Genomic DNA, 57,009 nt, shown 5'->3' with positions numbered 1-57,009 from the left:
ACGACCTCGACATCATCGCGGCCACCTACCCGGTCGGCGAGCCGTACGGCGCCCCCGCCTATCTGGTGCACTTCGACAGCCGCTCGCCGGACGGCACCATCACGCTGAACCGGGACAGCCGGACCGGGCAGGGTTTCGGCTTCGACGAGGTCATGACCATCGAGCTGAACCGGCTGGCGGACGCGTACGGGCGGGTGGTGGTCGGTGTCGCCATCCAGCAGCGCGACGGTCACAAGACCTTCGGCGACATAGGGAGCACGGCGATGGAGATCCGCGAGGGCTACACGAGCCTGACCGAGAGCGACTTCTCCGAGGTGGCGTGGGCGAGCGCGGCGGTCATCGGGGAGTTCACCCGGGACGGCTCGGGGCTCTGGGGCTTCCGGTCGGCCGTACGCGGCTTCGACGGCGACCCCGACGCGTTCGCCACGGTGATGGGAAGCCGCGTCGCCGAAGGGTGACATCGGTCAGTTCCGGCCAACCCGGCGTGGGCGTCGGCGACCTGCCGAAAAGGGCAGGGATCTGCCGAAGGGGACCGGCCGTAGGCCGGTCCCCTTCGTGGACCACGGGTCAGCCGCGCGTCGGCGCGGCTCCGCGTCCGGTCAGCTGCAGCCGCTCGTCGAGCCGCAGCCCTCGCAGATGTAGCAGGAGCCGGCGCGCTGCATCTTCGTACCGCAGGAGAAGCAGAGCGGGGCGTCGGCGCTGATGCCGAGCTGCATCTCGACCAGTTCGGCCGAGGTGTGCGCCGTCTTCGGTGCGGGCTTCGCGGCGGGCTCCTCGGGAGCCGCCACCACCTTCAGGGGCTCGGCGCGGACCGGGGCGGCCAGGCTGTCCGCGTCCAGGCCGTCCGTCTCGAACGACGGCTCGTAGCTGCCGGTGTCCAGGTGGCGCTGGCGCTCCTCGGCGGAGTGGATGCCGAGGGCGGAGCGGGTCTCGAAGGGCAGGAAGTCGAGCGCCAGGCGACGGAAGATGTAGTCGACGATCGACTGCGCCATCCGCACGTCCGGGTCGTCCGTCATACCGGCCGGCTCGAAGCGCATGTTGGTGAACTTCGAGACGTACGTCTCCAGCGGGACGCCGTACTGCAGACCGACCGAGACGGCGATGGAGAAGGCGTCCATCATGCCCGCGAGGGTCGAGCCCTGCTTGGACATCTTCAGGAAGACCTCGCCCAGACCGTCGTCCGGGTAGGAGTTGGCGGTCATGTAGCCCTCGGCGCCGCCCACCGTGAAGGAGGTGGTGATGCCGGGACGGCCCTTCGGGAGGCGCTTGCGGACCGGGCGGTACTCGACGACCTTCTCGACCGCCGTGCGGATGGTCTCCTCGGCCTTCGCGGTGACCGCTTCCTTCTCCTTGTCCTTGGTCTTGGCGGAGAGGGGCTGGCCGACCTTGCAGTTGTCGCGGTAGATCGCGAGCGCCTTGACGCCCATCTTCCACGCCTCGAAGTAGACCTCCTCGACGTCCTCGACGGTGGCCGTCTCGGGGAGGTTCACCGTCTTGGAGAGCGCGCCGGAGATCCACGGCTGGATGGCCGCCATCATCCGGACGTGGCCCATCGCGGAGATGGAGCGCTCGCCCATCGCGCAGTCGAAGACCTCGTAGTGCTCGGTCTTCAGCGCGGGGGCGTCGACCACGTTGCCGTTCTCGGCGATGTGGGCGACGACCGCCTCGATCTGCTCGGGCTGGTAGCCGAGGCGGCGCAGCGCCTGCGGCACCGTGCCGTTGACGATCTGCATCGAGCCGCCGCCGACCAGCTTCTTGAACTTGACCAGGGCGAGGTCGGGCTCCAGGCCGGTGGTGTCGCAGGACATCGCGAGACCGATGGTGCCGGTGGGCGCGATGACCGAGGCCTGCGCGTTGCGGAAGCCGTTCTTCGCTCCGAGCCGGATCACGTCCTGCCAGGCCTCCGTCGCGGCGGCCCAGACCGGCGAGTCGAGGTCGTCGACGTGGACGGCCTTGGCGTTGGCGTCGGAGTGCTGCTTCATGACGCGCTGGTGCGGCTCGGCGTTGCGGGCGTAGCCGTCGTACGGGCCGACGACCGCGGCCAGCTCGGCGGAGCGGCGGTAGGAGGTGCCGGTCATCAGCGAGGTGATGGCGCCGGCCAGCGCGCGGCCGCCGTCGCTGTCGTACGCGTGACCGGTCGCCATCAGCAGGGCGCCGAGGTTGGCGTAGCCGATGCCGAGCTGGCGGAAGGCGCGGGTGTTCTCGCCGATCTTCTGCGTGGGGAAGTCCGCGAAGCAGATCGAGATGTCCATCGCGGTGATGACCAGCTCGACGACCTTGGCGAAGCGCTCGGACTCGAAGGACTGGTTGCCCAGGCCGTCGTCCTTGAGGAACTTCATCAGGTTCAGCGAGGCGAGGTTGCACGAGGTGTTGTCCAGGTGCATGTACTCGCTGCACGGGTTCGAGCCGTTGATCCGGCCGGACTCCGGGCAGGTGTGCCAGGCGTTGATCGTGTCGTCGTACTGGATGCCCGGGTCGGCGCACGCCCAGGCGGCCTCGGCCATCTTGCGGAAGAGGGACTTGGCCTCGACCTCTTCGATGACGTCGCCGGTCATCCGGGCGCTCAGCCCGAACTTGCCGCCCGCCTCGACGGCCTTCATGAACTCGTCGTTCACCCGGACCGAGTTGTTGGCGTTCTGGTACTGGACGGACGTGATGTCGTCGCCGCCCAGGTCCATGTCGAAGCCCGCGTCGCGCAGGGCGCGGATCTTCTCCTCCTCCTTGACCTTGGTCTCGATGAAGTTCTCGATGTCGGGGTGGTCGACGTCGAGGATGACCATCTTGGCCGCGCGGCGGGTGGCGCCGCCCGACTTGATCGTTCCGGCGGACGCGTCGGCGCCGCGCATGAACGAGACCGGGCCGGAGGCGTTGCCGCCGGAGGAGAGGAGCTCCTTGGAGGAGCGGATGCGGGAGAGGTTCAGGCCGGCGCCGGAGCCGCCCTTGAAGATCATGCCCTCTTCCTTGTACCAGTCGAGGATCGACTCCATGGAGTCGTCGACGGCCAGGATGAAGCAGGCGGAGACCTGCTGCGGCTGGGGCGTGCCGACGTTGAACCAGACCGGGGAGTTGAAGCTGAAGACCTGGTGCAGGAGGGCGTACGCCAGCTCGTGCTCGAAGATCTCCGCGTCCGCGGGAGAGGCGAAGTAGCTGTGGTCCTCGCCGGCCTTCCGGTACGTCTTCACGATCCGGTCGATCAGCTGCTTGAGACCGGTCTCGCGCTGCGGCGTGCCGACAGCTCCGCGGAAGTACTTGCTGGTGACGATGTTGACCGCGTTCACCGACCAGAAGTCGGGGAACTCGACGCCACGCTGCTCGAAGTTGATCGAGCCGTCGCGCCAATTGGTCATGACGACGTCACGGCGCTCCCACGCCACCTCGTCGTACGGGTGCACGCCGGGGTTGGTGTGGATGCGCTCGATACGCAGACCCTTGCTCGCCTTGGCGCCCTTGGTACGGGAACCTCGTGCCGGGCCGCTCGCCGTCTCTGTCATGCCGCCTCCCATATGTGGGCGAAAACGCCCTGAAGTGCCCAGATCTTCCCAGGCACAATGTGTGTCCGATGCTCCGGGAGCCGCACGCGGCAGCCGGAAGCACATCTCATGTCGCCCTGCCGCCGGGGTCCGCAGTCGTGAGAACGTCTGCGGGCACGGGCGTCCCGGGCGGGTACCGCTCAGTCGGCGGCGATGGCGGGCGCGGGGACCTCGAGGGTCTCTCCGCTCCCGCAGTCCTCCGCGGAAGGCCGCTGCGTACGCAGTTCCACGATGGCGGCCTCGAAGTCTTCCAGGGAATCGAACGCCCGGTACACGGACGCGAAGCGCAGGTACGCGACGAGGTCGAGTTCCTGCAGCGGGCCGAGGATGGCCAGTCCCACGTCGTGGGTGGTCAGCTCGGCACTGCCGGTGGCGCGCACCGCCTCCTCGACCCGCTGGCCGAGCTTGGCGAGGGCGTCCTCCGTGACGGGTCGCCCCTGGCATGCCTTGCGGACGCCGGAGATGACCTTGGTGCGACTGAAGGGCTCGGTCACGCCGCTGCGCTTGACCACCATCAGCGAGCAGGTCTCCACCGTGGTGAAGCGGCGGGAACAGTCGGGGCACTGCCGGCGGCGACGGATCGACGTCCCGTCGTCGGTGGTGCGACTGTCGACGACCCTGCTGTCGGGGTGCCTGCAGAAGGGGCAGTGCATGGCTCCCAACCCTCCTTCACACGCACGACTGAATAGCCTCTTCAGGGCCTTGTCCAGGCCCTTGGAAGCAGTCCCCAGCATAGGCGATGGCCACGGTGCGATTGAACCGCGACCACAACTTCTGGGTGACTGGAGCAATCCAACCACTAGATCTAGGGTTGAGTCGCGTTTCCGGCCCCATCGCGTGTCGCGCGCCGGACCTCTCGCGGGAGGCCGCCCGGGGAGAGCGTCGGCCAGAGAAGAGGGTACGGGAAACGCAGGGGCGCCGAGCCGCCGGGGCTCCGGCGCAGCGGTCCGGATGAAAGACTCGGGCCGACGCCGCGACCGGCTTCCGCGGAGCGTTCGCACGCCCTCTATCCTGGTTGCTCATACACCTGTCGGTAGCACCACGGCACTCCTTTATTCGTTTTTCACTCGAACGTGTGTTTGGCGCAACCTTTCGAAAGCTACTACCGTTGTCCAGCTAGGGAGAACATTCGAGAGGGGCTGACGTGACCACCACCGCAGACAGTGCCACCATCACCGCCCGGGACCACCGCTCCCAGAGCCGACTTGAGCCGGTGCATGCCATGAATGACTCAGTCACGAACACGGACGGGCCCGAGCCCGCACGCCCGGGACGCTCCATGCCCGGCAGGCCCCCCGGAATCCGGGCGGACAGCTCGGGGCTCACGGACCGGCAGCGGCGGGTCATCGAGGTCATCCGCGACTCCGTGCAGCGGCGGGGATACCCGCCCTCCATGCGGGAGATCGGTCAGGCGGTGGGCCTGTCCAGCACGTCGTCCGTCGCCCATCAGCTGATGGCGCTGGAGCGCAAGGGCTTCCTCCGCCGGGACCCGCACCGGCCCCGCGCCTACGAGGTGCGCGGATCGGACCAGCCCAGCACCCAGCCGACCGACACGACGGGCAAGCCCGCCGCCTCCTATGTGCCGCTGGTGGGCCGGATCGCCGCCGGTGGTCCGATCCTCGCGGAGGAGTCCGTCGAGGACGTCTTCCCGCTCCCCCGCCAGCTCGTCGGCGACGGTGAGCTGTTCGTCCTGAAGGTCGTCGGCGACTCGATGATCGAGGCCGCGATCTGTGACGGCGACTGGGTCACCGTACGCCGCCAGCCCGTCGCGGAGAACGGGGACATCGTCGCCGCCATGCTCGACGGCGAGGCGACGGTCAAGCGCTTCCGCCGGGAGGACGGTCACGTATGGCTGCTCCCTCACAACGCCGCGTACCAGCCGATCCCCGGCGACGAGGCGACCATCCTCGGCAAGGTGGTGGCGGTGCTGCGCCGGGTCTGAGCACGTCAGATCCGAGAGAAGCGTCGGTCACGGCTGTCTGCCCCGGGGTCACTGCCTAGGACGTCGATCATGACGTCGGTCCCGGGGCTTTGCCGTGCCCGGCCGCCCGGAGTCGGGCGGCCGGGCGGGCCCCGGCGGATCAGGCCCCGTCCGCCTTGGCCTGTGCGTCGATGGCGGCCAGTGAGCGGCGTGCCTGGTTCCGGTCGGTGGTGTACCAGAAGTCCGGCAGCGAGGCGCGCAGATAGCTGCCGTACCGCGCGGTGGCGAGCCTCGGGTCCAGCACGGCGACGACGCCCTTGTCGCCGGTGGCCCGGACCAGCCGGCCCGCACCCTGGGCCATCAGCAGAGCGGCGTGCGTCGCCGCCACCGCCATGAAGCCGTTGCCGCCCGCCTCCTCGACCGCCTTCTGCCGTGCGCTCATCAGCGGATCGTCCGGCCGGGGGAACGGAATCCGGTCCATGACCACCAGCTGACAGCTCGCTCCCGGGACGTCCACGCCCTGCCAGAGCGACAGGGTGCCGAAGAGGCAGGTCTCCGGGTCGGCGGCGAAGTTCTTGATCAGCTCGCCGAGCGTCTCCTCGCCCTGGAGCAGGATGGGCCTGTCCATCCGCCCCCGCAGCTCCTCGGCCGCCGCCTTGGCTCCCCGCATGGAGGAGAACAGCCCCAGCGTGCGCCCGCCGGCCGCCTCCACCAGCTCGGCGAGCTCGTCCAGCATGTCCGTACGCGATCCCTCGCGCCCCGGGGTGTTCAGATGCCGGGCGACATAGAGGATGCCCTGCTTCGGATAGTCGAACGGGGAGCCGACGTCCAGGCCCTTCCACTGCGGGACGTCCTCGCCCGCCGTGCCCTCGGGAGCCAGCCCGAGGGACGCGCCCACCCCGTTGAAGTCTCCGCCGAGCTTGAGGGTGGCCGAGGTCAGCACCACGGACCGCTCGGCGAAGAGCTTCTCGCGCAGCAGCCCGGAGACGGAGAGCGGGGCGACCCGGACGGAGGCTCCGAACCGGTCGTGCTGCTCGTACCAGACGACGTCGTACTCCGAGCCCTGGGTGATGCGCTCGGCCACGCCGTGGATCGACTCGACCGAGGCCAGGGCCTGCTTGCGGACGGCGTTCTCGTCCTCGACCGACTTGTCCCGGGTGGCGCCGATGGCGGAGATCACCGTGCGTGCCGCGTCGCGCAGCGCCATCAGCGCGTAACCGAGGTCCTCGGGCACCTCCTCCAGACGTCCCGGGAGCGCCAGCTCCATGACCCGTTCGAAGCCCTCGGCGGCAGTCTGGAGGGCGTCGGCGGCCTTCTCGTTGACCAGCTTCGCCGCCCGGCGGACCGCGCGGTTGACCTGGGCGGGAGTGAGCTCGCCGGTGGCGACGCCGGTGACCCGGGAGACCAGCTCGTGCGCCTCGTCGACGATCAGCACCTCGTGCGACGGAAGCACCGGCGCGCCCTCGATGGCGTCGATCGCGAGCAGCGCGTGGTTGGTGACGACCACGTCCGCGAGCTTCGCCCGCTCACGGGCCGCCTCCGCGAAGCACTCCGCGCCGTACGCGCACTTCGTCGCGCCCAGGCACTCGCGCGAGGAAACCGAGATCTGCGCCCAGGCCCGGTCCGAGACGCCGGGGGTCAGGTCGTCCCGGTCGCCCGTCTCCGTCTCGTCCGACCAGTCCCGCAGCCGCAGCAGGTCCTGGCCGAGCTTGCTGGACGGGGCCGCCGCCTCGAACTGGTCGAACAGCCCCTCCTCCTCGTCCTGCGGAACCCCTTCGTGGAGCCGGTGCAGGCAGAGGTAGTTCGACCGGCCCTTGAGCATGGCGAACTGCGGGCGGCGGCGCAGCAGCGGATGCAGGGACTCGACCGTGCGCGGCAGGTCCCGCTCCACCAGCTGTCGCTGGAGGGCGAGGGTGGCCGTGGCCACGACGACCCGCTCCCCGTGCGCCAGGGCCGGCACCAGATAGCCGAGCGACTTGCCCGTACCGGTGCCGGCCTGGACGAGCAGGTGGGATTGGTCGTCGACGGCCTCGGCGACGGCCTCGGCCATGGTGACCTGGCCGGGCCTTTCCGTACCGCCGACGGCGGTGACGGCGGCGTGCAGGAGCTCGGGGAGGGATGGCTTCGTCATAGCCCGACCACCCTACGGCGCACCACTGACAACGGCGATCACTCCCGGACCCGGACGGAGGGGTGCAACGGGTTGGGGACCGTGCCGTGGATCGCCGCGTGCGGCCGGCTGGCCCGGTCCCGGTAGCCGTCGACGAGCAGGCGGTTGCGGTTCAGGCAGAGGCGCTCGATCTCGGGGGTGAGCATGTCGAACAGCTCGAACCGTTCCTTCAGCTCCGGGAAGCGGGCGTGGTGGCGGACTATCTCCGCCCGGACGAGTGACCAGAACGCGTCCTCGGAGACACCGAGCTGCTCCTCGCACAGGGGCGACAGATAGCGGAAGACGCCCACGAAGAGACCGGAGTGGATGAACTGGGTGAGGAAGGACGGCTGCTCGGTGAGGAGGACGGCGCGCACCTCGTCGGGCATGTCGGCGTGCTCGGGCAGCGGGCGGGCGCTGACGTTGACGTCGTCGACGAAGTCCTTGATGGCGAGGCGTACGGGCACGTCGTGCTCGTCGAACACGACGATGGCGTTCTCGCCGTGCGGGGAGAAGACGGTGCCGTAGCGGTAGAGGAAGTGCAGCAGGGGCGGCAGGAGCGCGGCGAAGAGCCGCTTCAGCCAGGCGTCCGGGGTGAGGCCGGAGCGCTCGACCAGCTCCGCGGTGAACGCGCGGCCCGCCGGATCCGTATGGAGGAGGGAGGCGAGCGTGCGGGCCCTTTCGCCCGGGGCGAGGCGGGGCGGCAGCGGCTCCCGCCAGATCGCGCCGAGGATCTCCTTGTACTGGTAGGGCGCTTCGGGGAGATGGTCGTACAGCGGGTGCTCGACGGCGACGGAGGCGACCTCGCCGAGGAGGACGACCCGGCAGGTGTCGCGCAGGAAGGGGTCGCCCTCGCACAGCCCCTGGACCCAGGCGGTGACCGCGGGGGCGGCGAGGGTCCGTTCGGTCGGCAGGCCGCGCCAGACCAGGGTGTTGAGGATGGAGAGCGGGAGCTTCACGGTGTGCCGCTCGGGCCGTTCCACGTTCGCGAACGTGCGGATGGACTGCTGCGGGAGGCGGGCGTCGCCGTCGGTGTGCAGGGCCACGATGTCGCCGTCGGCGATGGCCGGGGCGAAGAGCGGCACGATCCACTCGTCCCACTGCCAGGGGTGCACGGGGAGGTAGAGGTAGTCCCGCGGGTCGTGTCCCCGGGCCCGCAGCACCTCGGCGAAGGCGTCCCGGACGTCCTGGTCGAGCTCGCCGTCGTACAGCTGCTCGGGGGTGTTGACGCGGCCCACGCCCCGGAACTGCGCGATGCGGGTGCTGACCGCGATCCACGGCAGCCGGAGCGGGCTGCGGGTCTCGGGGGTGAAGCGGGCGGCGTCGGCGGCGGAGAAGCCGAGCCGTCCCTTGCTCGCCACCAGCCAGGGGTGGCCGGTCTGATGACCCTCCAACTCCGCGTAGTCGAGCGCGGCGAGCTGCTCGGCGCTGAGCGCGGTGTGGTCGAGCCGGGCGTCGGCGGAGAGCGTCCGGGTCAGCTCGCGGATGAGGTGGCCCAGCGTCGTGCCGTCGAGCCCGAGGAGGTCCCGGGCCCGGGTGAGGAACGTCAGCGGGTCGCGGAACGGCCGGGTGCCGCCGGCCGAGCCGTTGGACGGCGCCTCGGTGCCCGCGGCGGTGGGTGAGCCGTTGGCGAGGGCGGTCGGAGCACCCGCCGCGACCTCGATCGAGTCGGGGTCGACGCGCCAGCTGCCGTAGACGCCGCGCCGGGCCGTGAAGGCGAGCGCTCCCCCGTCGTCGAGGGTCAGCCGGTGGCGTCCGGCGGTCCCGGACTGCGGGACGGGCTCGATGATCTTCTCGTAGGCGAACTCGCCGAGCATCTTGGCGAGGAGCCGTGCGGCGGCCCGGTCCCAGATCTGCCGGTTCAGCTCCGGAGGGCTGAACAGCTGCGGGGACTCGGCTGATTCACGGCTCGCGGGATATATCGGCACGGGGACTCCTCCGGATGGAACCTCTGGGGTTCGAGCGGTGTGGAAAGTGCGGTGAGTAAGTCACAGCTGGGCTCGGTACGTTCGGTCGCGGATCATCAGCGCGGCGCGTTTGTCGGGGAGATCCACTTCGGCGGAGAAGCGGAAGCCGGCGCTGAGGAACGCGGATACGGAGGGGGTGTTGCGCAGGTCCGGCTCGGCGACGACCCGTCCGCACCGCGGGAGGTTGTCCAGGACGAGGTCGGCGACGGCGCGGAGCAGGGTGGTGCCCACGCCCCGGCCCCGGTTGTTCACCCCTCCGATGAGGAGATGGACTCCGGTGTCGTGGGGGCGGGCGGGGTAGTGGCGGGCCAGGGGGTCGAGGTCGGCCCGGTAGATCTCCCAGTAGCTCATGGGTGTGCCGTCGAGCACGCCCAGGCACGGGATGCTCCGTCCGTCTCCTTCGAGCTGGGGCCTGAGGTGGTCGGCGGTGACGGACTCGGGTCCGGAGAGCTCCCAGAAGGCGGCCACGGCAGGGTCGTTCATCCAGCGGCTGACGACGGCGAGATCACGCTCCGGCCGGACCGGGAGCAGGGCGAACTCTCCGGCCGCCGTGAGGGCGGGCGGCCAGGTCCCCGGGTCGCCCAGCAGCTCGTGGGTGACCTGGGTCCGGGCCGCCCCGGTGCCTCGTTCCCCGGCGATCAGGGCGAGGAGTTCCTCGGTCAGCTCCAGGTCGAGGGTGTCCTCGACGCCGGCGCCGCCGTCCGTGGTGTCGCCGTCCGCACTGCTGCCGGACGATTCGGTGCCGGACGGTTCGGTGCCGGACCGCTCGGCGGAGCCGTGGTCGGCCGGTACGGCGTCGGGTTCCGCTGAGGGTTCGGCGGGAGGCACGGTGGCGCTCTCCTCTCTGGACCGGGTGCGGTCGGTGGGCGTCTCCGGTACGGGTGCGACCGGAGTCCGCCCGGGGCGGGTGGTGCTCAGCTGTGCAGCGGGTTGGCGATGGTGACGTACACGGACTGGGTGTCGACCGGTCCGACCAGCTCGTCGAGGCCGTGGAGCCGGGTCAGCAGGTTGGCCTTGCAGCGCAGTTGGCGGTTCTGAAGGAGGTACGCGGGCAGGGGCGAGCCCAGTTCCGCGGACTCGGTGAGGAATCGGCGCAGGACGGTGAGGAGTTCCTGCTCGTCGGCAAGGCGCTGGGCCCCGAACGCCCCGATCAGGCCGAGGATGTTGTTGATGCCGAGGTAGTAGGCGAACCGCTCGTCGGTGACCGGGTCGGAGACGAAGGTGTCGCTGACGGCGCCGATGCCGGGAAGCCGCTGCTCCAGCTCGTCGCGGCGGGAGTCGCGGAAGTAGTAGCCCTGGTTGTCCCGGTAGCGACCGCCGACGGGCCAGCCGTCCGGGTCGAGGAGGACGAGGGTGTTCTGCTGGTGGGCTTCGAGGGCGACTCCGCCGTGGGCGTCGAGCCAGAGGACCGGGCGCACGACGTGGTGCAGATAGCGGCGGAACCATGCGGCGGACACGTCGGTTGTGGTGCGACCGGTGCGGTCGGCCAGGGCGGAGACGACCTCGGCGAGCCGGGAGCTCATACCGGGGCGGCCGGGCCGGGGACGCTGCGCGGTGAGTCCCGCGATGCAGGCGACGTCGTCGCCCGGGCCGAAGGGGTTGTGGCGGAGCATCACGTCGAGCCCCGTGACGGGTGCGCCCTCGGGGTCGTCGACGGCGAGCCACGCCGGGTCCCGGACGATGTCGAAGCCGGGGTGCTCCCGCTGCCACTGCTCGGCGAGCCCGGTCGACAGGAGGCGGTGGACCTCGACGCCCCGGTGCAGCTCCTTGCGGAGGTTCTCCCGGCGGGAGTTGGTGATGCGGACGCCGAGGGAGAGCTTGAGCATCACCCGTGCCCCGGGCCGGTGCACGGTGCGGATGGAGGAGGTGGGGTGCCAGTGCTCGCCGTGGGGGCCGAGGTCGTGGAGCAGGCCGGTTCCGGCGAGGGTCCTCACCTGGGGGCGGTGGAGCAGATCGGCGGCCTGCCAGGGGTGCACGGGGACCGCGACGGTGCCGGGCGGCGGCTTCAGCCCTGCGGCGTGCGGGGCGAGCAGCTCCTCGGCGGTGGCCGGACCGCCCTCGGTCCAGGCGGAGTCGGTGGCGATCAGCGACCGGTCGACGGCGAACCAGTGGAGCGGGAAGGACCCGTGGAACTCCGGGGAGTAGCGGCGGGACTCCGCGTCGGAGAGGCCCTCGCGGCTCTTGGGCGTGGGGTGGAGGGGGTGGCCGAGCAGCAGGGACTGTTCGGCGGTGAGGAAGAGGTCGGCTTCGGCGGGGTCCTCCGGGCTGCGCCGCCGCTGGTCGATGAAGCCGGCGGTGTGGCGTACGGAGTCGGCGACCCGGGCGACCAGATCGCCCGCGCCGCTCTCGCCGCCCTCGCGGCCGATGAGGACGGCGACGGTGGCGGCGTCGGCGGGCGGGGCGCCTGCGGGGGCGTTCTCCAGGACGGGTGCGCCGAAGCGGTGGGCCCCGGTGGCGGACCAGTAGTGCACCGGGACGAGCAGGGCGGTGCCGCTGGCGGGGAAGGCGATGCGCAGGGTGTCGCCGTCGGGGCGGGGCAGGTCGCTCTCCCGGGTCCAGCACCGCAGGAGGCTCTCCGCGCCCGCCGCGTCGGCGGCCCGCAGCGGGTCCGGGTCGTCGAGAGCGTCGGGGCTCGGGCCCCGGCCCGCCCGGACGCGGGTGTCCGGGCCGGGTGCGTGGCCGGCGGGGACGGGATCGCGCGGGGATTTCTGGCGGGGCACGGTCGTCGCCTCGACCGTGCCGGGGGCGGCCGGCCCGTCCTGCCCTCGGTGCTGGGGGGTGCCGTGGCCGTCGGCCTCGGACGCGGGGGTGGGGTTCACGGCGTTCTTCCTTGTGGGGATTCCGGGTTCAGGTGGTCGGCCCGGCGGTGGTCCGACGGTGCGGGAAGCGTGTCGCGGCTGCCAGCGCGTCGGCGAGACGGTCGACGACGGCACTCGCCTGCTCGTCGGTCAGGGTGAGGGGCGGAAGAAGGCGGACCACGGCGTTGTGGCGGCCGCCCAGTTCGACGATGAGGCCGCGCCGCAGGCATTCCTGCTGCACGGCGAGGGCGAGGGCCGGGTCGGGCGGCGGAGCCGGGTGGTCGTCGCCTGTTTCTGCGGGCAGGGGCGCGCGCTCGGGATCCACCAGCTCCATGCCGATCATCAGTCCACGCCCCCGTACGTCACCGATTCCCGGGTGGTGTGCCCGAAGCTCCGTCAGACGGGCGAGCATCCGGGCCCCCAGGACCGCAGCGCGGTCCGCCAGTTGATTCTCCCTGACGTACGCGAGCGTGGCCGCGCCCGCCGCCATGGCGAGCTGGTTGCCACGAAACGTACCCGCGTGGGCGCCCGGCTGCCAAAGATCCAGTTCAGCGCGGTAGACGATCACGGCCAGCGGCAGGGAACCGCCGATCGCCTTGGAGAGGACCATGACGTCCGGGACGACGCCGCTGTGCTCGACGGCCCAGAAGGCGCCGGTCCTGCCGACCCCGGTCTGCACCTCGTCGGCGATGAGCGGGATGGAGCGGTCCTCGGTGATCCGGCGCATGCGGCGCAGCCAGGAGTCGGGGGCGGGATTGACGCCTCCCTCGCCCTGGACCGGCTCCACGATCATTCCCGCGGGGGACGGCACCCCGCCCTTGCGGTCGTCCAGGAGGTGTTCGGTCCAGCGGGCGGCGAGTGCGGCACCGCGCTCGCCGCCGGTCCCGAACGGGCAGCGGTAGTCCTGCGGGAAGGGCAGCCGGGTCACCCGTACGTCGGTCGCGCCGCCGGACGCGTCCAGGGCCCCGGCGGTCATGCCGTGGTAGGCGCCGGTGAAGGTCAGCAGGCCGGTGCGCCCGGTCGCGGCGCGGACCAGTTTGAAGGCGGCCTCGACGGCGTCCGTACCGGCCGGGCCGCAGAACTGGATGCGGGCGTTGTCGGCCAACTCCCCCGGCAGGGTGGCGAACAGCTCGGTGGTGAAGGCGTCCTTGACCGGGGTGGCGAGATCCAGCACGTGCAGGGGCGCGCCGGAGTCGATGACCTTCCGGATGGCTTCGAGCACGACGGGGTGGTTGTGTCCGAGCGCGAGGGTGCCGGCGCCCGAGAGACAGTCCAGGTACCGTCGTCCGTCCGCGCCCTCGATGGTGAGCCCGCGGGCGCGCACCGGGACGATCGGCAGGGACCGCGCGTAGGTGCGGGCCGCCGATTCGCGCTGGGTCTGGCGACGGAGAATGCCCTCGTGTGCGGGGGGCTGCGCCACCGGAGCGGGTTCGGTCACGGACACGGCTCTTGATCCTCCTGCGGTAACGGTTGCGTTCCACGTCGGTACGTTTTCGCGCGGACGGGCCGAGGGCGTCAACGCTGTCCTGGTGTCCCCCGTACGTACCAACGACGCCGTCCGCGATGGATCACGGGTACATCGGAACATCCTCGCGGCGACGGAACCGTGGACCTGCCGCGTGCCGTCACCATCGGCACCGGCATAGTGGGGGCCGCACAGGGGCGCGGAGCACCTGCTCCGGCGCCCGATGTGTCCGCGACACAGCACGAGTACCGAGTGACGAAGTCCCAGGGGGATCACGAGATGCGACCCATTCGCCCGATCGATACCGCACGGCGCGGGAGGCGCGCACGGCGCATACCCTCCAACGCGCTCGCCGCGACCGCCGTCGCCGCCGTGCTGGCGCTCACCGCCACCGCGTGCGGTCCGGAGGAGGACAACGCGGGCGGCACGCCCAGCGCCTCGGCCGACCAGTCGTCCGACGGCAAGGTCACCCTTCCGGACGACCTCAAGGACCGGCTCAAGGAGCACGGCATCGACCCCGACAAGTGGCGGGACGGTGAGTGGAAGAACTGGGACAAGGACAAGTGGCTGCGTGAGGCCAAGGACTTCGTCAACCCGATCATCGACGGCCTGTGGGACCCGGACCGGATGCGGGAGGCGGACAAGCCCCCGGAGAACCCGGTCGACAACGACATCTCCGGCGACGACGGCGTGACGGACCCGACGCCGGCCCCGGTCCAGGCCGCCGGTGTCGCGACGCCGTACCACGACAACGCCCCGGAGTCCGGGAAGCTGCTCTTCGACGGCCCGCAGGGCTCGATGGTCTGTTCCGCGACCGTGGTGAAGGACCCGGCCAACCCCGGCAAGTCCAACATGGTGTGGACCGCCGGACACTGCGTGCACGCGGGCAAGAAGGGCGGCTGGTACCGCAACATCGCCTTCGTCCCGGCGTACAACAACGACGGCCTGTCGCTCGCCGAGCTGGAGACCGCGCCCAAGGAGAAGATCGCTCCCTACGGCGTGTGGTGGGGCAAGTGGGCCCAGACCTCCGAGCAGTGGATCGCCCAGGGCGCGGCCGTGGGCGGCCAGGGCGCCCCGTACGACTTCGCGGTGCTGCACGTGACGCCGGAGAAGGGCGCGGGCGGCAAGTCGCTGGAGGAGACGGTCGGTTCGGCGCTTCCGGTCGAGTTCAACGCTCCCGCCGTGCCGGAGATCGACGCGATGACGGCCACGGGCTACCCGGCCGCGCCGCCGTTCGACGGTCAGAAGCTGCTCCAGTGCGAGGACAGGCCGGGCCGGCTCTCCGTCTTCCAGGACCAGCCCACGATGTACCGCGTCGGCTGCACGATGACCGGCGGCTCCTCCGGTGGCGGCTGGGTCGCGGCGGGCCAGGACGGCAAGCCCGCCCTGGTCTCGAACACCTCGATCGGCCCGGTCACCGCGGGCTGGCTGGCCGGCCCCCGGCTCGGCAAGGAGGCCGAGGGCGTCTACCGCGCGGTGAGCGAGAAGTACGCGGGCCAGTAGGTCCCGGCTTCCGGCGACGGACCCTCCGCACGGGATCACGGGATCACGGGACAGCAGATATCGTCCGCGGCCCCCGGTACGGCAGCAGCCGGCCGGGGGCTCCGGCCGCCGACCGCACGCCGAAGGCCCGGCCCTCGCGAACTTTCAGAGGAGTTCGCGAGGGCCGGGCCTTCCGGTTGTCGTGCGGTCCCGCGGGCGTCAGTGCGCGGCGGGGACGAAGGTGCCCAGCTCCGCGGCCAGCTCCTCGTGGACCTGGGCCTTGAGCAGGGTGCCCTCGGCGGTGTGCTCCTCGGAGAGCACCTCGCCCTCGGCGTGCACCCGGGAGACCAGAGCCCCCTGGATGTACGGCACGAGCACCTCGATCTCCACGGACGGCCGGGGCAGCTCGGCGTCGATGAGCGCGAGCAGCTCGTCGATTCCGGCGCCGGTCCTGGCCGAGACCGTGATCGCGTGCTTCTCGTTGCGCAGCAGGCGCTGGAGGACCAGGGGGTCCGCCGCGTCCGCCTTGTTGATCACGACGATCTCGCGCACATTCACCGCGCCGACGTCCCGGATCACCTCGCGCACCGCGGCGAGCTGCTCCTCCGGCACCGGGTGGGAGCCGTCCACCACGTGGAGGATGAGATCGGACTCGCCGACCTCCTCCATGGTGGAGCGGAACGCCTCGACGAGGTGGTGCGGCAGATGCCGGACGAACCCGACGGTGTCGGCCAGGGTGTAGATGCGGCCGCTCGGCGTCTCGGCCCGGCGGACGGTCGGGTCCAGGGTGGCGAACAGGGCGTTCTCCACCAGGACACCGGCCCCGGTCAGGCGGTTGAGGAGCGAGGACTTGCCCGCGTTGGTGTATCCGGCGATGGCGACGGAGGGCACCTTGTTGCGCTTGCGCTCCTGCCGCTTGATCTCGCGGCCGGTCTTCATCTCCGCGATCTCCCGGCGCATCTTCGCCATCTTCTCGCGGATCCGTCGCCGGTCCGTCTCGATCTTGGTCTCACCGGGTCCACGGGTGGCCATGCCGCCACCGCCGCTGGAACCGCCGCCGCCCATCTGACGGGAGAGCGACTGGCCCCAGCCGCGCAGCCGCGGCAGCATGTACTGCATCTGGGCCAGCGAGACCTGCGCCTTGCCCTCACGGGACTTGGCGTGCTGGGCGAAGATGTCGAGGATCAGGGCGGTCCGGTCGACCACCTTCACCTTGACGACGTCTTCCAGGTGGATCAGCTGGCCGGGGCTCAGCTCACCGTCGCAGACGACGGTGTCGGCACCGGATTCGAGCACGATGTCCCGCAGCTCCAGCGCCTTGCCCGAGCCGATGTAGGTGGCCGGGTCCGGCTTGTCGCGTCGCTGGTACACCGCGTCCAGCACCTGTGCGCCCGCCGTCTCGGCGAGTGCGGCGAGCTCCGCGAGCGAGATCTCCGCGTCGCGCACCGTCCCCGAGGTCCAGACGCCCACCAGCACCACGCGCTCCAGGCGCAGCTGGCGGTACTCGACCTCGGTGACATCCTCGAGCTCCGTGGAGAGACCGGCCACGCGTCGCAGCGCGGCACGCTCGGAGCGGTCCAGCTGATCGCCGTCCCGTGCTCCGTCGATCTCCTGGCTCCAGGCGACGTCCTCTTCCATCAGGGCGTCGGCCCGAAGGCTCTCGGTGAGGCTCTCGGTGGTGTTCTCCGTGGCGCTCTGCGCGTCCTGCGCGTCCTGGGGAAGGGAAGAAGAGGAGGTCATTGGATCCTTACGTCGATAGAAGTCTTTACGCCAGTCACAACGTGTGATCTTCCCGGATGATTCCCTGCCGGGAACTCCGGTGCGGTCCGCCGCGCCGACGCGTCGATACTGGCACGGCCCCACCGGGCCCGTCACGCGGGTTTCGCGCTGCTCCAGTCGGGGTGGCCCGGCATGGGCGGGGTCTTCCCGCCGTACAGCCAGCCGTCGAAGAAGGCGGTCAGGTCCCGTCCCGCGATGCCGGACGCGAGCCGGGTGAAGTCCGCGGTGCTCGCCGTGGAGTCCCGGTGCACCCGGACCCAGGTGCGCTCCAGCCGGTCGAAGGCGGACTCGCCGATCTCCTGGCGCAGGGCGTACAGCACCAGCGCGCTGCCGTCGTACACGACCGGCCGGAACAGGCTGAGCTTCTGCCCCGGGACCGGTCCGTCCGGGTGCGCCGGAGGGCCGCCGTCCGCGCGCCAGCCGTCGGAGAGCCTGTACGCCTCGCGCATCCGCCGCTCCAGGGTCCCGCCGCCGTTCTCCTCGGCGTAGCGGGCCTCGTACCAGCTGGCGTGTCCTTCGTTGAGCCACAGGTCGGACCAGCTCGCGGGCGAGACGCTGTCGCCGAACCACTGGTGGGCGAGCTCGTGCATCATCACCGAGTCGACGTACCACTCCGGGTAGCCGGGCTCGGTGAAGAAGGACTTCCCGAACAGCGACAGCGTCTGGGTCTCCAGGGCGAAGCCGATGGGGCTGTCGGCGACGAGCACCCCGTACGTCTCGAAGGGGTAGCGGCCGACCTGCTTCTCCATCCACTCCAGCTGGGCCGGGGTCTTCTTCAGCCAGGGCTCCAGCTTCTTCCGGTCGGCGGCCGGGACGACGTCGCGCACCGGCAGTCCGTGCGGGCCGGTGCGGTGCAGGACCGCGGAGCTGCCGATGGAGACCTGGGCCAGCTCGGTCGCCATGGGGTGTTCGGTGCGGTAGGTCCAGGTGGTCGTGGCCCCGTGCCGCACCTTGCCGGCGGGCAGGCCGGCCGCGACCGCGGTCAGCTTCTCGGGGGCGGTGATCCGGAAGGTGAAGTACGCCTTGTCGGAGGGGTGGTCGTTGCCGGGGAAGACGCGGTGCGCGGCGTCGGCCTGGTTGGCCATGGCGAGGCCGTCGGCGGTACGGACCCAGCCGCCGTCGTCCCCGGATCCGCTCGGGTCGCTGGTGTGCCGGACGGTGATGTTCAGCGGTACGCCCGCGGGGAGGCGGCGGGGGGCCTGGACGATCAGGTCCTCGCTCTTGCTGCCGAAGTCGGCGGCCAGTCCGTTCACCTCGACTCCGCGGACCGTGCCCCGGGCGAAGTCGAGGTTGATCCGGTCCAGCGACGCGGTGGTGCGGGCCCTGATCTTCGTGACGGCGTCCAGGGGCTCGGTGTTGCCGCCGCGGTACGTGAAGGCGATGTCGTACGCGAGGACGTCGTATCCGGGGTTGCCCAGCTCGGGGAAGAGCCGGTCGCCGATGCCCAGGGGCTCGGGGGCGGGCAGAGTGGCGGCGACGAGGGTGGCCGAGGCGGTCGCCAGCAGGGCGGCGCGCAGGCGGCGGTTGAGGAGCGGCATGGACTACCGCTATCAGCGCATCGCCGCCCGGCCGGGGAGCCGCGCGCCGCGCCACTCGAACGAGGGCGCGCCGCCCGTGGGTGGCGGGGTGCGGTCGGCCGGGAAGCGCGGTTCGGGGGTGGCGGCATCCCGGGCCCGCCAACTCGGCGCGGGCGGCTTCCGATGGGCGCCGCTCCCGTGGGTACGGCTCAGCCGGCCGGGGCCGGATGCTGGGCGCGGCTGACGTCGTAGACCCCGGCGACCTCGCGCATGGCGCGCATCAGTGCGGGCAGGCCCGCGGCGTCGGGGAGCTGGAGGGTGTAGGTGTGGCGGACGCGCTGCTCGCTGGGCGGCTCCACGGTGGCGGAGACGATCGCGGCCTCGGCGGTGGCGATGGCCTCGGTGAGGTCGGCGAGGAGCCGGGGGCGGCCGAAGGACTCGGCGACCAGGGTGACCCGGCAGCCCGCGTCGGACTCCCGGCCGTCCCCGTCGGCCCAGCGGGCCCCGACCGGGGCGCGGCCGATCTCCTGCATGGCGGCCACGGCGGGGCACTCGCGGCGATGCACGGTGACGGTGCCGCCGCGGACGAGGAAGCCGGTCAGCTCGTCGGGGGGCACCGGCGTACAGCAGCCGGCGAGGCGCACGGGCGCGTCCGGGCCGTCGACGACGACGCCCGTGGCGCGGGGGCCGGACCGGGTGCGCGGCGGCGCGATGGCCTGTGCTTCGCGCTCCGGACCGGCGGGCTCGGCCGGGCCGGGTCCGCCCGGGTCCACGGACGTCATCGTCGAAGAGGTGGGCTTCGCCTCGTCGGGGTGGTCGGTGAGCCAGCCGGTGATCGCGATCCGGGCGGCGGGGGTGCGCGCGTGGTCGAGCCAGTCGGGCGAGGGGCCGGACGCGGTGTCCTGGGCGAGCAGCAGTTGCACGGTGTCGCCGTCGCTGAGAACGGTGCTCAGGGTGGCGAGGCGGCCGTTGACCCGGGCTCCGATGGAGGTGTGCGCCCGGTCGCCGTACTGCGCGTAGGCGGCGTCGACGCAACTGGCCCCGGCGGGCAGCCCGAGGGTGCCTCCGTCGGTGCGGAACACGGTGATCTCACGGTCCTGGGCGAGGTCGGCGCGCAGGGTGGTCCAGAAGGTGTCGGGGTCGGTGGCGGACTCCTGCCAGTCCAGCAGCCGGGAGAGCCAGCCGGGCCTGGTCGGGTCGGCGCGCTCGTCGGACGGCTCGGTCTGCGGGGCGGCTGCGGCGTCCTGGGCGTACGGGTTGCCCAGCGCGACGACGCCCGCCTCGGCGACCTTGTGCATCCGGTGCGTGCGGATCAGGATTTCGGCGACGGCGCCTCCGGGGCCGACGACCGCGGTGTGCAGCGACTGGTACAGGTTGAACTTGGGGGCGGCGATGAAGTCCTTGAACTCGGAGATCACCGGGGTGAAGCAGGTGTGCAGCTCGCCGAGGACGGCGTAGCAGTCGGCGTCCTCGGTGACGAGGACGAGCAGCCGGCCGAAGTCGGTGCCGCGCAGCTCGCCGCGTTTCCCGCGGACCCGGTGCACGGAGACGAAGTGGCGTGGCCTGATGAGGACTTCGGCGCTGATGCCCGCGTCGCGCAGGGTGCCCCGTACGTTGTCGGCGATGGTGTCGAGGGGGGCGTCCGGGCCGGCCGCGGCGGCGATCAGGGCGCGGGTGTGCTCGTACTCCTCGGGGTGCAGGATCGCGAAGACCAGGTCCTCCAGCTCGGTCTTGAGCGCCTGCACGCCGAGCCGTTCGGCGAGCGGGATGAGGACGTCCCGGGTGACCTTGGCGATCCTGGCCTGCTTCTCGGGGCGCATCACGCCGAGGGTGCGCATGTTGTGCAGCCGGTCCGCGAGTTTGATCGACATGACCCGGACGTCGTTGCCGGTGGCGACGAGCATCTTGCGGAAGGTCTCCGGTTCGGCGGCGGCGCCGTAGTCGACCTTCTCCAGCTTCGTCACGCCGTCGACGAGATAGCAGACCTCGTCCCCGAACTGCTCCTTGACCTGATCGAGCGTCACCTCGGTGTCCTCGACCGTGTCGTGGAGCAGGGAGGCGGTGAGGGTGGTGGTCTCGGCGCCCAGCTCCGCGAGGATCAGGGTGACGGCCAGCGGGTGGGTGATGTACGGCTCGCCGCTCTTGCGCATCTGGCCGCGGTGCGAGGACTCCGCGAGGACGTAGGCCCGGCGCAGGATGGTCAGGTCGGCGTCCGGGTGGTGGGCGCGGTGCGCCTCGGCGACATGCCCGATGGCGTCGGGCAGCCGGTCGCGGGAGACCGGGCCGCGCAGCGCCACCCGGCCCAGCCTGCGCAGATCGATCCGGGGGCGGCTCCGCCTGCGAAGGGGAGCGCCCGGATCGGCGGCCTCTGCACTCATGGGCACCTCCGGCGACGTCGACCGGCGCTGGGGAGGAGCGGATGCCCCTCGGGACCGGTGCTTGATGCTATCGACCCCACCACGTGGCGCAGTCCAGCTCTCGCCCAGCGTGAAACGGATCACCCATTCGAGCGAAGCTCGGGTCGGTCATCGTTTCGCGTGAGCCATTCCTAGGAGGTTTCGAGCCAGGCCGGGTCGATGACGCCCTCGGCGACGATCACCGCGGGCCCGGTCATGTCGATCGCGCCGTCGGGGTACTCGGTGATGACGAGGGTGCCGCCGGGGAGGTCCACCCGGTAGGTGACGGGGAGGCCGGTCGCGGCGGGGTCGGCGCCGTCCCGGCGGGCCGTGGCGACGGCGACCGCGCAGGCGCCTGTACCGCAGGAGCGGGTCTCGCCGGAGCCGCGCTCGTGGACGCGCATGCCGACGTGGCGCGGGCCCCGGTCGACGACGAACTCGACGTTGACGCCGTCGGGGTAGACGGTCGCGGGGCTGACGGGCGGGGCGGTGAGCAGGTCGCCGGCGTGGTCGAGGTCGTCGACGAAGGCGACCGCGTGCGGGTTGCCCATGTTGACGTTGCGGGCGGGCCAGCTGCGGTCGCCGACGCCGACCGTGACGCTCTCCTCGGGGAGCAGGGCGCGTCCCATGGAGACGGTGATGTCGCCGTTCTTGGCGAGGTGCACGCGCTTGGGGCCGCCTCGGGTGGCGACGGTGAGGTCGCCCTCCTCGACGAGGCCGGCGCGCTGGAGGTGGTGGGCGAAGACGCGCACGCCGTTGCCGCACATCTCGGCGATCGAGCCGTCCGCGTTGCGGTAGTCCATGAACCACTCGGCCGTGTCCGCCATGCCGCGCGCCTCGGGGTGCGCGGCGGACCGCACGACGTGCAGCAGGCCGTCGCCGCCGATGCCGGCCCGGCGGTCGCAGAGCCGGGCGACGACGGCGGCGGGCAGCGTGAGGGCGTTGTCCGGGTCCGGGACGATCACGAAGTCGTTCTCGGTGCCGTGACCCTTGAGGAAGGCGATCTGCGAGGTGCTCACACGCCAACTGTACGAGGCGGCGCCGACAGCCCGCACGAGCGGGCGCGGCACGGCCGTCAGCGCAGCCGGGCCACGCGCCAGACGGCGAGGGCGACCAGGGCGGCGCCGGTCAGCACGTACAGCGCGATCACCCGCCAGTCGGGGCGGTCGCCGGAACCGCGGGAGGGCAGGCCCGGCCAGGTGTGCCCGACGCGGCGGGCGGCCATCATGCCCCAGCCGGCCGCGCAGCAGCTGATCAGGAGCCCCAGCATGGCGACGATGGCACCGCCGTCGCCGAACTCGAAGGCGAGAGGGAAGGCGAACATCAGCGAGCCGACCGCGGCCAGCACGACGATGGGCGCGAGCTGCCAGATCCGCAGCTTGCGGGTGGGCCGCAGCTCGACCTCGACCTCGGGGGCCACGTCCTGCTCGTCGGGCCCGTCAGGACTGAGCCGTCCAGCGGTCTCCCGCGGTGACGGCACGTCGTGCTCGGTGTCGCGCTGCTCCGTGTCGCGAGGGCCGGCCTCCATCGCCACGCGCCCTCCCAACTCGGACTCCACTGGTGATCGATGCTCGATGATGGCACGGTCGCGGGTGTCGAATTGACGGGCGGAGCTTCCCGATGCCATCACGTGATCAGGCTGTGACCGCCCGTTCGACCAACGTCAGCGCCCGGTGCGGCAGTTCCTCCCGGTCACGGTGTCCGCCGCCGAGCCACACGACACGCGCGTCGCGGCGGAACCACGAGTCCTGACGGCGGGCGAAGCGCTTGGTGGCGCGCACGGTCTCGGCCCGCGCGTCGTCCTCGGTGCACTCCCCCGCGAGCACCGCGAGAATCTGCTGGTAGCCGAGCGCCCGCGAGGCCGTGAGGCCCTCGCGCAGCCCGGCCTCCTCCAGGGCGCGCACCTCGTCCACGAGGCCCGCCTCCCACATCCGGTCGACGCGCAGGGCGATGCGCTCGTCCAGTTCGGGGCGGTCCACGTCGACGCCGATCTGCACGGCGTCGTAGACCGGCTCGTCGCCGGGGAGGTTGGCGGTGAAGGGTTTGCCGGTGATCTCGATGACTTCGAGGGCGCGGACGATGCGGCGGCCGTTGCTCGCCAGGATGGACCGGGCGGCGCCCGGGTCGGCGGCGGCGAGGCGTTCGTGCAGGGCGCCCGGGCCGCGCTCGGCCAGCTCCGCCTCCAGACGGGCTCGCACCTCCGGGTCCGTACCGGGGAACTCCAGGGCGTCGATGGCGCCCTTCACGTACAGCCCGGAGCCGCCGACGAGGATCGGGGTGCGTCCCTCGGCGAGCAGCCGGTCGATCTCCAGGCGGGCCAGTCGCTGGTACTCGGCGACGCTGGCGGTCTCGGTCACGTCCCAGATGTCCAGCAGCCGGTGCGGCACGCCGTCGCGCTCGGGGAGCGTCAGCTTCGCGGTGCCGATGTCCATGCCCCGGTAGAGCTGCATGGAATCGGCGTTGATCACCTCGCCGCCGAGCCGCTGGGCGAGAAAGACCCCCAGATCCGACTTTCCGGCTGCGGTGGGGCCTACGACGGTGATGACGCGGGGGGCGGAAGCGGGAGGGGTCACCCGGACAGTCTCCCAAATATCCGGGGCCTTCCGAACACGCCGGGGATCCAGGGAGACGCGGCCGGGCGCGGGAAGCGACGTCAAGAACGCGCCGCGCAAGCGCCGGGGAAGCGTAATAAGGCGAGTAAAAACGGCAGGAACGGACAGGTGACGGACAATGGGGGCGGGAGAACGTTCCCGCGCACAGTCCTCAACAGTCCTCACTGCACGGAAGGTGACCCAATGGGGTTCCTGGACAACCTGAAGGCCAAGCTGGGACCGGCCAGGGACAAGGTCGGCGACCTCGCGCAGCAGCACGGGGGCAAGATCGAGCAGGGCCTCGACAAGGCCGCGCGCACGGTCGACCAGAAGACCAAGGGCAAGTACAGCGACAAGATCGATTCGGGTACGCGCAAGGCCAAGGAGGCCGTGGACAAGCTGGGGCACAAGGACGGGGGCACTCCCGGTACGCCCGGCACTCCCGGTACGCCCGGCACTCCCGGTACGCCTGGCGCCCCCGGCGCTCCCGGGGCTCCGGGAGGCACTCCCGGTACGCCCGGAAACACTCCTCCTCCGCCGCCGCCCGCTTCCTGACCCGGTGACCGCGGACCGGCGGCGGGTACGGGGCCGGGTGCTCCGTCCCCGCCGCCGGTCCGTTCAGGACCAGGCGGCGACGGTGTAGCCCACGCCGTACGGGGCGTCCTCGTACAGCAGCCGGCCGGCGAGCCCGGCGTCCCGCGCGGCGCCGCCGAGCAACTGCCAGGGGGCACGCCCGGCCGCCTTGAGTTCACGGGCGAGCGCCGCGTCCAGCGCCGCGAGGGCGTCGAGGTCCGCGGAGCCGAGCGCCTCGGTGGCGCGGGCGTCGAAGGCGGCGGCCCGCTCGTCGAGGTAGCCGGGAGCCTTGAGGGTGCGGCAGGCGCTGCCGTCGCCCATCACCAGGAGCGCGACCCGCTCGGCTCGCCGGGCGAGGGAGTGTCCGGCCGACGCGCACTCCCCGGCCGCCGCGCTCTGCGCCACGGCGAGCCCTTCGACGGGAGCGCCCGCCCAGCGGGCCCGGCCCAGCAGCCAGGCGCCCACCGTGAGGGACTGCGGCAGCGGCCGGTCCGGGGCGGCGGTGTCCGGCGGTGCGTCGCCGAGCGTCACGTGGAGGTCCACGCCGACACCGCGGAAGGACCCGTGCGCACCCGCCGGGTGGGGCCCGGCGGAGCGGTCGTCGCCCGGCCCCACGACGACGAGCAGATCCGGGCGCGAGGCGGCGAGCACGCCCACAGCGTCGAGGCACGCGTCACGCGCGGCGTCGAGCTCGGGGGCGGCCCCGGCGGCGACCTCGGGCACCAGGAGCGGCGGACAGGGGCACACGGCGGCGGCGACAAGCATGCCGGTCAGCGTACTTGCCGGACGCGACGGTCCGGGCCGGTCAGCCTCGTGCGGGCCTCCCGGGGCCGCCGGCCGGACCGGGTGCCGTCAGCCGATGCCGCAGGCCGGGGCGGCGGCGGCCGGGAGCGGGTCCGGGGCGCCGATGCCGGGGAGACCGAGCATCACCCCGGCGGGCTTGGCGGCCGCCTCGGTGGTGCGCTTCTCCCAGGCGTCGCCCGCGCGGGTGGACCGTACGGCGAGCGGCGTGCCCTCGGCGAGCAGGTGGTGCGGGGCGGCGTAGGTGATCTCGACGGTCACCACGTCGCCGGGGCGCACGGGCTTGTCGGGCTGCGTGAAGTGGACCAGCCGGTTGTCGGGGGCGCGGCCGGAGAGACGCCGGGTGGCTCCGTCCTTGCGGCCCTCGCCCTCCGCGACCATGACGTCCAGGGTGCGGCCCACCTGCTTCTTGTTCTCGTCCCAGGAGATCTGCTCCTGGAGGGCGGACAGGCGCATGTACCGCTCCTGGACGACCTCCTTGGGGATCTGGCCGTCCATGTCGGCGGCGGGCGTCCCGGGGCGCTTGGAGTACTGGAAGGTGAACGCGTTGGCGAAACGGGCCTCGCGCACGGCGTGCATCGTCTGTTCGAAGTCCTCCTCGGTCTCGCCGGGGAAGCCCACGATGATGTCGGTGGAGATGGCGGCGTCCGGCATGGCGGCGCGCACCTTCTCGATGATTCCCAGGAAGCGCTCCTGGCGGTAGGAGCGGCGCATCGCCTTCAGGATGCTGTCCGATCCGGACTGCATCGGCATGTGCAGCTGCGGCATCACGTTGGGCGTCTCGGCCATGGCCGCGATGACGTCGTCGGTGAAGTCGCGGGGGTGCGGCGAGGTGAAGCGGACGCGCTCCAGGCCCTCTATGGCGCCGCAGGCGCGCAGCAGCTTGGAGAAGGCCTCGCGGTCGCCGATGTCGGAGCCGTACGCGTTCACGTTCTGGCCGAGGAGGGTGATCTCGGAGACGCCCTCGGCGACCAGGGCCTCGATCTCGGCCAGGATGTCGCCGGTGCGGCGGTCCTTCTCCTTGCCGCGCAGCGCCGGGACGATGCAGAAGGTGCAGGTGTTGTTGCAGCCGACCGAGATGGAGACCCACGCGGCGTAGGCGGACTCGCGGCGGGTGGGGAGCGTGGAGGGGAAGGCCTCCAGGGACTCGGCGATCTCGATCTGCGCCTCCTCCTGGATGCGGGCGCGTTCCAGGAGGACCGGCAGCTTGCCGATGTTGTGGGTGCCGAAGACGACGTCGACCCAGGGGGCCCGCTTGACGATGGTGTCGCGGTCCTTCTGCGCGAGACAGCCGCCGACGGCGATCTGCATCCCGGGGCGCTTGGTCTTCATGGGCGCGAGGCGGCCGAGGTTCCCGTACAGCTTGTTGTCGGCGTTCTCCCGCACCGCGCAGGTGTTGAAGACGACGACGTCGGCGTCGCCGTCGGAGCCTTCGGGGGCCCGGACGTATCCGGCGCCCTCCAGGAGACCCGACAGCCGTTCGGAGTCGTGGACGTTCATCTGGCACCCGTAGGTGCGCACCTCGTAGCTCTTCTGGACGTCCACTGCTTCGCTCCGGTTGCCGCTGCTCATGGGACAAGGGTAGGCGGTTGCCGGGCGGCCCCCTCCCGTCCCCTTCCCCGGCCCCGCCCGCTCCCGTCCGCTGTGGGCGGAGCCTCACGGGGAAGCCTGGTCAGGGAGGCGGGTGAGCTGGCAGGATCGCGCGCATGTTCCACGCTCTGTCCCGATTCGGCCGCCGGCGCATCCTGCAGACGGGCGCCGTCCTCGCGGTCGTGCTCGGGCTGCTCGCGTGGTGGTTGCAGCCCCAGGGGGGCGAGGGGGAGCCGAGCGGGTCGCTCACGTTCTCCACCGGAGTGCCCAGCGGCGTCTACCAGCGGTACGGGGAGCGGCTGGAGGGCGTGCTCGCCAAGGACATGCCGGAGGTGTCCATACGGCTGCGGACCAGCGAGGGGTCGCAGCAGAACCTGGCGCGCGTGGCGACGGGCGATGCGGACTTCACCATCGCCACCGCCGACGCCGTGGCCACCTACCTGCGCGACGGCAGGCCGGGGGCCCAACGGCTGCGCGGCTGCGTCCGGCTGTACGACGACTACGTCCAGCTGGTCGTCCCCCGCGACTCCGACGTCCGGACGGTCTCCGACCTGCAGGGCAAGCGGGTGGGCGTAGGCCAGGAGGGCTCCGGGGTACGGCTGGTCGCGGACCGGCTGCTGGGGGCGGCGGGGCTCGATCCGGCCGAGGACGTGACACCGGTTCCGGTGGGCATCGACACGATGCCCGTACGGCTGACCCAGGGCCGGCTCGACGCGTTCTTCTGGTCGGGCGGGCTGCCGACCGCGGCCGTGCAGGAGCTGTCGCAGCGCTTCGACATCCGGTTGGTGCCGCTGGAGGCCGACCTGGTCGCGGAGCTCCAGGCGGCGACCGGCCCCACCCGCTTCTACCGGTCCGCCATGATGCCCGCCGACGTCTATCCGGAGGCCCAGCAGGGTCAGGCGGTGCCCACCGTCGCCGTCGCCAACCTGCTCGTCACGACCGACCGCACGGACGCGGCCATGACCGAGGCCTTCACCCGGACGGTGATCAACAGCCGGGACCGGATCGGCCGCGAGGTCCACGCGGCGCAGTTGGTGGACCTGCGGACGGCGATCTACACGGATCCGCTGGACGTGCACGACGGGGCCAAGGACTACTACCGCTCGGTGAAGCCGTGAGGACCGGGGCCGCCGCCGCCGGGTGAGACCGTGCGGCCCCGGGACCGCCGCCGCCGGGTGAGGCCCTGAGGCCCCGGACCGCTGCCGCTCGGTGAGGCCCTGGCGCACTGTGCTCCTGAAGCCCGACGGCGCCTCCCCCGCGGCTGTGCCCCTTCAGCTCCCCGGCAGGTCGCGGGGGATCGAGACGCTCACCCGCAGGCCGTGCGGCTCGTGGTGCTCGTACGCGATCGAGCCGCCGCCCGCCGCGAGCAGCACCCGGGAGATGGAGAGGCCCAGGCCCGACCCGCTGACGTTCTGGTGGCGGGTGCTGCGCCAGAAGCGGTCCCCGACGCGCTCCAGCTCCGCCTCGGTGAGGCCGGGGCCCCGGTCGGCGACCACGACGGTCGTCACGAGGGCTCCGGCGGTGACGGTGACGGTGACGTCCTCTCCGGCGGGGGTGAACTTCAGGGCGTTGTCGACCACCGCGTCCAGGGCGCTGGAGAGCGCGACGGGGTCGGCCCAGGCGGTGGCCGCCGGGGCCCCGCCCAGGGTGAGGTTCACGCCCTCCCGCTCCGCCATCGGGCGCCAGGACGCGATCCGCTCGGCGGTGAGCGGGACGATGTCGATCAGCTGGAGGTCCGCCTCGACGTGCTCGGCCAGCGCGAGGTCCAGGAGGTCGTCGAGTACCCGGGCCAGCCGCTTGCCCTCGGTGCGCACGGCCGCGATCTCCTCGCTGTCCTCCGGCAGCTCCAGGGCGAGGAGCTCGATGCGCAGCAGCAGGGCGGCGAGCGGATTGCGCAGCTGGTGCGAGGCGTCGGCGACGAAGGCGCGCTGCTGCTCCAGCACGTCCTCGACGTTGTCCGCCATCTCGTTGAAGGAACGGGCCAGATGTCTGAGCTCCGGCGGCCCGGCGGAGGCGGCGACCCGGGAGCGCATACGGCCGCCGGCGATGTCGCGGGTGGCCGCGTCCAGGGTCCGTACGGGCAGCAGGACCCAGCCGGTGAGCCGTACCGCAGCGCCGACCGCCACCAGCAGCGCCAGCGCCTCGCCGAGGCCGATGAACAGCCACGTCCGCAGGATCCGGGACCGCATCTCGCCGGTGGGCGAGTCCAGGACGACCACGGCGACCACGTCGCCGTCGCGCACGACGGGCGAGGCGACGACCACGCGGCCGTCGCGCCAGGGCCAGACCTGCGGGGGGTCGTGCGAGCGGCGGCCCAGCAGCGCCTCGTTGAAGGCGGTGCGCCCCTCCCCCTCGACGGGCAGGGTCCAGTAGCCGGGGGCCTTGGCCAGGGCCCGGTCGTCCCGGAAGAAGACGCCGGCACGGATGTCGTACACCGAGGCGTAGACCTCCAGGTCGGTCTGGAGGGTACGGCGGCGCTCCTCGCTGTCCGGGGAGGTGTCGGTGATGGACTGGGCCAGGGCGGCGAACCGTGCGGTGTCGTCGATCCGGTCGATCACCAGCCGCTGCTGTTCGGCGGCGGCGACGCTGATCGCGAGCGGAAAGCCGAGGGTGAGCAGGACGGCGGCCATCAGGACGATGAGCAGCGGGAGCAGGCGGGAGCGCACCGGGAGACGTACCCGCCGGTTACGCGGACGGCGCGACGAGCCGGTAGCCGACGCCCCGCACGGTCTCGATCAGGGCGGGCAGCCGCAGCTTGGAGCGCAGGGAGGCGACGTGGACCTCCAGGGTGCGCCCGGTCCCCTCCCAGCTGGTGCGCCAGACCTCGCTGATGATCTGCTCGCGGCGGAAGACGACGCCGGGACGCTGGGCGAGGAGGGCCAGCAGATCGAACTCCTTGCGCGTGAGCTGGACTTCGGCTCCGTTGACGCTGACCCGGCGGGTCGGCAGCTCGATGGCGACCGGCCCGAGCCGCAGGGCCGCGACGGGGGTCGGCGCGGTGTCCTCGCCGCTGGAGGTGCGCCGGGCGACCGCGTGGATACGGGCGAGCAGCTCGCCGGTGTCGTACGGCTTGGTGACGTAGTCGTCGGCGCCGAGGTTGAGTCCGTGGATGCGTGAGCGCACGTCGGCGCGGGCGGTGACCATGATCACGGGGGTCGCGGTGCGTTTGCGGATCTTCCCGCACACCTCGTAGCCGTCCTGGTCGGGCAGGCCGAGGTCGAGGAGGATCACCCCGAAGGGCTCCTTCTCGGCGGGCAGCAGCGCGCGCAGGGCCTCCTCGCCGTTGCGGGCGTGCACGACCTGGAACCCGTGGCGGGCGAGCACGGCGGACAGGGCCGCCGCGACGTGGTCGTCGTCCTCGACGAGCAGCAGTCTCATGGCCCTCCTCTCCGTGTCCGCCGGGGCCGTCCCGTTCGTGTCGCCGTCGCACGGCGTCACGGGGCAGCGCCCGAGATTAACCCGCGCTTCACCTGTGGGATCCCCCGAGAGACCCGACGAGTCTTCCCGTTCTGCGGTGTTTCACGTGTTCTCGCTCAAGGCATCCACGCCGATGAAGGGCACACCAGTCAAGAGCCTGCCGGTTACAGCAGGGTTTCCGTTACGCACCCGGTACGACCCCGGGGCTGCGCGTGGCGTCCCGTTCACACGGAGTGTCCGGTTGCCGCCGGATCGTTATGCTCAATTTCCGCTCAGATGTAATGACGTTGGTAGCACTGCGTCATTACTGTCCTTGTTCAACCGAGGAGGACGGAGCAAGAAGCCGATGAGCGGAGTTTCAGTGACCAAGGACGCCGAGGATGCCGCGCCCGCGGCGAACGACCTGGTCGTACTGAGCAACGTCAACAAGCACTTCGGCGCGCTGCATGTGCTCCAGGACATCGACCTGACCATCGCCCGTGGCGAGGTCGTGGTCGTCATCGGGCCTTCCGGGTCCGGCAAGTCCACGCTGTGCCGCACGATCAACCGCTTGGAGACGGTCGATTCGGGAGCGATCTCGATCGACGGCAAGCCCCTGCCCCAGGAGGGCAAGGAGCTGGCCAGGCTGCGTGCCGACGTGGGCATGGTCTTCCAGTCGTTCAATCTCTTCGCACACAAGACGGTGCTGGAGAACGTCATGCTGGGCCAGGTCAAGGTCCGCAAGGCCGACAAGAAGGCCGCGGAGGAGAAGGCCAGGACCCTGCTCGACCGGGTGGGCGTCGGCGTACAGGCCGACAAGTACCCGGCGCAGCTCTCCGGTGGCCAGCAGCAACGCGTCGCGATCGCACGGGCTTTGGCGATGGACCCGAAGGTCATGCTCTTCGACGAGCCCACGTCGGCGCTCGACCCGGAGATGATCAACGAGGTCCTGGAGGTCATGCAGCAGCTGGCCCGGGACGGGATGACGATGATCGTCGTCACCCACGAGATGGGCTTCGCCCGTTCCGCCGCCAACCGCGTCGTGTTCATGGCCGACGGGAAGATCGTCGAAGAGGCGACCCCCGACCAGTTCTTCAGCAACCCGCGCAGCGACCGGGCCAAGGACTTCCTGTCGAAGATCCTTCACCACTGACGACAACGACCCACGACCTAAGGATTGTTCACATGAAGCTCCGTCAGTCCGCCGCCGTCGCGGCGATCGCCGTCCTCGCCCTGACCGCGACCGCCTGCGGCGGCAAGGAGGGCTCCGCCGGTGACAAGCCGGGCGGCACGAAGCCCGGTTCCTCCGAGGCCCCCGCACTGCCCACGTACACCGCGGCCAAGGACGTCGCCCTGGACTCCCCGGTCTTCAAGAAGGCCAAGGAGCGCGGCAAGCTCATCATCGGCGCCAAGGCCGACCAGCCGTACCTCGGCTTCGAGGACCAGGCGACCAAGGAGCGCTCGGGCTTCGACATCGAGATCGCCAAGATGATCGCGGCCGACCTCGGCTTCTCCGACAAGCAGATCGAGTGGAAGACCGTCGACTCCGGCGTCCGTGAGACGGCCATCTCCAAGGGCCAGGTCGACTACTACGTCGGCACGTACACGATCAACGACGAGCGCAAGAAGCAGGTCGGCTTCGCCGGGCCGTACTACAAGGCCGGCGCGGACCTCCTGGTGCGCAAGGACGACAAGTCGATCACCGGCAAGGACTCGGTGAAGGGCAAGAAGGTCTGCTCCATCGTCGGCTCCACGCCGCTCCAGGAGATCAAGAAGCCCGAGTACGGCGCGAGCGTCGTCGAGCTGGCCAAGTACTCCGACTGCGTGCAGCAGCTGCTGACCAAGCAGGTCGACGCCGTCACCACGGACGACTCGATCCTCAAGGGCTACGCCGCCGCCAACTCCGGCAAGCTCCACGTCGTCGGCGACCCGTTCACCGACGAGCCCTACGGCGTCGGCCTGAACAAGGACGACAAGGTGCTCCGCGAGGCCATCAGCAAGTCGCTGGAGGAGCGCGTCAAGGACGGCACGTACAAGAAGATCTACGAGGCCACGCTGGGTCTGTCCGGCTCGGACTACGTCGAGCCGCCGGCCATCGAGCGCTACTGACGCCGTCGGCTTCCGGACGCGGGCTCCGGCCCGCCGTCCGGGAGCCGGCGACCCCGTCATCCGTCACGACGCCCCGCGAGTGACCCAGGCGTCCCGTAGGCCACCGCCGCCCCGGTTTCCCCGGGGACGGCGGGCGTACGGGTCGCCCCTTCCCCTGCCCTGATGCCGCTGACCGCCGACGCGGAGACCTCATGAACGTACTGCTCGACAATTTCCCAGAGTTCCGCGACGGCTTCATAGGAACCGTGTCGATCACCGCCGTCAGCTCGGTTATCGCCCTGGTCCTCGGTGTGCTCATCGCCGGATTCCGGGTCTCGCCGGTGCCGCCGCTGCGGTACTTCGGCACCGCCTGGGTGACGCTGATGCGCAACACCCCGCTGACGCTGCTCTTCCTGATCTTCTTCTTCGTCGTGCCCGAGATCCTCTTCCCGGGGATGAGCCCGTTCGTGCTCGGCTCGCTGGCGCTCGGCTTCTACACCTCCTCGTTCGTGTGCGAGGCGGTCCGCTCGGGCATCAACACCGTGCCGCTGGGACAGGCCGAGGCCGCGCGCTCCATCGGCATGACGTTCGCGCAGACCCTGCAGATCGTGGTGCTCCCCCAGGCGACCCGGACCGTGATCCCGCCGCTGAGCAGCATCTTCATCGCGCTGACGAAGAACTCCGCGATCGCGGGCGCCTTCAGCGTCGCCGAGCTGTTCGGCTGGCAGAAGCTGATGAGTGACCGGGGCTACGACATCGTGCCCGTCTTCATCTGGGTGGCCATCGGCTACCTGATCGTCACGTTTACCATCAGCGGCCTCTTCCGGCTGCTGGAGCGTCGCATGGAGGTCGCCCGATGAGCGCCAGCGTTCTCTACGACGCCCCGGGTCCCAAGGCCGTCGTCCGCAACCGGATCTACGCGGTCGTCGGCAGCCTCGCCATCGCGGCGCTGATCGCGGTCAGCATCGTGCGGCTCGCCGACAAGGGGCACCTCGCCCCCGCGATGTGGGACATCTTCAACTACTCGGGCATCCGGCAGAACATCGCCGACGCCCTGCTCGCCACGCTCAAGGCGTTCGGTCTCGCCGCGGTCGGCTCGCTGGTCCTCGGCGTGGTCCTGGTGGTGGGCCGGCTCTCCGACCACAAGCCGGTCCGCTGGGCGGCGACCACCTTCATCGAGCTGTTCCGCTCGCTGCCGCTGCTGATCACCATCTACGCCATCTGGGTCGGCTTCCTCACCGACTACTCGATGTGGGCGCTGGCCGCGGGTCTGTCCGTCTACAACGGCTGCGTCCAGGCCGAGGTGCTGCGGGCCGGCATCAACTCGGTGCCCAAGGGCCAGAGCGAGGCGGCGTACGCGCTCGGCATGAGCAAGACGCAGGTCATGGTCAGCGTCCTGATGCCGCAGGCCGTCCGGTCGATGCTGCCGACGATCATCGGCCAGCTCGTGGTGACCCTCAAGGACACCTCGCTCGGCTTCATCATCCTGTACCCGGAGCTGCTCCAGACCGCGCGTCTGATCGCCTCCAACACGCAGGTGAACGGCCAGTACCCGTACGTCTCGACGATCGTCGTCATCGGCACGCTCTACATCGCGATGTGCCTGCTGCTCTCGGCGCTGGCGACGTGGATCGAGAAGCGCGGCCGCCGCGCCAAGACCGGCATCAAGGTGGCGCCCGGCGCCCCGGCCGCCGGCATCCCCGCGGTGGAGGCCGTCTCCGGCCCGGACGCGGGGGGCGCAGGGGGCGCAGGCCCGACGGCCGACGGTGCCGGTGGGACCGGTGTGACGAAGGACTGACCGTCCCCGGGCCCTTCCCGGCCCTGGCGAGCAGGAGCATTCGAGGCAGCGGCGCACGCGTCGCTGCCTCGGTCACTTGACGCAAGCACCACCAGTGGGTTGCATACGTTCTGTGATCACGCACCCGGCTTCCTATGCCACGTTCCGCATGACCGTACGGGTCGGAGGGTACGAGCCGTGGACCCGGTGATCGTCGTCGGCGCCGGGCCCGTCGGCCTGACGCTGTCGCTGGCCCTCGCCGCCCAGGGCGTCCCCTCGGTCGTTCTCGACGAGGGCCCCGGCGCGGAGGAGCCCCGTCCCGCCCGCACGGTCGTGCTGCGCGAGGACACCGCCGATCTGATGGGCCGCCTCGGCTGCCTGGAGCTGGACCGGGTCGGACTGCGCTGGTCCGGGTGGCGTTCGATGCGCCGCAAGCAACTGGTCCGGAACGTGCCGCTGAGCGGGGGCCGGAGGGACGAGGACCAGGCCCCGCTCACCGGACTCCTTCCCGCGCCGCTGCACGTTCCGCAGCACGCGCTGAGCGGTGCGCTGCGGGCGGCGGTGGACAAGGCGCCGCTGGTCCAACGGGTGCCGCTGAGCCGGATCGACACGCTGGAGCAGGACCCCGACGGCATCACGGTGCACACGAGGGAGCCGGGCTCGACCTGGTGGCGCGGGAGTTATCTGGTCGGCTGCGACGGCGCCCGCTCGACCGTGCGCAAGCTGCTGGACATCCGGTTCCCCGGCCGTACGGCGGTGGAGCGGCATGCCGTCGCCGCGCTCCGGGCCGAGCTGCCCTGGCCCGACGAGGCCGTCCTGCACCGGCAGCCGCCCTGGCGGACCGGGGGCGCCGAGGTCTCCGCCCGGCCGCTGCCGGACGGCGTCTGGCGGCTGGACTGGCTGCTGCCGCCGCGTGGCGAACTGGTCACGCCCGAGGCGCTGATCACCCGTATCCGGGACACCCTGGCCGGCTGGTGCGGCGAGACCCCGGCGTACGAACTGCTGGACACCGGCGTCCACACGCTCCACCACCGGCTCGCCCGGCGCTGGCGCAAGCAGCGTGCCTTCCTGGCGGGGGACGCGGCGCACCTGCTGGGCGCCGTGGGCACGCAGGGACTGGACGAGGGGATCCGGGACGCCGAGAACCTCGCCTGGAAGCTGGCCCACGCCTGGCACCACGGCCCGGCCGAGCACCTCCTCGACAGCTACCAGGCGGAGCGCCGGGCGGCGGTGGCCGCACGGCTGCGCGCCGCCGACCAGTCGCTGCCGATACTGCGCGGCGGAGGCGGCCTGCGGACCCTGGTCCCGGGTGCCGCACGCGGTCACGACACCCTGCTCGCCGACGGCCATCTGGGCTGCGGAGCCCTGGGTGCGCCCCCTTCGTACTCGCACTCCCCCCTTTCACCACCGCACACCGAGGCGCACACCGTCGTCGGTACGCCCCCCGGTGCGCCGGTCACCGACGTGACGGTGACGGCGCCGGACGGAACGACGGCGCGTCTGCGGGAGCGGCTCGGGCAGGGCCGTCCGCTGGTGGTCCTGGTCGCGCCGGGGACGGGTGTCTGGGACCGTCGGCACTGGCAGACCGCGGGCGTCATGCCCCGCCTCACGGACGCCGTGGCGGCGCTGCCCGGGTCCACGGAACTGCTGGTCACCGAGAGCTACCCGGGGGCGTCGGCCCACACCGTTCTGCTGGTCAGGCCGGACGGGCACCTGGTGGCGGCCTTCGGCGGCGTACGGCCCGCGGAGCTGTTCACCGCGGCCCAGGCCGCCCTGGGCGGTGCGCCCCGCGAAGCGCGGGAGCCCGGGGAACCGGGTGACGCCGAGGACGAACGGGATGCCGGGCGGGAGCAGCCGCCCGGGGCCCGGGTCCACGCCGACGGGACCGCCGGGCGCCATTGATCGATGGGCCGTCGCACGTGATCGATTGACCGTCACGGGCGCGCGTGGTGTACTCCAGATCATGACCGACACCGATGTGCGCCTGTGGCGGAGGGTCCATATGGACCTCGTCCGTTACGCGGGCTGCGTGTGTCGCCCGTCCTGCTGAATCGCCTTCCTCTGCCGGTGCGTGCCGCTTTCCTTCCGCACGGCCGGAACCCCACGCGAACTCTCAGGACGGTCCTCGTGTCTTCCCCTCGCTCCGCCGTGCCCACGGCTGCCGCAGTTCCTTCCGCAACTGCCGCATTTCCTTCCCTCCCCTCCGTTCCTTCCCCTTCCGCCCCCGTGACCGGGGGTTCCGCAACCTCCTCCGCCGCGCCGACGATCGCGGAACTGATGGACTTCGTCCGCAGCGCCGCTCGGGACGAGGCGCTCATCGCCTCGCTCCCCCTCGATCCGGAGGGCCGCACCTGGATCCGGCTCGACGGACCGGGCGGCAGCGAGGCGTGGCTGATCGGCTGGCCGCCCGGCACCGGCACGGGCTGGCACGATCACGCCGACTCGTTCGGCGCGTTCACCACCGCTGTCGGCGCCCTCAAGGAGCACTCGTTGGCCGTGCGACTGCCCACCGACGGCTGGAAGGCGCTGGAGCTGACGGACGGGATGGACCGGTCGAGGGAGTTGGCGACCGGTCAGGGCAGGGCCTTCGGGCAGAACCACGTCCATGAGGTCCTCAACGAGTCCGACGTCGCGCACGCGGTCTCGGTCCACGCCTACTATCCGCCGCTGCCACGCATCCGCCGGTTCAGCCGCACCGGTGCGGTGCTCCGTCTGGAGCAGACCGAGCGCCCGGAGGACTGGCAGTGAGCGAGGAGCGAAGCACCGAGCGGGACAGGGCCGTGCCGGACGCCCCGCCCCCCGTGGGCATCGACGAGCTTCTGGAGCGGGTCAGGGCCGGCTACGACCGGATCGGCCCGCCCGAGGCCGCCGCGGCGGCGGAGGCCGGGGCCCTGCTGGTGGACATCCGGTACGCGGCGCTCCGCGACCGGGACGGACTGATCCCGGGCGCGCTGGTCGTCGAACGCAACGAACTGGAATGGCGGCTCGACCCCCGAGGGAGCCACCGCGCCGCCGAAGCGGTCGGCCACGACCTCCGGATCGTCGTCATCTGCAACGAGGGATACGCTTCCAGCCTCGCGGTCGCCTCCCTGCGGCAGTTGGGACTGCACCGGGCCACCGACCTGATCGGCGGCTTCCAGGCGTGGCGCGCCGCCGGACTCCCGGTCACCTCCGCCTGACACCCGGGACCTGACACCCGGAATCCGGCACCCAGGGTCGATCGACTCCCGGGATCCGACGCGATCTGACGTCTGGCACCTGAGCTCTGGTGCCGGGCGTCAGGTGCGTTCGGATGCCAGGTGCGTTCGGATGCCAGTCCGTTCGGATGCCACACACCCGAACGCCACGTTCCACTAGAGCAATCGCCGTGCGTGACCGACATTCGCCTCACACAGAGGACCGAAATGTACGGAGATGACGCACTTATGGCGACTGCTGTCCTCACCCCCGAACAGCTCGACGGCCAGGCCTCCCGACTGCACGACACCCAGGCGTGGCAGCAGATCGTCAGGGGCTGGGAACACACCGTCCCCGAGCCCGCGCCCCGACCGGCGGAGCCGACGTACGCACGGCCTGCGGATCCCCCGACCGCAGGGCAGTCCGACTGGCGGAGCCTGCTGTCCGTCCCCGTGGACCGGCTCGTCGACGACGCCCTGCGGACCCTGCCCGTGGCGCCCCCGCACGAGCGCCCGCTGCCCGGACGGCTGGGCGCGGTACTGCCCGACCGCGTCCACCTCTGGCGCCGGGTCGGGCAGGGCGACCTGCGCCCCTCGACCCATCTCGGCTACGCACGGCAGATCCTGGCCGAGTGGGGCTGGCAGAACACCCCGTACCGGCTGCGGAACGCCCGTGGCGCACGCTGTGTCTGCGGCGCCCTGATCTCCGCGCACCGCCTCGGCTACGGCTCCCTCGACACCGTGGACCGGGCCGGCGCCTGGCTGATCACGGAGCTGCGCGCCCAGGGCTGGCCCGGACTGATCGGCCCCTGGAACCGTCATCCCGGCCGCACGGCCGCGGACGCCCTGGCCCTCGTCGACGCCACCATCCGTCGCGCGTCCCTGGCCGGACAGTGACCAAGGACTGCTGACCGCCGGCGTGAGCCGCTGGCCGTTGGCTTCCGGCTTCCGGCTTCCGGCTTCCGGCTTCCGGCTTCCGGCTTCCCAATATCTCCGGACCTCGACTTCAGAAAGGCTCGTCCAGGCCTTCCGTGTCCTCGCCCTCCTCCTCCAACGCCTGACGCACCACCCGCAGGGCCATGCCCTCCCCGTACCCCTTGCGTGCGAGCATCCCCGCCAGGCGGCGCAGCCGCTTGTCCCGGTCCAGCCCCCGCGTGGAGCGGAGCTTGCGGGCCACGAGCTCGCGCGCCGTCTCCTCCTCCTGATCCGGGTCGAGCCGGCCGACCGCATCGTCGATCACGGCGGAGTCCACGCCCTTCGTCCGCAGCTCACGGACGAGGGCACGGCGCGCGAGCCCCCGGCCGTGGTGCCGGGACTCCACCCACGCCCCGGCGAACGCCGCGTCGTCGATCAGCCCGACGTCCTCGAAGCGCGCGAGCACTTCCTCGGCCGCCTCGTCCGGGATCTCCCGCTTGCGCAGGGCGTCCGCGAGCTGTTTACGCGTTCGCGGCGTCCCGGTGAGCAGCCGCAGGCAGATGTTGCGCGCCTGCTCGACCGGGTCACGCGGCTCCCCCTTCTCGGCCCTCGACGAGGAAGGGGAGCCGCCGCTCCTGGTGCCGGAGCGGGCACGGCGGCCCGCCCCTTCGCCCAGTCCGCTCCCGGCGCCCGCTCCCCCGCGCGAGCGGCGCCCGGGCCGCGTCCCGGCGCCCGCCTCCGGCTCGACGGGCCCGTAGGCGGATTCGGGGTCCCCGCCGGGCTCGGCAGGGCTGCCCGGCCACTCCGTACGACGTGTCACGGCCTAGCTCTTGGCCGCCGCGGTCTTGGCCGGCTTGGCCTTGGAAGCCGCGGTGGTCGCGGGCTTCGCCGCCGCGTCGGCCGCCGGTGCTCCAGCCGCCGTCGCAGCGGTGTCCGCGGCGGGCTCGCCCGCGTCGGCGTCCGGGCGGACACCGATACCCAGCTTCTCCAGGATCTTCTTCTCGATCTCGTTGGCGAGGTCGGGGTTGTCCTTGAGGAAGTTGCGGGCGTTCTCCTTGCCCTGGCCGAGCTGATCGCCCTCGTACGTGTACCAGGCGCCGGCCTTGCGGACGAAGCCGTGGTCCACGCCCATGTCGATCAGACCGCCCTCGCGGCTGATGCCCTGGCCGTAGAGGATGTCGAACTCCGCCTGCTTGAACGGCGGGGCGACCTTGTTCTTGACGACCTTGACGCGGGTGCGGTTGCCGACGGCGTCGGTGCCGTCCTTGAGCGTCTCGATCCGGCGGATGTCGAGGCGCACCGAGGCATAGAACTTCAGCGCCCGGCCACCGGTGGTGGTCTCCGGGGAACCGAACATCACGCCGATCTTCTCGCGGAGCTGGTTGATGAAGATCGCGGTGGTCTTGGACTGGTTGAGCGCACTGGTGATCTTGCGGAGTGCCTGGCTCATCAGACGCGCCTGGAGCCCCACGTGCGAGTCGCCCATCTCGCCCTCGATCTCCGCACGGGGCACCAGGGCCGCCACGGAGTCGATGACGATCAGGTCCAGGGCGCCGGAGCGCACCAGCATGTCGACGATCTCCAGCGCCTGCTCACCGTTGTCCGGCTGGGACAGGATGAGGTTGTCGATGTCGACGCCGAGCTTCTTCGCGTACTCCGGGTCGAGCGCGTGCTCGGCGTCGATGAACGCCACCGAGCCGCCGAGCTTCTGCGCGTTCGCCACCGCGTGCAGCGTCAGCGTCGTCTTACCGGAGGACTCCGGTCCGTACACCTCCACCACACGGCCGCGCGGCAGACCGCCGACGCCGAGGGCGACGTCCAGGGCGGTCGATCCCGTGGGAATGACCTCGATGGGCTCGTTCGGCCGCTCGCCCAGGCGCATCACCGCGCCCTTGCCGAATTGCCGTTCAATCTGTGCGAGTGCGGCGTCCAGCGCCTTCTCGCGGTCGTTACCTGCCATGGGTTCCACCCGATTTGCTTGAGTCGATCGCTTCACGTCTCAGACGCTAACCCCTGCCACTGACAATGGGCCTCGACGTCCTCCCGACCTGTGGACAACTCCACGGCCGGGCCCGGGAAAACCCGGCCGGAATCCCATCAGAATGGATGTTCGATTTCCGTGTCAAGCGCACCACGCGGCCCCGCGGCCACCCCGTGACCAAACACCTGCACCCCCTCACCGGCACACGACCGAGCCTGCACACCTGAGCGTATCGCCCTATATTCGATCGGTATGGGAGCGATGACGGAGCCCGGAGCACCCCACGGAGGGCAGGCACCCGGATCCGATCTGTCCGGCCGGGTGGCACTCGTCGCCGGAGGCACCCGCGGGGCCGGGCGGGGTATCGCCGTGCAGCTCGGCGCCGCCGGGGCGACCGTGTACGTGACCGGCCGTACGAGCGGGTCCGAGCGCTCCGAGATGGACCGGCCCGAAACGATCGAGGAGACCGCGGCCCTGGTCGACGCGGCGGGCGGACGGGGCATCGCCGTCCAGGTCGACCATCTGGTTCCCGACCGGGTCAGGGCGCTCGTGGCCCGCATCGCGAGCGAGCAGGGCTCCCTGCACATCCTGGTGAACGACATCTGGGGCGCCGAGATCGAGTGGGACAGGCCGGTGTGGAAGTCGTCGCTCGACACCGGGCTGCACACCCTGCGCCTGGGCGTCGACACCCACGCCATCACCAGTCACTTCGCGCTGCCGCTGCTGATCGAGACACCGGGTGGCCTGGTCGTGGAGATGACCGACGGGACGGACGAGTACAACGCGTCCCACTACCGCGTCTCGTTCTTCTACGACCTGGCCAAGGCCGCGGTGAACCGGATGGCCTTCGCCCTCGGCCACGAGCTCGCACCGCACCGCGCGACGGCTGTCGCGCTCACCCCGGGCTGGCTCCGGTCCGAGGCCATGCTCCAGGCCCACGGGGTGACCGAGACCACCTGGCGGGACGCCGTCGCGCACACGCCCCACTTCGCGATCTCCGAGTCCCCCGCGTACGTCGGCCGCGCCGTGTCCGCCCTCGCCGGCGATCCCGAGGTGGCCCGCTGGAACGGCAGGTCGCTCTCCAGCGGGCAGCTCGCCCAGGTGTACGGCTTCACCGACGTGGACGGGAGCAGACCCGACGCCTGGCGGTATCTGGCCGAGGTCCAGGACCCGGGCCTGCCGGCCGATGTGACGGGCTACCGCTGAGGCGGCCCGTCCGGCCCGCCCTCAGCGCCCCCGCGTCCGGCGGCCCGGGGTCCGTTCACCAGGCGGCGCATCCGTGACGGCAACCGCCTCCCGGGCGCGCGGCTGCTCCCCCCGTGCACGCGGGGGTCGTCGGTGACGTCGTACCGCTTCACATAGGCGCCGAGGAACGCCTGGAGCGTGGCGATCGCGGGAATGGCGACCAGCGCGCCGACCGCGCCGAGCAGGGCCGTGCCGGCGATGACCGACCCGAAGGCGACCGCGGGGTGGATGTCGACGGTCTTCGCGGTCAGCTTGGGCTGGAGCACGTAGTTCTCGAACTGCTGGTAGATCACGACGAACCCGAGCACGTACAACGCGTACCAGGGGTCGACCGTGAAGGCGATCAGCATGGGCAGGGCGCCCGCGAGATACGTGCCGATGGTGGGGATGAACTGCGAGACGAGCCCGACCCAGACGGCGAGTGCCGGGGCGTAGGGCACCCCGAGGATCACCAGCAGGACGTAGTGCGCGACGCCGGAGATCAACGCCATCAGGCCGCGCGAGTAGATGTATCCGCCGGTCTTGTCGACCGCGATCTCCCAGGCGCGCAGCACCTCGGTCTGCCGGGCCGGCGGCAGGACGGAGCACAGGGCGCGGCGGAGCCGGGGACCGTCGGCCGCGAAGTAGAAGGAGAACAGGAAGATCGTCAACAGCCGGAACAGCCCGCCGAGGACCGTGGTGGAGACGTCGAGCACTCCGGTGGCGCTGTTCTGGACGTACTTCTGCAGCCAGTCGGAGTGCAGCAGGCTGTCCTGGACCTCGACCCGGGAGAGTTCGGTGCGGAAGGTCTGGTTGACCCAGTTGATCACCGAGTCGATGTACTTCGGGAACTCGTCGACCATGTCGACGATCTGGCCCGCGAGCATCGACCCCAGCAGCACCACGAATCCGACGCCGAAGATCATCAGGACGAGGAAGACGAGGAACGTGGCCAGCCCGCGGCGCATGCCGCGACCGGCCATCCGGCCGACCGCGGGCTCGATGGCGAGCGCGAGGAAGAACGCGATCAGCACGTTCGTCAGCAACCCGATGAGCTGGTAGAACGCCCAGCTGCCGAGCTGGAAGCAGGCGTAGAGCGCGAGGGCCAGCACCATCGCACGCGGCAGCCAGCCGGGCATGCGGACCCCTCCGGTGCCGGAGGGCGGGGCGGGTGGTGCGGCCGGCGGGGCGGGCGTGGATGCGGACGGCTGGGGCGGGGCGGTCTCGTCTGTCGATGACACGGGACAAGTCTGGCCCATGCCGCCGGTCACCGGTTCCCCGCCCTGAGCCGACCGTTCCGGTTCCGGCCCGGTTCCACTCCCGCCCGGAACGGGGTTCAGCGCTCACCCGCCGGAGCGCACACGGGCTTCAGCGCCGGTCGGCCGGGACGTCCATGGCCGTGCAGACCCCGCGCCACACGTCCTTGGCGTCCCAGCCCGCGTCCAGGGCCTGGTGCACCGTGCGGCCGCCGAGTTCGGCCATCACATGGTCACGGGCGAAGGAGTCCGCGTACGCCGCACCGAAGTGGTCGGCCATCCGCTCCCAGAAAATCGTCAACCGCATGCCACCAGTATCCCGCTCCTGAGAGTGCAGCCGGTCCGCCGGGCACCTGCCGGGCTCCTTTCCGCTCTACGGTCGGTCCATGGCTGGAACCGGAGCAAACACCCTCGCCCGCGCCGAGCAGTTCATCTGGCTCACCGCCCGGGTCCTCGAACAGCGGAGGTTCGCCCATGGATTCCTGGACGGAGATCCCGATGCAGTCGAGACGGCCCTCTCCGCCTATCTGAACGAGGACGGCGGCTACGGTCACGCGCTGGAACCCGATCTCCGGGGTCCGGTCAGCCAGCCGTTGCACACCGCCCACGCGCTGAGCGTCCTTGATTCGATCGGCCGCTGCGACGGACAGCGCGTGGAACGGATCTGTCGCTATCTGACCGATGTGTCGACCAAGGAAGGCGCTCTGCCCGCGCTGCTCCCCACGCAGCGCGGCTATCCCGCGGCACCGTTCATCCCGATCGTGGACAACCCGCCGGCGGAGCTGCTCGCGACCGGCCCGGTCGTCGGGCTGCTCCACGGCAATCAGGTGTGGCACGCATGGCTGTTCCGGGCGACGGACTTCTGCTGGAGTGCCGTCGAGGCTCTGGAGCAGTCCCATCCCTACGAGGTCGAGGCCGCGGTCGCCTTCCTGGACGGCGCCCCCGACCAAGCCCGTGCCGAGGCGGCGGCCGACCGGCTCGGCCGCCTGGTGCGCGAACAGCGCCTGGCGGTGCTCGATCCGTCCAGACGGGCGGAGTACCCGGTGGCGACGGGCTACGCGCCGGGCGAGCACCACTTCCCGCACGACTACGCCCGTACGCCCGGATCCCTGGCCCGTCGCTGGTTCACGGACGAGGAGCTGGAGCGCTCGCTCGACCACCTGGCCGCCGAGCAGCAGGACGACGGCGGATGGCCCGTGACCTGGCGTCAGTGGGCGCCGGGAACCGCACTGGAAGGGCGTCCCCTGGTGACGCTCAGAGCCTTGGGGACGCTCCGCTCGTACGGTCGTCCGCTCGGCTGACCGTGCCCGGCGTGATGGGCGGGCGCCTTCTCGCCCGGTCAGCCGGTCAGCCGGTCGCCCGCCCCGCTCAGGCCAGAGCGCGCACGCCCGCCGTGACCAGGACGCCCGCGCCGACGACGACCAGGAAGGGGGCGCGAAGGACCAGGGCGAGTGCCGCCGCGCCGAGACCGGCGGCACGGGCGTCGAGGACGAGCTGCTGGCCGTCGCCGAAGGTCTGCTGCGCGGTCAGAGCCGCCAGCAGCGCCACGGGCAGCAGGGCGGCCATCCGCTGGACGAGCGGCCGCTCCAGCACGCCCGCGGGCACCAGCAGGCCCAGGAGTTTGGCGAGGTAGCAGCCCGCCACGGTCAGTCCGATGGCAATCCAGACGTTCATGAGCGCCGCTCACCCTTCTTCCGCTGTGTCGCCGTACCGTCCGCGGTGCTCTCGGCGTCCGCGGTGCCTTCGGCGTTCTCCGCGTTCCCGGCGTCCTCTGTGCTCCTGGCGTACTGTCCCCGTTTCGTCCGTCCCATGAGGAAGAGGACGACGGGCGCCGCGAGCGCCGACAGCAGGACGGGCACGCCCGCCGGCAGAACGGGCAGCAGCGTCAGGGCCAGCAGAACGGCCAGCCCCGCCGTGACGCGTTCGGTGGTGCTCTTGAGCATCGGCGCGAGCAGCGCGAGGAACACCGCGGGACTCGCCGCGTCCAGGCCCCACGTGTCGGTGTCGCCCAGCGCCTCGGCGCCCAGGGCGCCCACCAGGGTGGTGAGGTTCCACAGCACGTACAGGGTCAGTCCGGTGACCGTGAAGCCGATCCGCGCGGCCCGGCGGGTGGGCTGCGGCAGGGTGACCGCGGTCGTCTCGTCGATGACCCAGTGGGCGGCGAATGGCCGTACCGCACGGGGAAGGGCGAGCAGTTGGGAGAGGCGCAGACCGTAGAACGCGTTCCGGACGCCCAGGAAGAACGCCCCGGCCGCGGCGGTGTAGGGGTTGCCGCCCGCGGCCAGCGCCCCGACCAGGGCGAACTGCGAGGCACCGGTGAAGACGAGAAGACTCAGGGCGCAGGTCTGCAACAGGCTGAGGCCGGAGCCGGCGGAGGTCACACCGAAGGCGAAGCCGGAGAGTCCTACGGCGATACCGACGCCGAGCGCGTCGCGGACGACGGCCGCGTCCGGCTTGTCCGGTCGGGCCTCGGCCGCCGTGCCGGGCGGCCCGGCGGACATGGCACCGGCCGGGCCGGTGCTCTCTGGGAGTGCTGTCTGTTCTGCCACGCCCGGAACGCTACGGGGATCGCCGGGGCCAGGTCTTGTACGTTCTTGCACACCAGTCGGCAGGTTCTGAACACCCGGCGGTACGTTCTGCACACCCGCCGACGGGTTCTGCACACCCGTCGGCGCGTTCTCGCGGGTTCGCCCACGCGTTCCGCACCATCTCCGGTACGTTCTCGCGTCCTCGCCGGCACGGTCTCGCCTCTTCATCTTCCGGGCCGCGGCATGCCGCGCTCACGCTGGTAGGCACCGGGGGGCACACCCACTATCCGGGTGAAGTGACGATTGAGGTGCGGCTGGTCCGTGAAGCCGACGGCGGTCGCGGCCTCGGCGGGAGCGACACCGGCGTCGAGCATGCGGCGGGCCCTGCGCACCCGGGCGTCGGTCAGCCACGTGTGGGGCGGCATCCCGTACTCCTTCTTGAAGGCTCGCAGCAGTGCGAACGGACCGATGCCCAGCTCTGCGGCGAGCGTCTCCAGCGTGGGCGGGGCCGCCATGCGCTCCTCCAGCGCGGCGCGGGCGTGCACGGCGTTCCGCGCGCTCCCGGCGTGCGCGGCCAGTCCGGGCAACGGGCTGCCGTGCCGGCCGAGGAGTCGGGTGACCAGGACCCGCAGCAGGCTGTCGGCCGCCAGCGCGTTGCCCTCCTCCGCGGCCCGGTGCACCTCGGTGATCAGGCGGGAGGCGTGAGGGTCGGTCACCCGGGTCTCGGCGAAGCCGACCGTGCCGCGCAGGGACGTCACCTCGGCCGCGATGTCGTTGACGACCCGGGCCGACGGGTAGAGCGTGGCGTACGCCCAGCCCTCGGGCGCCCCGGAGCGGGCGGTGTGCGGCACCTCCGGGTTGATCATGACGACGGTTCCGGGGACCGCGTGGACCGTGCCGTCCGGCAGCCCCACGTCCTCCACCCCACCGGTGACCGCCCCGAAGACATAGCCCTCGTGACTGTGCCGGGGGAAGGTGTGGCGGACGTACCGGGCGCGCAGCAGATCGAGGTCGGGCAGCTCGGCGTACTGCCAGTGCCGCGCCCACTCCTCCGTGCCGTCCGCGCCCGTCATGGGGCCATTCTCGCAGGTCCCGGTCGTGCGCCACCGGCTGAGCGGGCTGCCGCGGGTGGTGTCGCCGACCCGTTGTCAGTGCCGGGGTGCACGATGGGGAGCATGACCGGATCCGCCGCGCTCGACGCGTTCTCGCCCGCGACCCGCAGTTGGTTCGCCGGGGCCTTCAGCGCGCCCACGGCGGCACAGGAGGGCGCCTGGCGGGCCATCGGCGAGGGCAGCGATGTCCTGGTCGTCGCGCCGACCGGCTCCGGTAAGACACTGGCGGCGTTCCTCGCCTCACTGGACAAGCTGGCGGCCGAGCCGCCGCCCGCCGACGCGAAGAAGCGCTGCCGGGTGCTCTACGTGTCCCCGCTCAAGGCCCTCGCGGTCGACGTCGAGCGCAACCTCCGCTCGCCGCTGACCGGCATCCGCCAGGAGTCGGTCCGCCTGGGCCTGCCGGAGCCGGAGGTGCGGGTCGGCATCCGCTCCGGAGACACCCCGCCCGCCGAGCGGCGCTCCCTGGTGACCAGGCCGCCGGACATCCTGATCACCACGCCCGAGTCGCTGTTCCTGATGCTGACGTCCTCCGCCCGGGACGCGCTGGCCGGCGTCGAGACGGTGATCCTCGACGAGGTGCACGCGGTCGCCGGCACGAAGCGCGGCGCCCATCTCGCCCTGTCGCTGGAGCGTCTCGACGAGCTGCTGCCGCGTCCCGCCCGACGCATCGGCCTGTCCGCGACGGTCCGGCCCGTCGACGAGGTGGCCCGCTTCCTGTCGCCGCAGCGCAAGGTGGAGATCGTCCAGCCCCGGTCCACCAAGGAGTTCGACCTCTCGGTCGTGGTCCCCGTCGAGGATCTGGGCGAGCTGGGCGGCTCGCCCGCCACGGACGGCGACTCCGGCCAGGCGGACAAGCCCTCGATCTGGCCGCATGTCGAGGAGCGCATCGCCGATCTCGTGCAGGCGCACCGCTCCACCATCGTCTTCGCCAACTCCCGGCGGCTGGCGGAGCGCCTGTGCAACCGGCTGAACGAGATCGCGTACGAGCGGGCCACCGGCACCGCGTTCGACCCCGACAACCCGGCCCCCGCGCTCCCGGAGGCGCACGCTCCCGCCGAGATCATGGCCCAGTCCGGCGCGGGCAGGGGTGCTCCCGCCCTGCTGGCCCGCGCCCACCACGGATCGGTCTCCAAGGAGCAGCGGGCCCAGGTCGAGGAGGACCTCAAGGCGGGTCGGCTGCCCGCCGTGGTGGCCACCTCCAGCCTGGAGCTGGGCATCGACATGGGCGCGGTCGACCTGGTGATCCAGGTGGAGTCCCCGCCCTCCGTCGCCTCCGGCCTCCAGCGGGTGGGCCGGGCCGGACACCAGGTGGGCGCGGTCTCCACCGGGGTGGTCTTCCCGAAGTACCGCGGCGATCTGGTGCAGGCCGCCGTCGTCACCGAACGGATGCGCACAGGGGCGATCGAGGCGCTCCGCGTCCCGTCCAATCCGCTGGACGTCCTGGCGCAGCAGCTGGTCGCCATGGTGGCCTTGGACAGCTGGCAGGCCGACGACCTGCTGTCCCTGGTCCGCCGGGCCGCACCGTTCGCCTCGCTCCCCGAGTCGGCGTTCACCTCGGTGCTCGACATGCTCGCCGGTCGCTATCCCTCCGACGCCTTCGCGGAGCTGCGCCCCCGGGTGGTCTGGGACCGCGTCGGGGGCACGGTCACGGGCCGCCCCGGCGCGCAGCGGCTCGCCGTCACCTCGGGCGGCACCATTCCCGACCGGGGGCTCTTCGGGGTCTTCCTCGCCGGGGCCGACCCGAAGAAGGGCGGCGGCCGGGTCGGCGAGCTGGACGAGGAGATGGTCTACGAGTCCCGCGTCGGCGACGTCTTCACCCTGGGCACCACGTCCTGGCGGATCGAGGACATCACCCGGGACCGGGTCCTCGTCTCGCCCGCCCCGGGCGTTCCGGGCCGGCTGCCGTTCTGGAAGGGCGACCAGCTGGGCCGCCCCCTGGAGCTCGGGCGTGCCCTGGGAGCGTTCCTCCGTGAGATCGGCGGCCTGTCCGAGGAGGACGCCCGGCTGCGCCTGCTGGCCGCCGGTCTCGACGCCTGGGCGGCGGACAACATCCTGGCCTATCTGGACGAGCAGCGCCGGGCCTGCGGCCACGTCCCGGACGACCGGACGATCCTGGTCGAGCGGTTCCGGGACGAGCTGGGCGACTGGCGGGTCGTCGTGCACTCCCCCTTCGGCGCCCAGGTGCACGCCCCCTGGGCGCTCGCCCTCTCCGCCCGCCTCGGTGAGCGCTACGGGATGGACGCCCAGGTCATGCACGCCGACGACGGGATCGTGCTGCGGCTGCCCGACGCGGACATGATGGGCCTGGATCTGCTCGATCTCGACGCCCCGAAGGCCCCGGACGCGGGGACCGAGGGACCCGCGCCGGGAGCCGTGGCGTACGACAGCGACCAGCCCCCGGTGGCGGCCGCCGACGTGGTCTTCGAGCGGGGCGAGGTCCAGCAGATCGTCACCGACCAGGTGGGCGGATCGGCCCTGTTCGCCGCCCGGTTCCGGGAGTGCGCCGCGCGCGCCCTGCTGCTGCCCCGGCGCTCCCCCGGCAAGCGCACCCCGCTCTGGCAGCAGCGCCAGCGGGCTTCCCAGCTGCTCCAGGTCGCCTCGGAGTTCGGCTCGTTCCCGATCGTTCTGGAAGCCGTCCGCGAATGCCTCCAGGACGTGTTCGACGTCCCCGGGCTCACGGAACTGATGGGCGACCTGGAGGCGCGCCGGGTCCGGCTGGTCGAGGTGACCACCCAGGAGCCCTCCCCGTTCGCCCGCTCGCTCCTCTTCGGCTACGTGGCGCAGTTCCTGTACGAGGGCGACTCACCGCTCGCCGAGCGGCGCGCCGCCGCCCTCTCCCTGGACTCCCACCTCCTCGCCGAGCTGCTGGGCCAGGCGGAGCTGCGCGAACTGCTCGACCCCGAGGTCCTCACCGAGCTGGAGCGGGAGCTGCAGTGGCTCACCGAGGACCGGCGGATCAAGGACGTCGAGGGGGTCGCCGACCTCCTGCGGGTCCTGGGCCCCCTCACCGACGCCGAGCTGGCCGAGCGCGGCGCCGAGCCCGCTTGGGCGGCGGAGCTGGCGTCGGCCCGCCGGGCGATCCAGGTCCGGATCGCCGGGGCCGATCACTGGGCGGCGATCGAGGACGCGGGCCGGCTGCGCGACGCCCTGGGAACCGCGCTTCCGGTCGGCGTTCCCGAGGCGTTCACCGAGCCGGTGAAGGACCCGCTCGGCGACCTCCTCGCCCGCTTCGCGCGGACGCACGGCCCGTTCACCGCCGCCAGGGCCGCCGAGCGCTTCGGGCTCGGCACCGCCGTCACCGACGGGGCGCTGCAACGGCTGTCGGCCTCCGGCCGGACCGTCCAGGGCGAATTCCACCCGGCGGGCATCGGCCAGGAATGGTGCGACGCCACGGTGCTGCGCCGGCTCCGCCGCCGTTCGCTGGCGGCGCTCCGCCAGGAGCTGGAGCCTGTGCCGCCCGCGGCCCTCGCCTCCTTCCTCCCCCAGTGGCAGCACTTCGGCTCCAACGGCCTGCGGGGCATCGACGGGCTGGCCCGCGCCGTCGAGCAGCTCCAGGGCGCGCCCGTTCCCGCGTCGGCGCTGGAGAAGCTGATCCTGCCGAGCCGGGTCATGGGCTACGCCCCGGCGATGCTCGACGAGCTGACGACCACGGGCGAGGTCGTCTGGGCGGGCGCGGGCGCCCTGCCCGGCAAGGACGGCTGGGTCTCCCTCTACCTCGCCGACAGCGCGCCGCTCCTCCTGCCTCCCCCGCACCCGCTGGAGCTGTCGGCGCTCCACGAGTCCGTGCTCACCACGCTCTCCGGCGGATACGGCCTCTTCTTCCGCCAGGTCGCCGACCAGGTCCGGGCCACCACCCACCCGGACTGCACGGACCAGCAGCTGGCCGACGCCCTGTGGGACCTGGCCTGGTCCGGCCGGCTCACCAACGACACCCTGGCCCCGCTGCGCTCGCTCCTGGGTTCGGGGCGGACGGCGGGCTCCACGGCCCACCGCTCCCGGCGCAGCGTCCCGCGCGGGCGCTACGGCTCGCTCACCGCCGCCGCCCGCCCGGCGTCCCGGACCGGCCCGCCGACCGTATCGGGCCGCTGGTCCCTGCTGCCCCCGGTCGAACCGCAACCGACCCACCGCGCCCACGCCCTGGCCCGTACCCTCCTCGACCGGCACGGCGTGGTGACCCGCGGCGCGGTGCAGGCCGAAGGGGTGGAGGGCGGCTTCTCCGCCACGTACCGCGTCCTGGCCGCCTTCGAGGACAACGGGCAGGCGCGGCGCGGCTATGTGGTGGAGGGGCTCGGGGCCGCGCAGTTCGCGATGGACGGGGCGGTGGACCGCCTGCGGGCGGCCTCCACGGCCCGCGACCGGCGGGATCCGGACTCCGCGCCCCAGGCTCTGGTGCTCGCCGCGGCCGACCCGGCCAACGCGTACGGCGCCGCCCTGCCGTGGCCCGAGTCCCCGGACGGCGCCGGACACAAGCCGGGCCGCAAGGCGGGGGCGCTGGTGGTCCTCGTCGACGGCGAGCTGACGCTCTACATGGAGCGGGGCGGTAAGACGCTCCTGGCCTGGCCCTCCGACCCCGAGTCCCCGGCCCTGCGGGCGGCAGCCGAAGCGCTGGCCGCCTCGGCGCGCGGCGGCGCCCTGGGCACGGTGACGGTGGAGCGGACGAACGGGGTCTCCTCCCTCACCTCGCCGCTGGGCCGGACGCTGGAGGCGGCCGGGTTCCTCGCCACCCCGAGAGGCCTGCGCCTGCGCGCCTGATCCGAGGGTCCTCCGATCCGGGAGGCCGCCAGGCCCGCCCGGGACCTGGACCAGGACCAGGACGGGTACCGGAACCTGGACTGGTACCAGGACCGGGCATCCGACCTCCGGCATCCAGGCGAGCACCCGCGCCATCCCGACGGACGCCACCCGCCCCGGCCGGCACCGCCCGTCCCGGCGGCGGCTCCGGACCGGTGCACGAAGGCCGCGGCCCGCCCATCATGGAGGCATGCCCGAAGGAGACACCGTCCTCCAGACCGCCGCCCGGCTGCACAAGGCACTCGCCGGGCAGGTGCTGACCCGCTCGGACCTGCGCGTCCCCCGTTTCGCCACCGCCGACCTCTCCGGCCGTACCGTCCTGGACGTCACCGCGCGCGGCAAGCACCTGCTGACCCGCGTCGAGGGCGGCCTGACCCTGCACAGCCACCTCCGGATGGACGGCGCCTGGCGGGTGTACGCCCCGGACGAACGCTGGCGGGGCGGCCCGGGGCACCAGATCCGCGCGGTCCTCGCCAACGCGGAGCACACCGCGGTCGGCTACCGGCTCCCGGTGCTGGAGCTGCTGCGCACCAGCGAGGAGGACCGGGCCGTGGGCCATCTGGGCCCTGATCTGCTGGGCCCCGACTGGGACCCCGGCCTGGCCCTGGACCGACTGCTCGCCGCACCGGAGCGCCCCCTCGGCGAGGCGCTCCTGGACCAGCGCAATCTGGCGGGCATCGGCAACGTCTACAAGTGCGAGCTGTGCTTCCTGGCCCGCGTCACCCCGTGGCTCCCCGTGGGCGCCCTCCCCGACGGCGTGCTCCCCCGGCTCGTGACCCTGGCCGAGCGCCTGTTGCACGCCAACCGCGACCGCCCCACCCGCACCACGACGATCACCTCCGAACTCCGCACCCCGCCGTCGCCCGGACCGGAGGCGGGGCCCGGGGCCGGAGTCGGGGCCGAGCGCCCGCGGGCCGCGGCAGCGGCCCGCCCGGCCCGGACACCCGTTCGCGTACAGGAGCGGCTGTACGTCTACGGGCGGGCCCGTCGCCCCTGTCTGCGCTGCGGATCCCCGATCCGTCTCGCCGACCAGGACGACCGGCCCACCTACTGGTGCCCCGGTTGCCAATCAGGACCCACCCCCTAGTTGACGCCCCGTCAGATCCGGTCGTACGGTCCCGTCATGCCCCTCTCCGCGTACGACCTCACCGGCCGCGCCGCGTTCGTCACCGGCGCGGCGAGCGGCATCGGGCGGGCGAGCGCCCTGCTGCTCGCGGAGGCCGGGGCGACGGTGCACTGCGCGGACCGCGACGAGACGGGACTGCGCCGGACGTACGACCTGATCGCCGACGCGGGCGGCAGCGCCCGGACCCATCCCCTCGACGTCACCGATCGCGATCAGGTCCGCGCGAGCGTCGGCGCGGCCGGGCATCTCGACGTCCTGGTCGCCTCGGCCGGGATCATGCACACCAGCAGCGTGCTGGAGACGGCGGACGAGGACCTGGACCGGGTGCTGGCCGTCAATTTCAAGGGGGTTCTGTACGCCTGCCAGGAAGTGGCCCGTTCCATGACGGCCCGCTCCGCCCCCGGCTCGCTGATCACGATGGCATCCGGCGCCGTGGATTCCGCGAGCGCGAACCTGCTCTGCTACAGCGTCGCGAAGGCAGCCGTGGTGCAGCTCACCAAGACACTCGCCACGGAGCTGGGCCCCCACGCCATACGGGTGAACGCCGTGGCGCCCGGCTGGATCCGTACGCCCATGACCGACCGGCACGACGCCCCGGGCCGGCACCGGGCGGAGGCGACGATGGCCCGGATCTCCCCGCTGGGCCGGGTCGGCGAACCGGAGGACGTCGCCCATACCGTGCTGCACCTGGCCTCGGACGCCTCGGCCTTCATGACCGGTCAGATCCTCCGGCCGAACGGCGGCGTCGCCATGCCCTGGTAGACCACCACCGCGTCGACGAACCCAACGCCGAAGGCCCTGACCGCCCCGCCCCTCCCGGCCCCCCTGACCGCCCCGACGGGCTCACCGGCACGACCGACGCGACCGGCACGACCGGCACGACATGGACCGGCAACAGGCTCAACCCCCAGCCCCCCGCCGCCACCGCCCCCTCCACCAGCCCCGCCTGTTCCGGACGCAGCACCAGCCGGAGCACCGCCCACCACCACAGTCCGCCGAGGACCAGCGCCGGCACCCATCGCCGTATCATCGCTGCCTCCCTCGCCGACGTCCTTTCCGGCAGTTTCCCCTGGCGGCGGCCGTGGTGCATCCAGAACGCCCGGCCGAGGGGGTCACCCGCACAGAAGTGCCCCCGCCGAGAACGGCGGGGGCACGCGAACCCGGAGGAAGCCCCGGGGCTACTTGTCGTCGTCCCGGCGGAGGGAGTCCTTCACACCCTTGGCGCGGTCGCCGATTCCGCCCGCCGCGTCCTTGGCACCGCCCTTGGCCTGATCGGCCTTGCCCTCGGCCTCCTTGCGGCGGTCGCCGGTCAGCTTGCCGACGGCCTCCTTGCCCTTGCCCTTCAGCTTGTCCATGGCTCCGTCACTCATGATCTCGCTCCTCCTGCTCGGGATGTCTCTCGGTCGCCGGCCGGGTGCCGGTTCAGGCGCTCTCGGCCTGGAACATCCACGCGTGCTTCTCAAGCTCCGCCGTCAGCCCGATCAGCAGGTCCTGCGTGATCGGATCCGGCTCGTCGGTCGCCTCGATGCGCTCCCGCATCCGGCCGATGACCACGCCCAGCGCGTCCACCAGGATCCGCACGGCGTCGGAGTCCTTGATCCAGCCCTCGGGCACGGACGCGATGGCGGTCTCCTTGGCCACCGTGCCGGACCGCCCGTCCGGATTGACTCCGACGGCCGAGGCGCGCTCGGCGACCGTGTCGGAGTGCTGCCGGGCCGTGACGACGACGTCGTCGAGCTGGAGGTGCACGGAGCGGAAGCGCGGGCCGACCACGTTCCAATGGACCTGCTTGGCCACCAGGGAAAGGTCGACGAGGTCGACCAGAGCGCCCTGCAGCGCCGTTCCCACGACCTTGAGGTCGCTCTCGGACAACGTGCTCTTGACCACAGACATATCCACTGCTCCCATCCGTCAGCCTCTTCACTGACCGTCTCAGTCCATCACCCACGATGGCACATATTGAGCAAAACGGTCATGTGGGCCTTGTCCTCCGTCTGCCCACCGACCGACGGTTCACACCTGCCCCCGCGGACGGGACAGACGGGAGGCCCTGGCCCGTCACACGCAGAAGTCCCGGTCGGCCCCCACGGGGGCCGACCGGGACTCCGGTCGAGCAACTGTGCCGCGTGGATCAGGCGGCGACGACGTCCACCGCTTCCGCGGGCGCCTTGATGGTCACCCGGCCCGACGGCACACCTGCGACCGACGAGACGGAGACGGAGTTGAGCATGGGACGAACCGGTACTGGGACCGGATCACTGGCAGCTGCCGACTCGGCCAGCTCAGCGAGCGAGAGCTCGTCGCTCACTTCACGCATGAGCTCGGACATCCGTACGTCAAGCGCGTCGCAAATCGCGGAGAGCAGCTCGGAGGATGCCTCCTTCTGCCCCCGCTCCACCTCGGAGAGATAACCGAGCGAGACCCGGGCGGACGAGGAGACTTCGCGCAGAGTACGGCCTTGGCGCTGGCGCTGCCGACGCAGCACGTCACCCAGCAGGCGACGGAGCAGAATCATCGGTGGCTCCCTCCTCGGACCGCGTAGCCGCATCCTTCACGCCCTACCGTACCGCCTTGTGCCGCGGCCGTGCGGGGAGCGATGTCGTGTTCACTCAGGGCTGCAAACATCCGTTCCCCCCGTTCTGTTCCGTATCCTGTGCCCGCGCATTCTCACCGAGTTCGCCTGCGAGCAGTTCGAGGGCGTCTCGCACACTCTCACTACGGATATCCGCCCTCCCACCATTCAACCGCAGAGCCGTCACTTTCTCGACGCCGGAGGGTCCGGCCACGGCCACGTAGACCGTGCCGACCTGCTGTCCGTCCTGTGGTTCCGGTCCCGCGACCCCCGTGGTGGAGACGCCCCAGTCGGCGCCCAGCACCCGGCGCACGCCGGCCGCCATCTGCCGCGCGACCTCGGGGTCCACGGCTCCGCGCTCCGCCAGCAGGCCCCCGTCGACACCCAGGACGTCCCGCTTCAGAGGGGTGGCGTACGCCGTCACCGATCCGAGGAAGGATCGGGAGGCGCCGGGTACGGAGGTCAGTTCGGCGGCGACCAGGCCGCCCGTCAGGGATTCGGCGACGGCGAGCGTCTCGCCCCGTGCTCCGAGAAGCCGGAGCACCCGGGCAGCGGCTGTCACCGCTCGGCCTCCGCGGCGCCGCGCGCCTCGGCGGCGGCGCGTACGTCCGTCGCGCCTGCCACGGGTCCGGCTGCCGCGCCGGCGTCGGCCGGGGTGCCGACGGTGGCCTGGAGCGCCTCCGTGGCGGCAGCGGCCCGCTCGGCAGCGGCGGCCCGCTCGGCAGCGGCGGCTCGCTCGGCGGCGAGGCCCCGGCGGCGCAGCACGACGGCCTGGCGTACGTAATCGAGTCCGGTGACGACCGTCAGCACGACGGCGACCATCATCACCCAGAAACGCAAGGTCGCGAGGGGGCCGGTGAGCACCAGGACGTACATCCCGGCCGCCGTCCCCTGCGCGAGCGTCTTCAGCTTGCCGCCTCGGCTGGCCGGGATCACCGCGTGCCGGATGACCCAGAACCGCATCAGCGTGATGCCCAGCTCACGGGCGAGGATGACTCCGGTGATCCACCACGGCAGATCGCCCAGGATGGACAGCGAGACCAGCGCCGCGCCCATGATCGCCTTGTCGGCGATCGGGTCGGCGATCTTCCCGAAGTCGGTGACCAGGTTGTACGCCCGCGCCAGATGACCGTCGAACAGGTCGGTGATCATCGCGACGGCGAAGGCCGCCCAGGCGAACGCGCGCCAGACCGGGTCATATCCGCCGTCGTGGAACAGCAGCAGGACGAACCCGGGCACGAGCAGCAGCCGCACCATGGTCAGGATGTTGGCGATGTTCCACAGGCTGGCCTGGTTGACGGCCGCAGTGCCCAGCTTGCCGCCGCGGACCGGCTTCGCGCCGGAGCCGCCTGCCGCGGATGCCGGGACTCCGGTCATCTGGCTGCCTCCGCAAGCTCGTGGTGTTCGGCCACCAGGTCGACGCCCTCGGTGCCCACTGCCTTTGCCTCGACCATACGGCCCGGCACGAGTCCCTCGCGTGTGGTGAAGACCACGTGGCCATCGGTTTCGGGAGCCTGGTGCGCCGCGCGCCCGATCGCGACCTCGCCGTCCTCCTCCGTCTCCACGGACTCCACCAGCACCTGGAGGGTCTCGCCGACGCGCTCCTCGGCCCGCTGCGAGGTCAGCTCCTCGGCCAGCTGCGAGATGTGGGCGAGGCGCTCCGCGATGGTGTCGGCGTCGAGCTTGTTCTCGTAGCCGACTGCCTCGGTGCCCTCCTCGTCCGAGTATCCGAAGACGCCGATCGCGTCGAGGCGGGCGCCGGTGAGGAAGCGTTCCAGCTCGGCGAGGTCCGCCTCGGTCTCGCCGGGGAAGCCGACGATGAAGTTGGAGCGGGCACCGGCCTCGGGGGCCTTGCTCCGGATGGTGTCCAGGAGCTCCAGGAAGCGGTCGGTGTCGCCGAAGCGGCGCATCGCGCGCAGCACGCCGGGGGCGGAGTGCTGGAAGGAGAGGTCGAAGTACGGCGCGACCTTAGGCGTCGAGGTGAGGACGTCGATGAGGCCCGGGCGCATCTCGGCGGGCTGGAGGTAGCTGACCCGGATCCGCTCGATGCCGTCCACGTCGGCCAGCTCGGGCAGCAGGGTCTCCAGGAGGCGGATGTCGCCGAGGTCCTTGCCGTACGAGGTGTTGTTCTCGGAGACGAGCATGACCTCCTTGACGCCCTGTTCGGCCAGCCAGCGGGTCTCCTGGAGCACGTCCGAGGGGCGCCGCGAGATGAACGAGCCGCGGAAGGAGGGGATGGCGCAGAAGGAGCAGCGGCGGTCGCAGCCGGAGGCGAGCTTGACCGAGGCGACGGGGCTGGTGCCGAGCCTGCGGCGCAGCGGCGCCCGCGGCCCGGAGACCGGTGCGACCCCCTCGGGAAGGTCCTCGGGCGCGGGGGCGGGCGTCTCCTGGGCGTGGCCGGGCAGCGCCACGGCGGCGTCCTGCCGCTCGGCGGGGCTGATCGGCAGCAGCTTCCGGCGGTCGCGCGGGGTGTGCGAGGCGTGGATGCCACCGTTGAGGATGGTCTGG

Annotated in this window: 50 protein-coding genes (2 of these 50 only partly in view); 19 read left to right on the top strand and 31 right to left on the bottom strand. The window is 72.0% G+C overall.

Annotated features, from left to right (window positions below):
* Positions 1–458, top strand: partial view of a TerD family protein gene (locus tag OG245_RS28785; RefSeq protein WP_371626291.1) — the 3' portion only. 79 nt of this gene lie to the left of the window's left edge; 458 of the gene's 537 nt are visible here — the last part of the coding sequence; its start codon lies off the left edge, out of view; the stop codon is at positions 456–458.
* A gap of 141 nt (positions 459–599) precedes the next feature.
* On the opposite strand, the gene OG245_RS28780 is transcribed toward OG245_RS28785, so the two are convergent.
* Positions 600–3,491: a vitamin B12-dependent ribonucleotide reductase gene (locus OG245_RS28780; RefSeq protein WP_371626290.1), complete on the bottom strand. Its 2,892-nt coding sequence runs from the start codon at positions 3,489–3,491 to the stop codon at positions 600–602.
* Positions 3,492–3,670: 179 nt separating this feature from the next.
* Positions 3,671–4,183, bottom strand: a complete 513-nt coding sequence (gene nrdR, locus OG245_RS28775; protein WP_365079113.1) for a transcriptional regulator NrdR — start codon at positions 4,181–4,183, stop codon at positions 3,671–3,673.
* Between the two features lie 491 nt (positions 4,184–4,674).
* Between nrdR and lexA the strand changes: the two genes are divergently transcribed.
* Positions 4,675–5,472: a transcriptional repressor LexA gene (gene lexA, locus OG245_RS28770; RefSeq protein WP_010072358.1), complete on the top strand. Its 798-nt coding sequence runs from the start codon at positions 4,675–4,677 to the stop codon at positions 5,470–5,472.
* Positions 5,473–5,611: 139 nt separating this feature from the next.
* Here lexA and OG245_RS28765 read toward each other — a convergent pair whose 3' ends face one another.
* The 5 genes from OG245_RS28765 to OG245_RS28745 all read right to left on the bottom strand — a co-directional run bounded on the left by OG245_RS28765 (position 5,612) and on the right by OG245_RS28745 (position 13,809).
* Positions 5,612–7,582 carry an ATP-dependent DNA helicase gene (locus OG245_RS28765; protein WP_371626289.1) on the bottom strand — a complete coding sequence of 657 codons (1,971 nt, stop codon included), beginning with the start codon at positions 7,580–7,582 and terminating at the stop codon, positions 5,612–5,614.
* A gap of 38 nt (positions 7,583–7,620) precedes the next feature.
* A complete protein-coding gene (locus OG245_RS28760; protein ID WP_371626288.1) occupies positions 7,621–9,528 on the bottom strand; it encodes an IucA/IucC family siderophore biosynthesis protein in 1,908 nt (635 codons plus the stop codon).
* Positions 9,529–9,588: 60 nt separating this feature from the next.
* Positions 9,589–10,395, bottom strand: a complete 807-nt coding sequence (locus tag OG245_RS28755; protein ID WP_371626287.1) for a GNAT family N-acetyltransferase — start codon at positions 10,393–10,395, stop codon at positions 9,589–9,591.
* A gap of 86 nt (positions 10,396–10,481) precedes the next feature.
* A complete protein-coding gene (locus OG245_RS28750) occupies positions 10,482–12,386 on the bottom strand; it encodes an IucA/IucC family siderophore biosynthesis protein (protein ID WP_371626286.1) in 1,905 nt (634 codons plus the stop codon).
* 28 nt (positions 12,387–12,414) lie between these two features.
* Positions 12,415–13,809 (bottom strand): diaminobutyrate--2-oxoglutarate transaminase family protein, encoded by a 1,395-nt coding sequence (locus OG245_RS28745; protein WP_371626285.1) that lies wholly within the window; start codon positions 13,807–13,809, stop codon positions 12,415–12,417.
* Positions 13,810–14,109: 300 nt separating this feature from the next.
* Between OG245_RS28745 and OG245_RS28740 the strand changes: the two genes are divergently transcribed.
* The gene (locus OG245_RS28740; RefSeq protein WP_371626284.1) at positions 14,110–15,333 is read left to right on the top strand and encodes a serine protease; all 1,224 of its coding nucleotides are present in this window, start codon (positions 14,110–14,112) and stop codon (positions 15,331–15,333) included.
* Between the two features lie 198 nt (positions 15,334–15,531).
* Here the strand turns inward: OG245_RS28740 and hflX are convergent, their stop codons facing one another.
* The 6 genes from hflX to miaA form a co-directional block, all read right to left on the bottom strand.
* Positions 15,532–17,052 (bottom strand): GTPase HflX, encoded by a 1,521-nt coding sequence (gene hflX, locus OG245_RS28735; RefSeq protein WP_365547144.1) that lies wholly within the window; start codon positions 17,050–17,052, stop codon positions 15,532–15,534.
* A gap of 131 nt (positions 17,053–17,183) precedes the next feature.
* Positions 17,184–18,629, bottom strand: coding sequence for a M1 family metallopeptidase (locus OG245_RS28730; RefSeq protein WP_371626283.1), 1,446 nt, complete (start codon positions 18,627–18,629; stop codon positions 17,184–17,186).
* A gap of 188 nt (positions 18,630–18,817) precedes the next feature.
* Positions 18,818–20,986, bottom strand: a complete 2,169-nt coding sequence (locus OG245_RS28725; RefSeq protein WP_371626282.1) for a bifunctional (p)ppGpp synthetase/guanosine-3',5'-bis(diphosphate) 3'-pyrophosphohydrolase — start codon at positions 20,984–20,986, stop codon at positions 18,818–18,820.
* 170 nt (positions 20,987–21,156) lie between these two features.
* A complete protein-coding gene (dapF, locus tag OG245_RS28720; protein WP_371626281.1) occupies positions 21,157–22,023 on the bottom strand; it encodes a diaminopimelate epimerase in 867 nt (288 codons plus the stop codon).
* Positions 22,024–22,079: 56 nt separating this feature from the next.
* Positions 22,080–22,532, bottom strand: coding sequence for a hypothetical protein (locus OG245_RS28715; protein WP_371628017.1), 453 nt, complete (start codon positions 22,530–22,532; stop codon positions 22,080–22,082).
* 106 nt (positions 22,533–22,638) lie between these two features.
* Entirely contained in the window at positions 22,639–23,577 is a 939-nt protein-coding gene (miaA, locus tag OG245_RS28710) for a tRNA (adenosine(37)-N6)-dimethylallyltransferase MiaA (protein WP_371626280.1), read from the bottom strand.
* A 222-nt stretch (positions 23,578–23,799) separates the two neighbouring features.
* Between miaA and OG245_RS28705 the strand changes: the two genes are divergently transcribed.
* Positions 23,800–24,150 carry an antitoxin gene (locus OG245_RS28705; RefSeq protein ID WP_371626279.1) on the top strand — a complete coding sequence of 117 codons (351 nt, stop codon included), beginning with the start codon at positions 23,800–23,802 and terminating at the stop codon, positions 24,148–24,150.
* A 63-nt stretch (positions 24,151–24,213) separates the two neighbouring features.
* Here OG245_RS28705 and OG245_RS28700 read toward each other — a convergent pair whose 3' ends face one another.
* Both OG245_RS28700 and miaB read right to left on the bottom strand, forming a co-directional pair.
* Positions 24,214–24,933: a class III extradiol dioxygenase subunit B-like domain-containing protein gene (locus OG245_RS28700; RefSeq protein WP_371626278.1), complete on the bottom strand. Its 720-nt coding sequence runs from the start codon at positions 24,931–24,933 to the stop codon at positions 24,214–24,216.
* Positions 24,934–25,020: 87 nt separating this feature from the next.
* Positions 25,021–26,541, bottom strand: a complete 1,521-nt coding sequence (gene miaB, locus OG245_RS28695; RefSeq protein ID WP_371626277.1) for a tRNA (N6-isopentenyl adenosine(37)-C2)-methylthiotransferase MiaB — start codon at positions 26,539–26,541, stop codon at positions 25,021–25,023.
* Between the two features lie 134 nt (positions 26,542–26,675).
* On the opposite strand from miaB, the gene OG245_RS28690 reads away from it, so the two are divergent.
* On the top strand, positions 26,676–27,677 hold the full coding sequence (locus OG245_RS28690; protein ID WP_371626276.1) for a TAXI family TRAP transporter solute-binding subunit: 1,002 nt from the start codon (positions 26,676–26,678) through the stop codon (positions 27,675–27,677).
* A 153-nt stretch (positions 27,678–27,830) separates the two neighbouring features.
* On the opposite strand, the gene OG245_RS28685 is transcribed toward OG245_RS28690, so the two are convergent.
* Entirely contained in the window at positions 27,831–29,225 is a 1,395-nt protein-coding gene (locus tag OG245_RS28685; RefSeq protein WP_371626275.1) for a sensor histidine kinase, read from the bottom strand.
* Positions 29,226–29,244: 19 nt separating this feature from the next.
* On the bottom strand, positions 29,245–29,937 hold the full coding sequence (locus tag OG245_RS28680; RefSeq protein ID WP_371626274.1) for a response regulator transcription factor: 693 nt from the start codon (positions 29,935–29,937) through the stop codon (positions 29,245–29,247).
* 385 nt (positions 29,938–30,322) lie between these two features.
* Between OG245_RS28680 and OG245_RS28675 the strand changes: the two genes are divergently transcribed.
* The 9 genes from OG245_RS28675 to OG245_RS28635 all read left to right on the top strand — a co-directional run bounded on the left by OG245_RS28675 (position 30,323) and on the right by OG245_RS28635 (position 37,893).
* A complete protein-coding gene (locus OG245_RS28675) occupies positions 30,323–31,108 on the top strand; it encodes an amino acid ABC transporter ATP-binding protein (protein ID WP_026291196.1) in 786 nt (261 codons plus the stop codon).
* 32 nt (positions 31,109–31,140) lie between these two features.
* Positions 31,141–32,064: a glutamate ABC transporter substrate-binding protein gene (locus OG245_RS28670; RefSeq protein ID WP_371626273.1), complete on the top strand. Its 924-nt coding sequence runs from the start codon at positions 31,141–31,143 to the stop codon at positions 32,062–32,064.
* Between the two features lie 191 nt (positions 32,065–32,255).
* Complete coding sequence (locus OG245_RS28665) at positions 32,256–32,903, top strand: amino acid ABC transporter permease (protein WP_097870537.1); 648 nt, start codon at positions 32,256–32,258, stop codon at positions 32,901–32,903.
* Positions 32,900–33,841, top strand: a complete 942-nt coding sequence (locus tag OG245_RS28660; protein WP_371626272.1) for an amino acid ABC transporter permease — start codon at positions 32,900–32,902, stop codon at positions 33,839–33,841. The genes OG245_RS28665 and OG245_RS28660 overlap by 4 nt, the downstream gene beginning before the upstream one ends.
* Before the next feature lie 177 nt (positions 33,842–34,018).
* Positions 34,019–35,722 carry an FAD-dependent monooxygenase gene (locus OG245_RS28655; protein WP_371626271.1) on the top strand — a complete coding sequence of 568 codons (1,704 nt, stop codon included), beginning with the start codon at positions 34,019–34,021 and terminating at the stop codon, positions 35,720–35,722.
* Positions 35,658–35,870, top strand: a complete 213-nt coding sequence (locus tag OG245_RS28650) for a putative leader peptide (protein ID WP_371626270.1) — start codon at positions 35,658–35,660, stop codon at positions 35,868–35,870. The genes OG245_RS28655 and OG245_RS28650 overlap by 65 nt, the downstream gene beginning before the upstream one ends.
* A gap of 98 nt (positions 35,871–35,968) precedes the next feature.
* A complete protein-coding gene (locus OG245_RS28645) occupies positions 35,969–36,568 on the top strand; it encodes a cysteine dioxygenase (RefSeq protein WP_371628016.1) in 600 nt (199 codons plus the stop codon).
* Positions 36,565–36,999: a rhodanese-like domain-containing protein gene (locus OG245_RS28640; RefSeq protein WP_371626269.1), complete on the top strand. Its 435-nt coding sequence runs from the start codon at positions 36,565–36,567 to the stop codon at positions 36,997–36,999. The genes OG245_RS28645 and OG245_RS28640 overlap by 4 nt, the downstream gene beginning before the upstream one ends.
* Positions 37,000–37,245: 246 nt before the next feature.
* Positions 37,246–37,893: a hypothetical protein gene (locus OG245_RS28635; RefSeq protein ID WP_371626268.1), complete on the top strand. Its 648-nt coding sequence runs from the start codon at positions 37,246–37,248 to the stop codon at positions 37,891–37,893.
* A 109-nt stretch (positions 37,894–38,002) separates the two neighbouring features.
* Here OG245_RS28635 and recX read toward each other — a convergent pair whose 3' ends face one another.
* Positions 38,003–38,731 carry a recombination regulator RecX gene (gene recX, locus OG245_RS28630; protein WP_371626267.1) on the bottom strand — a complete coding sequence of 243 codons (729 nt, stop codon included), beginning with the start codon at positions 38,729–38,731 and terminating at the stop codon, positions 38,003–38,005.
* A 3-nt stretch (positions 38,732–38,734) separates the two neighbouring features.
* A complete protein-coding gene (gene recA, locus OG245_RS28625) occupies positions 38,735–39,871 on the bottom strand; it encodes a recombinase RecA (protein WP_371626266.1) in 1,137 nt (378 codons plus the stop codon).
* Between the two features lie 342 nt (positions 39,872–40,213).
* Here recA and OG245_RS28620 point away from each other — a divergent pair, with 342 nt between their 5' ends.
* On the top strand, positions 40,214–41,098 hold the full coding sequence (locus tag OG245_RS28620; protein WP_371628015.1) for an SDR family oxidoreductase: 885 nt from the start codon (positions 40,214–40,216) through the stop codon (positions 41,096–41,098).
* On the opposite strand, the gene OG245_RS28615 is transcribed toward OG245_RS28620, so the two are convergent.
* Together OG245_RS28615 and OG245_RS28610 are read right to left on the bottom strand one after the other, a co-directional pair.
* Complete coding sequence (locus OG245_RS28615; protein ID WP_371628014.1) at positions 41,089–42,255, bottom strand: AI-2E family transporter; 1,167 nt, start codon at positions 42,253–42,255, stop codon at positions 41,089–41,091. The two genes, OG245_RS28620 and OG245_RS28615, sit on opposite strands and share 10 nt — an antisense overlap.
* A 229-nt stretch (positions 42,256–42,484) precedes the next feature.
* Positions 42,485–42,679 (bottom strand): DUF3046 domain-containing protein, encoded by a 195-nt coding sequence (locus OG245_RS28610; RefSeq protein ID WP_003965827.1) that lies wholly within the window; start codon positions 42,677–42,679, stop codon positions 42,485–42,487.
* Between the two features lie 79 nt (positions 42,680–42,758).
* On the opposite strand from OG245_RS28610, the gene OG245_RS28605 reads away from it, so the two are divergent.
* Entirely contained in the window at positions 42,759–43,673 is a 915-nt protein-coding gene (locus OG245_RS28605) for a hypothetical protein (protein ID WP_371626265.1), read from the top strand.
* 67 nt (positions 43,674–43,740) lie between these two features.
* On the opposite strand, the gene OG245_RS28600 is transcribed toward OG245_RS28605, so the two are convergent.
* From OG245_RS28600 to OG245_RS28590, 3 genes are all read right to left on the bottom strand, one after another.
* On the bottom strand, positions 43,741–44,046 hold the full coding sequence (locus tag OG245_RS28600) for an AzlD domain-containing protein (protein WP_003965829.1): 306 nt from the start codon (positions 44,044–44,046) through the stop codon (positions 43,741–43,743).
* Positions 44,043–44,921, bottom strand: a complete 879-nt coding sequence (locus OG245_RS28595; RefSeq protein ID WP_371626264.1) for an AzlC family ABC transporter permease — start codon at positions 44,919–44,921, stop codon at positions 44,043–44,045. Before OG245_RS28595 ends, OG245_RS28600 begins: the two co-directional genes overlap by 4 nt.
* Before the next feature lie 203 nt (positions 44,922–45,124).
* Positions 45,125–45,973: an AraC family transcriptional regulator gene (locus OG245_RS28590; protein WP_371626263.1), complete on the bottom strand. Its 849-nt coding sequence runs from the start codon at positions 45,971–45,973 to the stop codon at positions 45,125–45,127.
* A gap of 102 nt (positions 45,974–46,075) precedes the next feature.
* Here OG245_RS28590 and OG245_RS28585 point away from each other — a divergent pair, with 102 nt between their 5' ends.
* From OG245_RS28585 to OG245_RS28575, 3 genes are all read left to right on the top strand, one after another.
* The gene (locus OG245_RS28585; protein WP_371626262.1) at positions 46,076–50,764 is read left to right on the top strand and encodes a DEAD/DEAH box helicase; all 4,689 of its coding nucleotides are present in this window, start codon (positions 46,076–46,078) and stop codon (positions 50,762–50,764) included.
* A gap of 229 nt (positions 50,765–50,993) precedes the next feature.
* Positions 50,994–51,890 carry an Fpg/Nei family DNA glycosylase gene (locus tag OG245_RS28580; protein WP_371626261.1) on the top strand — a complete coding sequence of 299 codons (897 nt, stop codon included), beginning with the start codon at positions 50,994–50,996 and terminating at the stop codon, positions 51,888–51,890.
* Positions 51,891–51,926: 36 nt separating this feature from the next.
* Positions 51,927–52,691: an SDR family NAD(P)-dependent oxidoreductase gene (locus tag OG245_RS28575; RefSeq protein WP_371626260.1), complete on the top strand. Its 765-nt coding sequence runs from the start codon at positions 51,927–51,929 to the stop codon at positions 52,689–52,691.
* Here OG245_RS28575 and OG245_RS28570 read toward each other — a convergent pair.
* From OG245_RS28570 to rimO, 7 genes are all read right to left on the bottom strand, one after another.
* Positions 52,639–52,959, bottom strand: a complete 321-nt coding sequence (locus OG245_RS28570) for a hypothetical protein (protein WP_371626259.1) — start codon at positions 52,957–52,959, stop codon at positions 52,639–52,641. The two genes, OG245_RS28575 and OG245_RS28570, sit on opposite strands and share 53 nt — an antisense overlap.
* Positions 52,960–53,107: 148 nt before the next feature.
* Positions 53,108–53,299, bottom strand: coding sequence for a CsbD family protein (locus OG245_RS28565; protein ID WP_371626258.1), 192 nt, complete (start codon positions 53,297–53,299; stop codon positions 53,108–53,110).
* A 52-nt stretch (positions 53,300–53,351) separates the two neighbouring features.
* Positions 53,352–53,822: a Dps family protein gene (locus OG245_RS28560; protein ID WP_371626257.1), complete on the bottom strand. Its 471-nt coding sequence runs from the start codon at positions 53,820–53,822 to the stop codon at positions 53,352–53,354.
* Positions 53,823–54,060: 238 nt separating this feature from the next.
* Positions 54,061–54,444, bottom strand: coding sequence for a helix-turn-helix domain-containing protein (locus OG245_RS28555; RefSeq protein ID WP_003965837.1), 384 nt, complete (start codon positions 54,442–54,444; stop codon positions 54,061–54,063).
* 94 nt (positions 54,445–54,538) lie between these two features.
* Positions 54,539–55,063 (bottom strand): CinA family protein, encoded by a 525-nt coding sequence (locus OG245_RS28550; protein ID WP_371626256.1) that lies wholly within the window; start codon positions 55,061–55,063, stop codon positions 54,539–54,541.
* Complete coding sequence (gene pgsA / locus OG245_RS28545) at positions 55,060–55,878, bottom strand: CDP-diacylglycerol--glycerol-3-phosphate 3-phosphatidyltransferase (RefSeq protein ID WP_371626255.1); 819 nt, start codon at positions 55,876–55,878, stop codon at positions 55,060–55,062. Before pgsA ends, OG245_RS28550 begins: the two co-directional genes overlap by 4 nt.
* Positions 55,875–57,009: the 3' portion of a 30S ribosomal protein S12 methylthiotransferase RimO gene (rimO, locus tag OG245_RS28540; protein WP_371626254.1), read on the bottom strand. 347 nt of this gene lie beyond the right edge of the window; the window shows 1,135 of its 1,482 coding nt (coding positions 348–1,482); its start codon lies off the right edge, out of view; the stop codon is at positions 55,875–55,877. The genes pgsA and rimO overlap by 4 nt, the downstream gene beginning before the upstream one ends.

The sequence above is a fragment of the Streptomyces sp. NBC_01116 genome, from assembly GCF_041435495.1.
GTDB lineage: Bacteria > Actinomycetota > Actinomycetes > Streptomycetales > Streptomycetaceae > Streptomyces.
Note: the sequence above shows the minus strand (reverse complement) of the source record. Positions and strands in the feature narration are given on the sequence as shown.

Coding starts and splice junctions, on each gene's coding strand:
- OG245_RS28780 (WP_371626290.1), bottom strand. CDS start 3,491: ATGACAGAGACGGCGAGCGGCCCGGCACGAGGTTCCCGTACCAAGGGC.
- nrdR (WP_365079113.1), bottom strand. CDS start 4,183: ATGCACTGCCCCTTCTGCAGGCACCCCGACAGCAGGGTCGTCGACAGT.
- OG245_RS28765 (WP_371626289.1), bottom strand. CDS start 7,582: ATGACGAAGCCATCCCTCCCCGAGCTCCTGCACGCCGCCGTCACCGCC.
- OG245_RS28740 (WP_371626284.1), top strand. CDS start 14,110: ATGCGACCCATTCGCCCGATCGATACCGCACGGCGCGGGAGGCGCGCA.
- hflX (WP_365547144.1), bottom strand. CDS start 17,052: ATGACCTCCTCTTCTTCCCTTCCCCAGGACGCGCAGGACGCGCAGAGC.
- OG245_RS28730 (WP_371626283.1), bottom strand. CDS start 18,629: ATGCCGCTCCTCAACCGCCGCCTGCGCGCCGCCCTGCTGGCGACCGCC.
- OG245_RS28725 (WP_371626282.1), bottom strand. CDS start 20,986: ATGAGTGCAGAGGCCGCCGATCCGGGCGCTCCCCTTCGCAGGCGGAGC.
- OG245_RS28715 (WP_371628017.1), bottom strand. CDS start 22,532: ATGGAGGCCGGCCCTCGCGACACGGAGCAGCGCGACACCGAGCACGAC.
- OG245_RS28705 (WP_371626279.1), top strand. CDS start 23,800: ATGGGGTTCCTGGACAACCTGAAGGCCAAGCTGGGACCGGCCAGGGAC.
- OG245_RS28700 (WP_371626278.1), bottom strand. CDS start 24,933: ATGCTTGTCGCCGCCGCCGTGTGCCCCTGTCCGCCGCTCCTGGTGCCC.
- miaB (WP_371626277.1), bottom strand. CDS start 26,541: ATGAGCAGCGGCAACCGGAGCGAAGCAGTGGACGTCCAGAAGAGCTAC.
- OG245_RS28690 (WP_371626276.1), top strand. CDS start 26,676: ATGTTCCACGCTCTGTCCCGATTCGGCCGCCGGCGCATCCTGCAGACG.
- OG245_RS28680 (WP_371626274.1), bottom strand. CDS start 29,937: ATGAGACTGCTGCTCGTCGAGGACGACGACCACGTCGCGGCGGCCCTG.
- OG245_RS28675 (WP_026291196.1), top strand. CDS start 30,323: ATGAGCGGAGTTTCAGTGACCAAGGACGCCGAGGATGCCGCGCCCGCG.
- OG245_RS28670 (WP_371626273.1), top strand. CDS start 31,141: ATGAAGCTCCGTCAGTCCGCCGCCGTCGCGGCGATCGCCGTCCTCGCC.
- OG245_RS28665 (WP_097870537.1), top strand. CDS start 32,256: ATGAACGTACTGCTCGACAATTTCCCAGAGTTCCGCGACGGCTTCATA.
- OG245_RS28660 (WP_371626272.1), top strand. CDS start 32,900: ATGAGCGCCAGCGTTCTCTACGACGCCCCGGGTCCCAAGGCCGTCGTC.
- OG245_RS28650 (WP_371626270.1), top strand. CDS start 35,658: ATGCCGGGCGGGAGCAGCCGCCCGGGGCCCGGGTCCACGCCGACGGGA.
- OG245_RS28635 (WP_371626268.1), top strand. CDS start 37,246: ATGGCGACTGCTGTCCTCACCCCCGAACAGCTCGACGGCCAGGCCTCC.
- recA (WP_371626266.1), bottom strand. CDS start 39,871: ATGGCAGGTAACGACCGCGAGAAGGCGCTGGACGCCGCACTCGCACAG.
- OG245_RS28615 (WP_371628014.1), bottom strand. CDS start 42,255: ATGCCCGGCTGGCTGCCGCGTGCGATGGTGCTGGCCCTCGCGCTCTAC.
- OG245_RS28610 (WP_003965827.1), bottom strand. CDS start 42,679: ATGCGGTTGACGATTTTCTGGGAGCGGATGGCCGACCACTTCGGTGCG.
- OG245_RS28605 (WP_371626265.1), top strand. CDS start 42,759: ATGGCTGGAACCGGAGCAAACACCCTCGCCCGCGCCGAGCAGTTCATC.
- OG245_RS28600 (WP_003965829.1), bottom strand. CDS start 44,046: ATGAACGTCTGGATTGCCATCGGACTGACCGTGGCGGGCTGCTACCTC.
- OG245_RS28590 (WP_371626263.1), bottom strand. CDS start 45,973: ATGACGGGCGCGGACGGCACGGAGGAGTGGGCGCGGCACTGGCAGTAC.
- OG245_RS28585 (WP_371626262.1), top strand. CDS start 46,076: ATGACCGGATCCGCCGCGCTCGACGCGTTCTCGCCCGCGACCCGCAGT.
- OG245_RS28580 (WP_371626261.1), top strand. CDS start 50,994: ATGCCCGAAGGAGACACCGTCCTCCAGACCGCCGCCCGGCTGCACAAG.
- OG245_RS28575 (WP_371626260.1), top strand. CDS start 51,927: ATGCCCCTCTCCGCGTACGACCTCACCGGCCGCGCCGCGTTCGTCACC.
- OG245_RS28570 (WP_371626259.1), bottom strand. CDS start 52,959: ATGATACGGCGATGGGTGCCGGCGCTGGTCCTCGGCGGACTGTGGTGG.
- OG245_RS28565 (WP_371626258.1), bottom strand. CDS start 53,299: ATGAGTGACGGAGCCATGGACAAGCTGAAGGGCAAGGGCAAGGAGGCC.
- OG245_RS28560 (WP_371626257.1), bottom strand. CDS start 53,822: ATGTCTGTGGTCAAGAGCACGTTGTCCGAGAGCGACCTCAAGGTCGTG.
- OG245_RS28555 (WP_003965837.1), bottom strand. CDS start 54,444: ATGATTCTGCTCCGTCGCCTGCTGGGTGACGTGCTGCGTCGGCAGCGC.
- pgsA (WP_371626255.1), bottom strand. CDS start 55,878: ATGACCGGAGTCCCGGCATCCGCGGCAGGCGGCTCCGGCGCGAAGCCG.